Annotated in this window: 62 protein-coding genes and 1 tRNA gene (1 of these 63 cut by a window edge); 16 read left to right on the top strand and 47 right to left on the bottom strand. The window is 59.8% G+C overall.

The features are described 5' to 3' along the window. The 8 genes from HGO38_RS19425 to HGO38_RS19390 all read left to right on the top strand — a co-directional run. Positions 1-172, top strand: partial view of a hypothetical protein gene (locus HGO38_RS19425; protein ID WP_250957551.1) — the final stretch only. 674 nt of this gene lie to the left of the window's left edge; only the last 172 of its 846 coding nucleotides appear in the window; the start codon falls outside the window, past its left edge; it ends in the stop codon at positions 170-172. A gap of 9 nt (positions 173-181) precedes the next feature. Beyond that, the gene (locus HGO38_RS19420; protein WP_250957550.1) at positions 182-2,506 is read left to right on the top strand and encodes a TnsB C-terminal domain-containing protein; all 2,325 of its coding nucleotides are present in this window, start codon (positions 182-184) and stop codon (positions 2,504-2,506) included. A 9-nt stretch (positions 2,507-2,515) separates the two neighbouring features. Continuing rightward, complete coding sequence (locus tag HGO38_RS19415) at positions 2,516-3,649, top strand: ATP-binding protein (protein WP_250957549.1); 1,134 nt, start codon at positions 2,516-2,518, stop codon at positions 3,647-3,649. Then, positions 3,646-5,472: a TniQ family protein gene (locus HGO38_RS19410; protein WP_250957548.1), complete on the top strand. Its 1,827-nt coding sequence runs from the start codon at positions 3,646-3,648 to the stop codon at positions 5,470-5,472. The genes HGO38_RS19415 and HGO38_RS19410 overlap by 4 nt, the downstream gene beginning before the upstream one ends. Before the next feature lie 259 nt (positions 5,473-5,731). Beyond that, positions 5,732-6,520: a DUF4145 domain-containing protein gene (locus tag HGO38_RS19405; RefSeq protein ID WP_250957547.1), complete on the top strand. Its 789-nt coding sequence runs from the start codon at positions 5,732-5,734 to the stop codon at positions 6,518-6,520. Positions 6,521-6,883: 363 nt separating this feature from the next. Further along, a complete protein-coding gene (locus tag HGO38_RS19400) occupies positions 6,884-7,159 on the top strand; it encodes a BrnT family toxin (RefSeq protein ID WP_250957546.1) in 276 nt (91 codons plus the stop codon). Beyond that, a complete protein-coding gene (locus HGO38_RS19395; RefSeq protein WP_250957545.1) occupies positions 7,149-7,481 on the top strand; it encodes a helix-turn-helix domain-containing protein in 333 nt (110 codons plus the stop codon). The genes HGO38_RS19400 and HGO38_RS19395 overlap by 11 nt, the downstream gene beginning before the upstream one ends. Before the next feature lie 118 nt (positions 7,482-7,599). Then, positions 7,600-8,778 carry a DUF1036 domain-containing protein gene (locus tag HGO38_RS19390; protein WP_250957544.1) on the top strand — a complete coding sequence of 393 codons (1,179 nt, stop codon included), beginning with the start codon at positions 7,600-7,602 and terminating at the stop codon, positions 8,776-8,778. A gap of 101 nt (positions 8,779-8,879) precedes the next feature. On the opposite strand, the gene HGO38_RS19385 is transcribed toward HGO38_RS19390, so the two are convergent. Next, entirely contained in the window at positions 8,880-9,110 is a 231-nt protein-coding gene (locus HGO38_RS19385; RefSeq protein ID WP_250957543.1) for a hypothetical protein, read from the bottom strand. A gap of 172 nt (positions 9,111-9,282) precedes the next feature. Here HGO38_RS19385 and HGO38_RS19380 point away from each other — a divergent pair, with 172 nt between their 5' ends. Next, positions 9,283-9,597, top strand: coding sequence for a DUF1883 domain-containing protein (locus tag HGO38_RS19380; protein WP_250957542.1), 315 nt, complete (start codon positions 9,283-9,285; stop codon positions 9,595-9,597). A gap of 15 nt (positions 9,598-9,612) precedes the next feature. On the opposite strand, the gene HGO38_RS19375 is transcribed toward HGO38_RS19380, so the two are convergent. The 3 genes from HGO38_RS19375 to HGO38_RS19365 form a co-directional block, all read right to left on the bottom strand. Beyond that, a complete protein-coding gene (locus HGO38_RS19375; RefSeq protein WP_250957541.1) occupies positions 9,613-10,926 on the bottom strand; it encodes a replication-associated recombination protein A in 1,314 nt (437 codons plus the stop codon). Next, entirely contained in the window at positions 10,923-12,329 is a 1,407-nt protein-coding gene (locus HGO38_RS19370; RefSeq protein WP_250957540.1) for a DegQ family serine endoprotease, read from the bottom strand. The genes HGO38_RS19375 and HGO38_RS19370 overlap by 4 nt, the downstream gene beginning before the upstream one ends. A gap of 179 nt (positions 12,330-12,508) precedes the next feature. Beyond that, positions 12,509-13,294, bottom strand: coding sequence for a hypothetical protein (locus HGO38_RS19365; RefSeq protein ID WP_250957539.1), 786 nt, complete (start codon positions 13,292-13,294; stop codon positions 12,509-12,511). A 302-nt stretch (positions 13,295-13,596) separates the two neighbouring features. On the opposite strand from HGO38_RS19365, the gene HGO38_RS19360 reads away from it, so the two are divergent. The 3 genes from HGO38_RS19360 to HGO38_RS19350 all read left to right on the top strand — a co-directional run bounded on the left by HGO38_RS19360 (position 13,597) and on the right by HGO38_RS19350 (position 15,168). Beyond that, on the top strand, positions 13,597-13,929 hold the full coding sequence (locus HGO38_RS19360) for a lysozyme inhibitor LprI family protein (protein WP_250957654.1): 333 nt from the start codon (positions 13,597-13,599) through the stop codon (positions 13,927-13,929). A gap of 75 nt (positions 13,930-14,004) precedes the next feature. Then, positions 14,005-14,316, top strand: coding sequence for a hypothetical protein (locus HGO38_RS19355; RefSeq protein WP_250957538.1), 312 nt, complete (start codon positions 14,005-14,007; stop codon positions 14,314-14,316). A gap of 3 nt (positions 14,317-14,319) precedes the next feature. Next, on the top strand, positions 14,320-15,168 hold the full coding sequence (locus tag HGO38_RS19350; RefSeq protein ID WP_250957537.1) for a hypothetical protein: 849 nt from the start codon (positions 14,320-14,322) through the stop codon (positions 15,166-15,168). 55 nt (positions 15,169-15,223) lie between these two features. On the opposite strand, the gene ilvD is transcribed toward HGO38_RS19350, so the two are convergent. Then, entirely contained in the window at positions 15,224-17,059 is a 1,836-nt protein-coding gene (gene ilvD, locus HGO38_RS19345; RefSeq protein ID WP_250957536.1) for a dihydroxy-acid dehydratase, read from the bottom strand. Between the two features lie 285 nt (positions 17,060-17,344). On the opposite strand from ilvD, the gene msrP reads away from it, so the two are divergent. The 3 genes from msrP to HGO38_RS19330 all read left to right on the top strand — a co-directional run bounded on the left by msrP (position 17,345) and on the right by HGO38_RS19330 (position 19,730). Beyond that, positions 17,345-18,292: a protein-methionine-sulfoxide reductase catalytic subunit MsrP gene (gene msrP / locus HGO38_RS19340; RefSeq protein WP_250957535.1), complete on the top strand. Its 948-nt coding sequence runs from the start codon at positions 17,345-17,347 to the stop codon at positions 18,290-18,292. A 2-nt stretch (positions 18,293-18,294) separates the two neighbouring features. Next, a complete protein-coding gene (gene msrQ, locus HGO38_RS19335; RefSeq protein WP_250957534.1) occupies positions 18,295-18,957 on the top strand; it encodes a protein-methionine-sulfoxide reductase heme-binding subunit MsrQ in 663 nt (220 codons plus the stop codon). Between the two features lie 137 nt (positions 18,958-19,094). Next, positions 19,095-19,730 (top strand): hypothetical protein, encoded by a 636-nt coding sequence (locus HGO38_RS19330; protein ID WP_250957533.1) that lies wholly within the window; start codon positions 19,095-19,097, stop codon positions 19,728-19,730. Between the two features lie 97 nt (positions 19,731-19,827). On the opposite strand, the gene rplQ is transcribed toward HGO38_RS19330, so the two are convergent. The 31 genes from rplQ to rpsL form a co-directional block, all read right to left on the bottom strand. Beyond that, complete coding sequence (rplQ, locus tag HGO38_RS19325; RefSeq protein WP_250957532.1) at positions 19,828-20,253, bottom strand: 50S ribosomal protein L17; 426 nt, start codon at positions 20,251-20,253, stop codon at positions 19,828-19,830. Positions 20,254-20,379: 126 nt separating this feature from the next. After that, positions 20,380-21,390 carry a DNA-directed RNA polymerase subunit alpha gene (locus HGO38_RS19320; protein WP_168473086.1) on the bottom strand — a complete coding sequence of 337 codons (1,011 nt, stop codon included), beginning with the start codon at positions 21,388-21,390 and terminating at the stop codon, positions 20,380-20,382. A 103-nt stretch (positions 21,391-21,493) separates the two neighbouring features. Then, positions 21,494-21,883 (bottom strand): 30S ribosomal protein S11, encoded by a 390-nt coding sequence (rpsK, locus tag HGO38_RS19315; RefSeq protein WP_250957531.1) that lies wholly within the window; start codon positions 21,881-21,883, stop codon positions 21,494-21,496. A 136-nt stretch (positions 21,884-22,019) separates the two neighbouring features. Continuing rightward, a complete protein-coding gene (rpsM, locus tag HGO38_RS19310) occupies positions 22,020-22,388 on the bottom strand; it encodes a 30S ribosomal protein S13 (RefSeq protein WP_168473088.1) in 369 nt (122 codons plus the stop codon). 227 nt (positions 22,389-22,615) lie between these two features. Next, positions 22,616-23,266 carry an adenylate kinase gene (locus tag HGO38_RS19305; RefSeq protein WP_250957530.1) on the bottom strand — a complete coding sequence of 217 codons (651 nt, stop codon included), beginning with the start codon at positions 23,264-23,266 and terminating at the stop codon, positions 22,616-22,618. Then, a complete protein-coding gene (gene secY / locus HGO38_RS19300; RefSeq protein ID WP_250957529.1) occupies positions 23,263-24,603 on the bottom strand; it encodes a preprotein translocase subunit SecY in 1,341 nt (446 codons plus the stop codon). Before secY ends, HGO38_RS19305 begins: the two co-directional genes overlap by 4 nt. Positions 24,604-24,844: 241 nt before the next feature. Continuing rightward, a complete protein-coding gene (gene rplO / locus HGO38_RS19295) occupies positions 24,845-25,336 on the bottom strand; it encodes a 50S ribosomal protein L15 (protein WP_250957528.1) in 492 nt (163 codons plus the stop codon). A gap of 16 nt (positions 25,337-25,352) precedes the next feature. Then, a complete protein-coding gene (gene rpmD / locus HGO38_RS19290) occupies positions 25,353-25,562 on the bottom strand; it encodes a 50S ribosomal protein L30 (protein WP_250957527.1) in 210 nt (69 codons plus the stop codon). Positions 25,563-25,576: 14 nt separating this feature from the next. After that, positions 25,577-26,146, bottom strand: a complete 570-nt coding sequence (rpsE, locus tag HGO38_RS19285) for a 30S ribosomal protein S5 (protein WP_168473093.1) — start codon at positions 26,144-26,146, stop codon at positions 25,577-25,579. Between the two features lie 144 nt (positions 26,147-26,290). Next, entirely contained in the window at positions 26,291-26,653 is a 363-nt protein-coding gene (rplR, locus tag HGO38_RS19280) for a 50S ribosomal protein L18 (protein WP_168473094.1), read from the bottom strand. A gap of 12 nt (positions 26,654-26,665) precedes the next feature. Continuing rightward, positions 26,666-27,199, bottom strand: a complete 534-nt coding sequence (gene rplF, locus HGO38_RS19275; RefSeq protein WP_250957526.1) for a 50S ribosomal protein L6 — start codon at positions 27,197-27,199, stop codon at positions 26,666-26,668. A gap of 42 nt (positions 27,200-27,241) precedes the next feature. After that, a complete protein-coding gene (rpsH, locus tag HGO38_RS19270; RefSeq protein ID WP_168473096.1) occupies positions 27,242-27,640 on the bottom strand; it encodes a 30S ribosomal protein S8 in 399 nt (132 codons plus the stop codon). Positions 27,641-27,652: 12 nt separating this feature from the next. After that, positions 27,653-27,958 (bottom strand): 30S ribosomal protein S14, encoded by a 306-nt coding sequence (gene rpsN / locus HGO38_RS19265; RefSeq protein ID WP_168473097.1) that lies wholly within the window; start codon positions 27,956-27,958, stop codon positions 27,653-27,655. Positions 27,959-27,991: 33 nt separating this feature from the next. Next, positions 27,992-28,549, bottom strand: a complete 558-nt coding sequence (gene rplE / locus HGO38_RS19260; RefSeq protein WP_250957525.1) for a 50S ribosomal protein L5 — start codon at positions 28,547-28,549, stop codon at positions 27,992-27,994. Continuing rightward, the gene (gene rplX / locus HGO38_RS19255; RefSeq protein WP_250957524.1) at positions 28,542-28,850 is read right to left on the bottom strand and encodes a 50S ribosomal protein L24; all 309 of its coding nucleotides are present in this window, start codon (positions 28,848-28,850) and stop codon (positions 28,542-28,544) included. The genes rplE and rplX overlap by 8 nt, the downstream gene beginning before the upstream one ends. 13 nt (positions 28,851-28,863) lie before the next feature. Further along, on the bottom strand, positions 28,864-29,232 hold the full coding sequence (gene rplN, locus HGO38_RS19250) for a 50S ribosomal protein L14 (RefSeq protein ID WP_003495199.1): 369 nt from the start codon (positions 29,230-29,232) through the stop codon (positions 28,864-28,866). 231 nt (positions 29,233-29,463) lie between these two features. Beyond that, positions 29,464-29,700, bottom strand: a complete 237-nt coding sequence (gene rpsQ / locus HGO38_RS19245; RefSeq protein ID WP_168473100.1) for a 30S ribosomal protein S17 — start codon at positions 29,698-29,700, stop codon at positions 29,464-29,466. 14 nt (positions 29,701-29,714) lie between these two features. Then, a complete protein-coding gene (gene rpmC, locus HGO38_RS19240) occupies positions 29,715-29,915 on the bottom strand; it encodes a 50S ribosomal protein L29 (RefSeq protein ID WP_168473101.1) in 201 nt (66 codons plus the stop codon). Positions 29,916-29,927: 12 nt separating this feature from the next. Next, positions 29,928-30,341 carry a 50S ribosomal protein L16 gene (gene rplP / locus HGO38_RS19235; RefSeq protein ID WP_168473102.1) on the bottom strand — a complete coding sequence of 138 codons (414 nt, stop codon included), beginning with the start codon at positions 30,339-30,341 and terminating at the stop codon, positions 29,928-29,930. 36 nt (positions 30,342-30,377) lie between these two features. After that, positions 30,378-31,091: a 30S ribosomal protein S3 gene (gene rpsC, locus HGO38_RS19230; RefSeq protein WP_250957523.1), complete on the bottom strand. Its 714-nt coding sequence runs from the start codon at positions 31,089-31,091 to the stop codon at positions 30,378-30,380. Next, positions 31,091-31,480 carry a 50S ribosomal protein L22 gene (rplV, locus tag HGO38_RS19225; protein WP_168473104.1) on the bottom strand — a complete coding sequence of 130 codons (390 nt, stop codon included), beginning with the start codon at positions 31,478-31,480 and terminating at the stop codon, positions 31,091-31,093. Before rplV ends, rpsC begins: the two co-directional genes overlap by 1 nt. Positions 31,481-31,482: 2 nt before the next feature. Then, complete coding sequence (gene rpsS, locus HGO38_RS19220; protein ID WP_054158102.1) at positions 31,483-31,761, bottom strand: 30S ribosomal protein S19; 279 nt, start codon at positions 31,759-31,761, stop codon at positions 31,483-31,485. Positions 31,762-31,776: 15 nt separating this feature from the next. Beyond that, positions 31,777-32,613 (bottom strand): 50S ribosomal protein L2, encoded by an 837-nt coding sequence (gene rplB / locus HGO38_RS19215; RefSeq protein WP_250957522.1) that lies wholly within the window; start codon positions 32,611-32,613, stop codon positions 31,777-31,779. Positions 32,614-32,655: 42 nt separating this feature from the next. Next, positions 32,656-32,949, bottom strand: coding sequence for a 50S ribosomal protein L23 (locus HGO38_RS19210; RefSeq protein ID WP_250957521.1), 294 nt, complete (start codon positions 32,947-32,949; stop codon positions 32,656-32,658). Continuing rightward, positions 32,946-33,566 (bottom strand): 50S ribosomal protein L4, encoded by a 621-nt coding sequence (rplD, locus tag HGO38_RS19205; RefSeq protein WP_250957520.1) that lies wholly within the window; start codon positions 33,564-33,566, stop codon positions 32,946-32,948. The genes HGO38_RS19210 and rplD overlap by 4 nt, the downstream gene beginning before the upstream one ends. A gap of 13 nt (positions 33,567-33,579) precedes the next feature. Then, positions 33,580-34,221, bottom strand: a complete 642-nt coding sequence (gene rplC / locus HGO38_RS19200; protein WP_250957519.1) for a 50S ribosomal protein L3 — start codon at positions 34,219-34,221, stop codon at positions 33,580-33,582. Positions 34,222-34,394: 173 nt separating this feature from the next. Continuing rightward, on the bottom strand, positions 34,395-34,703 hold the full coding sequence (gene rpsJ, locus HGO38_RS19195; RefSeq protein WP_006728688.1) for a 30S ribosomal protein S10: 309 nt from the start codon (positions 34,701-34,703) through the stop codon (positions 34,395-34,397). A gap of 256 nt (positions 34,704-34,959) precedes the next feature. After that, the gene (gene tuf / locus HGO38_RS19190) at positions 34,960-36,135 is read right to left on the bottom strand and encodes an elongation factor Tu (RefSeq protein ID WP_250957518.1); all 1,176 of its coding nucleotides are present in this window, start codon (positions 36,133-36,135) and stop codon (positions 34,960-34,962) included. Positions 36,136-36,205: 70 nt separating this feature from the next. Then, entirely contained in the window at positions 36,206-38,305 is a 2,100-nt protein-coding gene (gene fusA, locus HGO38_RS19185; RefSeq protein WP_250957517.1) for an elongation factor G, read from the bottom strand. A gap of 31 nt (positions 38,306-38,336) precedes the next feature. Beyond that, positions 38,337-38,807: a 30S ribosomal protein S7 gene (rpsG, locus tag HGO38_RS19180; RefSeq protein WP_168473111.1), complete on the bottom strand. Its 471-nt coding sequence runs from the start codon at positions 38,805-38,807 to the stop codon at positions 38,337-38,339. Between the two features lie 81 nt (positions 38,808-38,888). Continuing rightward, positions 38,889-39,260 carry a 30S ribosomal protein S12 gene (gene rpsL / locus HGO38_RS19175; RefSeq protein WP_003507760.1) on the bottom strand — a complete coding sequence of 124 codons (372 nt, stop codon included), beginning with the start codon at positions 39,258-39,260 and terminating at the stop codon, positions 38,889-38,891. Between the two features lie 509 nt (positions 39,261-39,769). On the opposite strand from rpsL, the gene HGO38_RS19170 reads away from it, so the two are divergent. Then, a complete protein-coding gene (locus HGO38_RS19170; protein ID WP_250957516.1) occupies positions 39,770-40,066 on the top strand; it encodes a transcriptional regulator in 297 nt (98 codons plus the stop codon). An 84-nt stretch (positions 40,067-40,150) separates the two neighbouring features. Here HGO38_RS19170 and HGO38_RS19165 read toward each other — a convergent pair whose 3' ends face one another. The 11 genes from HGO38_RS19165 to tuf (HGO38_RS19115) form a co-directional block, all read right to left on the bottom strand. Beyond that, positions 40,151-41,206 (bottom strand): cytochrome-c peroxidase, encoded by a 1,056-nt coding sequence (locus HGO38_RS19165; protein WP_250957515.1) that lies wholly within the window; start codon positions 41,204-41,206, stop codon positions 40,151-40,153. A 182-nt stretch (positions 41,207-41,388) separates the two neighbouring features. Next, positions 41,389-45,603: a DNA-directed RNA polymerase subunit beta' gene (rpoC, locus tag HGO38_RS19160; protein WP_250957514.1), complete on the bottom strand. Its 4,215-nt coding sequence runs from the start codon at positions 45,601-45,603 to the stop codon at positions 41,389-41,391. A gap of 198 nt (positions 45,604-45,801) precedes the next feature. After that, positions 45,802-49,944 carry a DNA-directed RNA polymerase subunit beta gene (gene rpoB / locus HGO38_RS19155; protein ID WP_250957513.1) on the bottom strand — a complete coding sequence of 1,381 codons (4,143 nt, stop codon included), beginning with the start codon at positions 49,942-49,944 and terminating at the stop codon, positions 45,802-45,804. A gap of 264 nt (positions 49,945-50,208) precedes the next feature. Next, positions 50,209-50,586 carry a 50S ribosomal protein L7/L12 gene (gene rplL / locus HGO38_RS19150; protein WP_250957512.1) on the bottom strand — a complete coding sequence of 126 codons (378 nt, stop codon included), beginning with the start codon at positions 50,584-50,586 and terminating at the stop codon, positions 50,209-50,211. Positions 50,587-50,644: 58 nt separating this feature from the next. Next, positions 50,645-51,163 (bottom strand): 50S ribosomal protein L10, encoded by a 519-nt coding sequence (gene rplJ, locus HGO38_RS19145; protein WP_250957511.1) that lies wholly within the window; start codon positions 51,161-51,163, stop codon positions 50,645-50,647. 349 nt (positions 51,164-51,512) lie between these two features. Beyond that, positions 51,513-52,211, bottom strand: coding sequence for a 50S ribosomal protein L1 (gene rplA / locus HGO38_RS19140; RefSeq protein ID WP_250957510.1), 699 nt, complete (start codon positions 52,209-52,211; stop codon positions 51,513-51,515). Positions 52,212-52,213: 2 nt separating this feature from the next. Continuing rightward, on the bottom strand, positions 52,214-52,645 hold the full coding sequence (gene rplK / locus HGO38_RS19135) for a 50S ribosomal protein L11 (protein WP_250957509.1): 432 nt from the start codon (positions 52,643-52,645) through the stop codon (positions 52,214-52,216). Between the two features lie 157 nt (positions 52,646-52,802). Continuing rightward, a complete protein-coding gene (nusG, locus tag HGO38_RS19130; protein WP_250957508.1) occupies positions 52,803-53,333 on the bottom strand; it encodes a transcription termination/antitermination protein NusG in 531 nt (176 codons plus the stop codon). A gap of 16 nt (positions 53,334-53,349) precedes the next feature. Beyond that, the gene (secE, locus tag HGO38_RS19125) at positions 53,350-53,550 is read right to left on the bottom strand and encodes a preprotein translocase subunit SecE (protein ID WP_250957507.1); all 201 of its coding nucleotides are present in this window, start codon (positions 53,548-53,550) and stop codon (positions 53,350-53,352) included. Positions 53,551-53,745: 195 nt separating this feature from the next. Next, positions 53,746-53,821 (bottom strand) — tRNA-Trp (locus HGO38_RS19120). A gap of 385 nt (positions 53,822-54,206) precedes the next feature. Next, positions 54,207-55,199, bottom strand: a 993-nt coding sequence (gene tuf / locus HGO38_RS19115) for an elongation factor Tu (protein ID WP_250957506.1), incomplete at its 5' end; no start/stop codon positions are given.

The following is a 55,199-nucleotide window of genomic DNA, read 5'->3' as shown; positions in this document are numbered from 1 at the left end:
ATCGCGCTTCAGCGGCACCGTCCACATCCGAGATCTCCTCGCGGGGTGGGAGATCCCAGCCTACGGCCACAACGCGGTCTGGTGCCTGATCCACGACGAGATCCTCGTGCCGGTCCGCCCGGACCTCAAGCTCATCGACGCCCCTTTCGTCCGCTTCAACCACGTGAATTGAGAGGACAATATGCAGCCCGACCTCAGACAGATCCTCGCACTCCAGCACGATCCCGTATCGCTTCCCTACATCCGGCTTCCCGCGCACGCTCGGGTGAAGGATCTCGGCATCGAATACTGCGTGCTTTACTGCGACCGAAACGGAGCAGTCCTGCGTCGCATGGACGAGACCAACGCTACCGTAAGCTTCACGCAGCCGGACCTCAATGTACGCCTGAACCGCACTGGCAATCCAATGACGGTGGAGTTCGAATACTACGGCAAGAGCAAGGCCAAAGCGCGTCTCTCCGGCTCCAGCAGCCTGTCGACCCTGTCCCCTGCCGACCAGGACGATGTCTTGCGTAAGGAGTTCTTTGTTCGGAAGTTTCTCGAAATGCAGGCGGACTACAGGGAGCAGCGGCGGCTCGCCCGTATCCACGGCCTGCCCAAGCCTCCAGTGGTCAGCAAGTCGCGGGAACCTCTTCTTCGCATCATTCCGGTGATCGCCCGCGAGTGGCGTGAAATTCAGAGCCGTGTAACGGGTTCTAAAGCCCTGACGTATCGCACGAAGGCCAACATTGCGCTCTTCGAGCCCCGGCCTTCGACCGTGAAAGGCTGGATCTTCGAGATGGAGCTGAACGACTTCGACCCCATCTGCCTCAAGAATGACTACGGACGCGATCGCCCCGAATATTTCACGGCGGACGAGTTCGTGCATCTCAGCGCGGCAATCCACGAGGCCTGCTCGACCACGAAGCCGGATCTTGCGGCGATCCATCGTGAGATGGAACGGAAGATGGAGGCTGAAAACAAGCACCGGGGGCCGGACGACCAGCTCCGGATCCCGTGCCCGGAGACGCTCCGCAACCGCTTCAACGCTCAGCCGGAAATGTGGCGCAATCTCGGTCGCGACGGGAAGGAAGCCGCCCGTCGTGAATGGCAGCCGGAATCTGGCGGAATCGATGTGATCCGCCCGCTCGAGCGGATCGAATGCGACGACCATGAGACCGACCTTCAGACCCTTCTCGTAAAGATCGGAATCTGGAAGAAGTTGTCGAAGGCAGAGCGCAAGAAGATCAAGCGGATCCGTCTCACGATCACGGCGATGATCTGCGTGGCGAGCCGGAGCACCGTCGCCCTACACGTCAGTGCAGAGCCCCCGTCGTTGAAATCGGCAATGACTGCGCTGGAAATGTCCACACGCAACAAGACGGAAATCGCGCAACGTCTCGGATGCCAGTCGCCGTGGCCGCAGGGCGGTACGCACGAATTCGTGGCAGTGGATAGCGCGGTCTACTTCGCTCACCGACCGTATCGGGTCGTGCTCAATGATGCCGGGATCGAGATCTTCCTGCCACGAGCCGGCGATGCCTCGTGGCGCGGTTTCATCGAACGCTGGTTCCAGACCTTCAGCCACCAGATGTTCAACTACTTCGACGGCCGCACATGGGGATCGATCGCCGAGAAAGGCGACTATGACGCCGAGGCGCATGCGAACACGATCGCGGACCAGGTTGCGGAGTGCATGGTCCGCTGGTGCGTCGACGGCTATCACAATGCGCCGCATTCCGAGCTGAACGGCGCCACTCCCCTCGACACGTGGTTCGAACTCGCGCGTGATCATGGTGTCCAGCCGGGTCCGACCGGAGCTCTGCGCACGCACCTGTTCGGCACCTACGTGACGCGCAAGGCCTCGAAGAAGGGCTATCGGGTAGCGGGGCTCTACTACCAGAGCAAGGAGCTCCAGCAGATTAGGCGGAAGAACTCCAAGATCCCACTCGTCGGCCGCGTGAACAATCACGACCTGGGTGCGATTTCGATCCTGACTCAGGAAGGCTGGATCGAGGTTCCCTGCGTCCATCGCGAGCTGGAAGGGGTCAGCATCTGGCAGTGGCTGGCGGCGTCCGAGCGCCTCAAGCTCTTCAACGCCGAAAACGCGAAAGTCTCCCGGCAGACCATGCGCGACACGTTTGCGTGGCTCAAGAAGCAGTCGGACATGGCCCGGCTTGAAGCAGGTCTCGTCAGCCCGGTCTTGACTGACGAGGACTATCTCCGCTTCGAGAAGAAAATGGACCACGTCTTCGATGTCGTTGACCGTGCGGAAAAGGGCGAGCCCCGCCCCACAGGTGAATGGCATCCATCCGACGAGCTGTTCGCCGCGCTCAGGATCGAACCGATCGTCTACGCCAAGACGAGGAGCGTGAAGGAAATCCGCCAGGAAGCTGAGACGGGCGGCCGACCTGTTCTCGGTTCCGCCGCCCTGCCCGCCAAGCCCAGCACCCCTACTACACCAGACGGCACGAAGGAAACCTCCGTCGTCCGCCGCATCAGCAACGACATCTTCGATGACGAATAGGAGCATGAAATGACCGATTTCGAAAAAGACCATGAAGCACGCCGCAGCCAAGCTGCCATCGACCGCGTTCGCAGCCTCGTCGGCGATGATCGCCTTGGGGTCGCCGACCGCATCTCTCAGCTATACAACAAATACATCCCACTCGATCGCGACGAACTCCTCAGGGAAGCCCTGATGGGCTTGGTCGCAAGCGTGACAACGCGGATCACCGGAAAGCCCGACAAGCGGCGCATCGTCGCCGTGTGCGGTCGATCGGGAGCGGGGAAGACGACGGCGATCGTGAAACATGTCCGCAGCCTCAAGGCGATGGCCTCCTATGTTGACGAGGATGGTGTGACCATTCATCCCGTCATCTTCATGGAGGCGGGTTCGCCATGCACGCCGCGCCTCCTTGCCATCGCCGGACTAGAGGCTCTCGGTCACACACCACCAGAACGCATCCGTGAGAACGAGGCGTGGCTTCTGTTCCGACGCCTTCTCAAGGTGCACAAGGTCATGTGGGTCGTCATCGACGAGGCGCAGAACGCGATCGAGACCGCTAATGTCCGGCAGGCGACGGTCATTGGGGACGCATTCAAGGCCCTCACCCAGATGCCCGACTGGCCCGTCCGTCTCATCCTCGCGGGTGTACCTCCGCTCGCGAGCTTCCTTGCCCGCAAGCAGCTCTACAATCGCAGGACTGTCATCCCGTTCGACACGGTCAACGTGGAAGGGAGCGTGGATCTCATCGACAGCATCCTGGAAACGGTCGTCGTGGATCATGCAGGAATGGAACTCCGTTTCGATCTCGGCAGCTATGCGGCGGGGGACGAGGAACCTGATCCTCGAAAGCTCAAAGACATCTTCCTCCGGAGAATGGCGCATGCCTGCGACGGCGAATTCGGCTCCGTCGTCCAGATGATCCGGGGTGCGGTCGAGCTGGCCATCCTCGACAGTCGTGAGCACGTGGCGCTCGACGACTTCATCAAGACCTACACCTCGTTTTCAGGGTGCAGGCCGAGCAAGAACGTTTTCACAGCAACCAACTGGGAGGAACTCGAACCCGCAGTGGCCCTGCTGCGCGACGACGACCGAGCCTGGGAGGAAGCCCGCCTCAAATCGAAGGGTAAGAACGCAACGAAATATGGAGTACGCCCTCAATGACCCGGCTTGCAGAACTTCTTCCCTTCAACGCTGGCGAAACCATCGCCAGCTACTGCTCCCGGCTAGCTGCCGCGTGCGGATATCGCCATTCACGATCCTTCGCAAACGACCTCGGTTTCCGTTTTCAGGGACTGGTCGTTGGCGACGATCTGGATGTGCAGAAGTTCGCTTCGGTTCTGGGCGTGCCGAAATCGAACGTTGCTCCAGGCGTTATCGTAACCGAGAACCGGATCAGCACCGTCTCCGGCCAGAGACTCACGCGCGCACTCATGGAACGGTCCCGCCTCCGGCTCTGCCCATTATGCATTCGCGACGACGAGCGTAACCTCGCTGGCCGGAAGGGTTTCAGAGCGTATGGCCGTATCGAATGGCTCGTGTATCCAATCAGAACCTGCGAGACCCACGGCACGAAGCTGATTACGCCAACAGGAGAGGACGCGCGCCAGTACATGCACGACTTCGCTGTGAACCTCGCGATCGCAGCAGCTAACATTGAGGACCTTCTGTCTCAGGCGGAGGCCATGGATACCGACAGCCTACAGGGCTACGTTCAAGCTCGGCTCAGGGGGACGCCAACCGGCTCGCCCTGGTTGGATACCCTGCCCCTGTATGTTGCAGTCCGGCTCTGCGAGATTGTCGGTGCCTCGGAGCGGCATGGCATCCGCTTCCAAGCCAAAGATCTGAGCAATCGGGAACTGTCGGCGGCGGCAGGCACCGGATTCGACCTGCTTTCCGGAGGCGCGGACGAGTTCCGGGGTTGGCTTCTCAGGAAATCACAGAGCTTCTATCGCAAGAATAGCGATCTCGGCGGGCGTTTCCTCTTCGGCCGGCTTTACGAGAAGCTCGCATACGAAACCGAGGACGATGAATATGATCCCATCCGTCACATCATGCGGGATGTCGCAATCAACACCCTGCCCCTCGGTCCCGGTGAAGAATTCTTCGGTCCCGTGACCGAGCGCAGGATCCACTCGGTGCATTCTGCTTCCCGGGAGTACGATATTCATCCCGCGCGGCTCACCAAGCTTCTTGCGGCGGCCGGACTCATCACTGAAGTAGCCTCGAAGCGGACGTTCGAGAAGATACTCGTCGATGCCGGCACCATGGAGAGCTTCGTCACCGAAGCAAAGAAGGGCCTGAGCACAAACGAAGCGAAGGCTGCACTCAATGCCAAAGGCACACAGTTCGAGCAACTCGTGAAACTTGGTTACATCAATGCCGATGTGGCCGACGAGACGGGGGCATTTGCACTCGTCAACCGTCACTCACCTGAGGACATCACGGAGTTCCTGCGGAAATTGCAGTCAGCCGTAACGTGCGAAGATGACGGAAGTCTCATTGATCTGCAGGCCGCCAGGAAGAAAGCGATCTGTACGTTCGGCAAGCTGATCGAGCTCCTGTTCGGGGGCAAGTTAGCACGGGTCGCCGTGGCATCAGGTGAGCACGGCCTCGGGGCAATCCGTGTGGATATCGATGAAGTAAAGGAACACACGACGGGTGCAGACCACGACGGCATCCCTATCCATAAACTGGTCAATCTGATGCCGTCATCGAGCAAAATCATAAGGGTGCTGCTGGCGGAGAAGAGGATCCCGACCGTCAAATTGCGAAATCCTGTGACGCGGAATCTCCAAGACTACGTCGATCCCAAAGACCTGGCGGCGTTCATGCGAGAGTTCGTTTCGCTCGGAAGCCTCTCAACGCAGGCGGGCCTGAGAACCTGGACGGTTGAAAAAGAACTCTTCGGTCGTGGCGTGATTCCGATCTTTGTCGCCGGGGAAATGCCGTTCTATCGACGGTCGGAAACTGAAACTGCCTACTGATTGAAGCCGACCTCGATGGAGAAAGCCGGGCCCTCTGCCCGGCTTTTTTGTTGGCCAAGCGATTTGGCCAGTTCTTGCATCCAAGTTGGCCAGTCCTCAATGGGAAATTCCTGAGAGACCACCACAAATCAATGGGTTACGAGTGAGTTGGCCAGTACTTCATTGGTTTTCTCATTTCGATTTCCGCTCGCCTGTGATGAGGTAAAGTAAACCCCGCGTCGATTAAGTTCGGCGCGGGGTTTGGTTAATGGAGTAATCGATGAACTCTGCAGCACGAGCGCCGACACTTGGTAAAGATTCATTTTGCTGCCCCCATTGCGGGGCTTATGCCCATCAGGATTGGCATTCTATTGGTTCCCGCCCATATGAAAAAGACGAACGTCCCTGGCTGCCTAGCGCTGATGTAATCGAAAACATAAAGGCAAATGAGCGTAACACGGATACAAAAGGCGAACTTGTAAAATTCTTCACACAACGTCTTAGCGGCAAGCCGTTCTTATTCGCGGGGGACTCTTGGGACAACTTTAGACCACTACACAACATGGATTTGTCCATTTGCTTTTCGTGCTCCGACATATCGATCTGGCTCGCCGGAAAAATTATCTACCCAGAATTCGTAGTAGATATCACCCTGAACCCTGACACGCCTCTGTCTGTCGTTCCGTTCTTAGAGGAAGCCAGAAAGGTGTTTCCTATGTCGCCGAGATGCGCAGCGGCGATGCTGCGGCTTTCGCTTCAAAAGCTCTGCATCGAGTTGGGTGAGTCTGGAGAGAATATCAACACCGATATCAAAAGCCTCGTCAAAAAGGGCTTGGACGCAAGAGTCATAAAGGCGTTGGATATTGTACGTATCGTCGGAAACAATGCGGTCCACCCAGGAGAAATTGAATTCGGTGACAATGACGAAGTTGTCCTCGAATTGTTCAGATTGGTCGATATCATCGTAACTGCGATGATAACCCAGCCAAGAAAAATCGACGAAATATTCGATAGTTTGCCCGAAGGGCCGCGTGAAGCGACTAAGTTGCGCGACCAGATTTCCAGTTAAATATAGCTATTCGGGGCAATGTTTCTGCTCTATGTCCACCCGAAATAAGCCACCCACCTCACCCCTTGCGGGGGAGGATAGAAAATCGAAAGCTTAGGCGAGCGCAAGCCGCCTAAACTTCAGATTTTCCTGGAGAGGGGCGCAGTTCGCCTAGCACAAACCTGACCCAGCCCCTCTCTTGCGAAATCTGAGGTTTGGCCCTGATCGGGCCAATTCATCGATTTCGCTTTCTTCCCAGCAAGGAGGAGATCGGGCGCCGCATTGACAGTGTCCAATACATCCCCCTATCCATTGACAGGTGTCTAAACCCGAAAATCCGCCAAACTAGAGTTTATCGCAACTACTGGTAATCCGTAGGCGCTCATGCTAGATTTCGAGTGGGATGAACAAAAGGCCCTGAGCAATCTGGCAAAGCACCGGGTCAGCTTCGCTGTCGCCTCGGAAGTTTTCAACGATCCCTTCGCTGTCGACACCGAGGAGCGATCGTTGAACTACGGAGAGGTCCGGCGTCGGATCATTGGGGTCGCATCTGGTGTCTTCCTGACGGTGATCTATACAGAACGCAACGACATCGTCCGCATCATCTCCGCACGAAGAGCGACGCGCGCCGAACGCCGGGAGTACGAAAATGCCACCTAGGAAGATAGACGGGACGGATTGGGCGCATCTCGACGCCATGAGCGACGACGAGGCGGAAGCCAATGCGCTTGCCGATCCCGACAATCCGCCGCTGACCACGGAACAGTTGCGCGCCGCATCCCGCATGCCGCGGGTCAAAATCATCCGCCGCGCGCTCGGCCTGACCCAGGAAGCGTTTTCAGAGCGTTATGAGATCCCGCTCGGCACGCTGCGCGATTGGGAACAGGGGCGAGCGGAACCCGACGCCCCGACCCGCGCCTATCTCAAGGTCATTGCCGTCAATCCCGAAGCGATCGCGCAAGCCCTGGCGAAAAGCGCATAGCACCCCTCGACTCGACAACGATCGCGCCCCTGCACCCCGCAAAAGTCTTGGCCGAATCTCCCGTCACGCGCTAACGTTACGGTCAAATCCAGGGATCGACGGCAGTGGGGGACGGGGCATGACGGACAGGGATTTGAGCAGAGGTGGCAGGATTGTCGGGCGGTCGGGTGCGCTGGCGCTGGTCCTTTTCGCCGGTTTTTCAAGCCTCGCCGTTTCTGCCGGCAGCGCCCGGGCCGAGGTGAATTTCTGCAATGAAACCAAGGTGCGGCGCAGCGTGGCGATCGGCTTCAAGGGCGAGAGCGACTGGCAATCGTCGGGCTGGTGGAATATCGAGCCCGGCGCCTGCGGCAAGGTCTATGAGGGCCCGGTGCGCAATCGGTATTTCTACTATCGCGCCATCGACCCGAAGGGCCAGTTCCAGGGCGAGAACTACCTGTTCTGCACCCAGCCGAAGAAATTCGACATTACCGGCCAGAAGGATTGCGTGGCGCGCGGCTATCGGCTCGACGATTTCGCCAAGGTCGACATCAAGACGCCGGGCGACGACCTGACCGTCAAGATCAGCGGCCCGGACGCCCGCGTCACCGCCGAGCCCGGAACGCCGCAGGTGCCGGCCAAGGTGCCGGAGGTGTTCGGCAAGCCCAAACCCGACAGCGCCGCAAAGGGGCCGGCCGCCAAGCCTCGGGAGCCGGAAGCCTTTTCCATTCCCGATCCCGGCTCCTACGGCCAGCCGACAACGATTACCGGCATTTTCAAGGGCTGCGAGCCGGTGGAGGGCAAGACGGCCTGCACGGTCGTGGCCGATAGCTGGAAATATGTGGCGACCGACGACGGGCGGTCGCCGCCCGACCTGTTCGAGCAGATGGCGAAGCTTCCGCTCAACAGCGGCGTGACGCTGTCGGGCGATCTCGGGATCGAGGGCGATACGTCGGTCGATATTACGCTGCGCTCCGTCGAGCCGGAAAAGGACGCCGTCGATGCGCCGCGCGGCCAGCTTTACAACAGCCTGGTCGGCGCCTGGCGCAGTTCTGACGATGCGCGCAGCACGATCCGCTTCGTCGAGGACGGCCGCAAGTTCGACTATTACGACGGCAATGCCGTGGCCGAGGGCCGGTTCCAGGTTGGCGTGGACTGTGGCGGCGTGCCGTCCACCGTCGAGCAGCCGCTGGTGACGGTCCGCTCCGAGGCAGAGCCGGCGGTCTCCTGCTACGGGCTGCTGTCGGTCACGCCCGATGCGCTGTCGCTCATTCATCTGCCGCAAGGCAATCGGCTCGACTATGTGCGCGACGCCAATTGAGAACGTTGTTGCGACCGACCAAAAAAAGGCCCCGTCCAGGGGGCTGGAACGGGGCTGTGGAGGTCGGAGGGAATTTCAAGTCTTGGGCGGTGGATCGCCCATTACGCGCCGAGTTCGCCGCGCTCACGCCAGTATCGCAGCCGCAGACGCGGCGCGATCCGCCAGGCGATGAACGGTGTGACGCAAAAGGTCACAACGACCACCGCCGGGATGAGATATTTTGCATTCACGGCCAGCGCCGGAATCGACAGGACCGTGACGGCGCCAATACCGAACACCACGGCATTGACCATCATGGCGACGGCAATCGCAATATAGGTATTGGTGCTCATGGCGGTCTCCTGTGGTCTGGTCTCGCTTAGTCAACGCGGTCCGCCCCATTAGGTTCCACGTTTTTATTCTGCCGACTGCAAGGTGACGGATGCGGTTGTCAAACAACGATTCTTTAACCGCCGCGAGGTAGATTAGTATCAACAAAAACAACCATGCGAACGAGGGGCAGTAATGTCCAAGCCGACTTTCCGCTTTACCCATTACGACCTGAAGGAACAGCGCGCCGGTGCCATCATCGAGGTGACGCTGTCGGCGGTCAACAATGTGCGGCTGATGACCGCGCCGAACTTCCAGCGCTTCAAGGAAACGCTGGATTTCAAATGGGTCGGCGGCGTGGCCAAGAAATCCCCGGTCAAGGTGACCATCCCCGAAACGGCCCATTGGCACCTGATCGTCGACATGGAGGGCCATCATGGGCTGGCCGACTCCTCGGTCAAGATGATCGCACCGCCAACCGCCGCACCGCGGATCAACAAGGCTTCCTGAGCGCAACGGTTTCGCTCAGCTTTCGCCACGCTCGCGGCGCAGCTTGGCCCACCAGTCCAGCCGCTTCTTGATGTCCCGTTCGAAGCCGCGCTCGACCGGCTCGTAGAACTGTCGCCGTCCGATCTTTTCGGGAAAATAGTTCTGGCCTGAGAAGGCGTCCGGCTCGTCATGGTCGTAACGATAGCCGTCGCCGTAGCCCTCGCCCTTCATCAGCTTGGTCGGGGCGTTGAGGATGTGCTTGGGCGGCAGTGCCGAGCCGTTTTCCTTGGCAACCCGCATCGCCGCCTTGAAGGCGGTATAGACGGCATTCGATTTCGGCGCGGTGGCGAGGTAGACGCAGGCCTGCGCCAGCGCCAGTTCCCCTTCCGGCGAGCCCAGATAGTCATAGGCGTCCTTGGCGGCATTGCAGATCACCAGCGCCTGCGGATCGGCGAGGCCGATATCCTCGACCGCCATGCGCACCAGCCGCCGGCCGAGATAGAGCGGATCCTCGCCGGCATCGAACATCCGGCAGAGATAATAGAGGGCTGCATCGGGATCCGAGCCGCGCACCGATTTGTGCAGGGCCGAAATCAGGTTGTAATGGCCGTCCTGCGCCTTGTCATAGACGGGAGCGCGGCGCTGGACGATCTGCGTCAGCCCCTCGGTGTCGAAGATCTCGCCGCTGCGGGCGGCCCGCCAGACCTCTTCGGCCAGCGTCAGCACGGCACGGCCGTCGCCGTCGGCCATGCGGATCAGGCTGGCGCGCGCGTCATCGTCGAGCGGCAGCGCTTTGCCTTCCGTGCCCTCGGCCCGCGTCAGCAGCGTCGCCAGGCTCTCCTCGTCATGGGACTTGAAGGTCAGCACGCGGGCGCGCGACAACAGAGCGGCGTTGAGCTCGAAGGACGGGTTTTCGGTGGTCGCGCCGACCAGGATCACCGTGCCGTCTTCCATGACAGGCAGAAAGCTGTCCTGCTGGGCGCGGTTGAAGCGATGGATCTCATCGACGAACAGCAGCGTCTGGCGGCCATCCATGCGGCGCAGGCGCGCGCCCTCGAACACCTTCTTAAGATCCGCGACGCCGGAAAAAATCGCCGAGATCTGCTCGAAGGCAAGCCCAGCCTCGCCGGACAAAAGCCGTGCGACGGTGGTCTTGCCGGTGCCGGGCGGTCCCCAGAAGATCATCGAGCCGAGCGAACCCGACGCGATCATGCGGGCCAGCACGCCATCCTTGCCGGTCAGATGTTCCTGGCCGGTCACTTCGGCGAGCGTCTTCGGCCGCAGGCGGTCGGCCAGCGGCCGCCTGGCCGCCACATCGCCTGGAATCTGCGGCGCGAACAGATCGCTCATCGGAACATCTGCCTTATGCGCTGGCCGTCGCGTTCGATCTCGACGCGCCAGAAATCGGGTTCGGAGGCGATCATGGCCGCCATGTCGGCGGTCGAGCCGATCGTCGTGCCATTGACCGACACGACGATGTCGCGCGGCTGGAAACCGAGGCGTGCCGCCAGCGAGCCGGGCTCAATCTTCGAGATCACCACGCCGGTGGCCTCCGCCGGCATGCGCAGCTCATAGGCCATGCGCGGCGACAGATTGGCGACCGTCACGCCGGAAAACGGGCTGGCGCCGGCAATGGTGCGCTCGTCACGCGGATTGGTTTCGGGGGCTGCGGCCAGTTCCATGGTCAGTTCGCGGACCTTGCCGTTGTCGGCGATCGTCAGGGCCACGGATTTTCCAAGGCCGGCCGTGGTCAGCCGGTAGCCGAGCGCGTCTGGATGCTCGACGCCGATGCCGTTGACGGCGGTGACCACCTGGCCGGGCTTGAGGCCCGCTTTGTCGGCCGGTCCGCCTTCGACGGTGCGCACCACCAGGGCGCCCAGCACCTTGTCGAGCCCCAGCGCTTCGGCGACATCCGAGGTCACCGGCTCGAACGAGGCGCCGATATATGGCCGCTCGAAGCTCGCGGCACCGGTATCGGCGGCGGCCAGGAAGACCTTTACCAGATTGGCCGGAATGGCAAAGCCGATGCCGTTCGAGCCGCCGCCCTTGGAGAAGATGGCGGTGTTGATGCCGATCAGTTCGCCCTGCATGTTCATCAGCGCGCCACCGGAATTGCCGGGATTGATCGAGGCATCGGTCTGGATGAAGAAGCCGAAATCGCCTTCCGTCACCTGGTTGCGGGCCAGCGCCGAGACGATGCCCGAGGTCACCGTCTGGCCGACGCCAAAGGGATTGCCGATCGCCAGAACCAGATCGCCGACATCGAGCCGGTCGGAATCGCCGATCGTCAGGGCCGGGAACTCTTCCTTCGCCTCGATCTTCAGCACCGCCAGATCCAGCCGGTCATCCTTCAGCACCACCTTGACCGGGAATTCGCGGCCGTCCGACAGGGCCACCTTGATCTCGTCGGCCCCTTCGATGACGTGGTTGTTGGTGACGACGATGCCATTGGCCTCGACGATCACGCCGGAGCCGAGCGACGATTGCTTTTCCGTGCGGTTGGGCATGCGCTGGCCAAAGAACTGCTCGAAAAAGGGGTCGCCGGCAAAGGGCGAGCGCCGCTGCACCATGCGCTCGGCATAGACATTGACCACGGCGCCATGGGTCTGCTTGACCAGCGGCGCAAAGGACAGCTGCATCTCCATCCGCGTCTGGGGCACAACAACCGGCACCTCAGTTGCCGCCGACAGCGGCGGCAGCAGCAGAACAGTCAAAAAAGCCGTAGCGGACGCCAAGCGAACCAAGCCTTGCATGGGTAACTCCCTGATAAATTCCAGAACTAGCTCTTAATGCGCTACCCAGCAGATTGGAACGACAAAGATCACCTGGAGCGCCCGACACACCGTAGCGGCAAAACGCACATTTCCAAGGCAGTGACAAAGCCGCCTTCCTGCCGGCCGCATGGGCGCCGCGTCTTGCTTTCGGTGGGCGGTTATTTCGACGTATCCGCGATCACGTCCGTCATCCGGTAGATGAAAAGCTGCGTCTTGCGGCGATCAGACAGATCCCACACTTCGTCCGCAGCCAATCCGGGCACAGCGAAACTGTTGGAGACAAGAATGCTGCCGGGCTTCATTTCGCGCTTGGCTTTTTGATAGACCCTGGCCATCGGCTCCGGCGAAAGAAAGGTATAGACGACATCCTGCTTGGAAATGTCGGTCGACCAGATATCCTGCCGAAAGATACGGCCGCGACCGCGGATCTTCGACAGAATGACCGATACCAGGAAAGCCAGCGGGGCGGTTTCAACGCCGACGGCAATCCGACCGTCCCCATCAATCGCCCTGACCACGCCTCCAAGACCCGACCCCAGATCCATGAAGCGCGTGGCACCGCGCTCCTGCATCAACGACAGCAGGGCCTTTGACGTCAGACGGTTTGAGAGATAGAGCGGCACCCGCTCGCGTGCCGTATTGGAGAACAACAGGGAGAGGACCAGGAAGGCCACACCGAAGGGCCAGGCCGGAAGATCCCCCGATGCCAGGGCCAGATAGACCGCCAGCGGAAAAAACAGGCCGATCCACACCCACCATGTCGCCAGCCCGAGCGCACGGGTTATGGCCGCCGCTACGCCGCCCTGCACCATCAGCGACCCCCAGAAAAAAAGGCGGGCGTCTATCACACCGCCGAGTGCGGCGTTCAGGAGGATCGCGACAAGTGCGGCAATCACCTGGGCCATCATGGCGCCGATGATCGGATAGCTGCGGATCAGCTTCATAGGGGTCCCGTTCGTCGGCCGCGCCGGCGGCATGCATCAAAGTGTCGGCCGACAGTGGCAGCGACCAGCCTGATTCTCAAGATGCAAGGAGCGTCCAGCTTGCGGATGGCCCATCACGGCGTCGGCATGGTCGGCCAACGCCTTTCAAGCGCATGAGTGAGACCTTAAGTGGTCAAACTTGTTTGCACCGCAAGCGAACTTCTGCACGACTGCCGCGTTCAAGAGGAGGCATCGCCGTTGCATGGGCGATGCTGCACTCAAAAGGATCTCCTATGTCACGCTCCATTCCAAGCTTCCGATTGATGATCACCTGCGCTGCCTTTACCCTTGCCTTGGGCATAGGCCCCGTGAATGCGGCAAGCTTCGATTGCGACGCCGAGGCGTTGAAGGCGGACGAGCAGGTGATCTGCGATACCAGGGCGCTCAACGACATGGATGTGAAGATGGTAACGACATTCGAGCTGCTATCGGGCCTTATGGCCATGGGCAATCGAGGACAATTGCAGGATCAGCAGATCGAATGGCTGACCAAGAGGGGCGAATGCAAGGCCGACATCGGTTGCCTTACGGCCGCCTATGCTACACGGCTTGCGGAGCTGACGACCATCTATGACGGAATCGAACGGCCGAAGTGAATTTAGCATAGGCTCTACACTCTGAAGCTGTAGTCGTGCTAATTTCACCTTCGTCCCGAGACGGAGGTCTGAAGCATGGCGAAGGCGTTCAAGATTACATCCTGGAATGTCGAATGGCTGGTCGATTCCTTCAGCGTGGCGAGCGATCGGTTCATGCCCAAATCCAAGAGCTTTACCGGTACGCGTCCTTCCAAAGAGGAAGCAGAAGCAAAGCTTCAGGCGCTGAGAAACGAGGTGCTGGAGATCGATGCGGATGTCCTGTTCCTGATCGAAGGCATCCGTGGCGCCGACGTCATGGCGGAGTTCGCCCAGACATACCTCAAGGAATACGAACTCATTTGTCATGAAGGCAAGGACGACAAGGCCTATGGCACGCTCGGCGAATAGTGGATGTGGTTTCTGGTCAAACCGGAACTGCGGGCAATGACCGGCGCGCACCTGCTCGATTTGTCCATCTGGAAGTCCTATACGGCCGATGCCTCGCTGATGGGGCACAAGAACGGCAAATGGTTTTTCTCGGCGCCGAAGCTCGACAAGAAGGGCGAGATCGTCGGTGCGAACATCCGCCACGAGCATGAACATTACCGCCACCCGCAGGTGCTGGTCATGTCGTATCAGGGGCGGCGCGTGGAGATCATCGGGTGTCACTTCAAGAGCAAGCACATCGGCATCGATGTGCCGAAGCGGCAGCCGGGCGAAGACGACAAGGCCTATTTCGACCGTGCCGATGTCACTTGGTTCATGGCCAATGCGCATCTGGCCCGGTCCAAGCTCACCACGGAGGCAACAGACGTCCGCTATTATATCGACAAGCGCTTCTCCCAGGAAGAACTGCCGATCATCTTCGTGATTGGCGACCTGAACGACGGGCCGGGCAAGGAATTGCTGGAGCGGGAATACCTGCTGCACGACCTGATCGGCGTCCTGCAAGGCGACGTGTTCTTCGCCCGCAAATTTCTCAATCACGCCCTGTTCGACTATCCGCAGAATTTGCGCTGGACGGCGCGGTTCGAGGATGAGCTGGACCCGGCACGTGCACCCACCATCCTGCTCGACCATATCACCTTTACCGAGGCGCTGAGCCGGCGCGGCCTTGGACCGCTGATCGTCAACCCGCACTCGGGCAAGGTGGAGCACGAGATCCACGACAGGATCAATGCCGTTTTGAGTGCCAAGTCAAAGACCAGCGACCACGCGCCGGTCAGCCTGGTCGTTTCGGGCTATGAGGGAGACGGGTAAACGAAACGACCCGGCACAAGGCCGGGTCGCTGCCAAATCAGATTGTCCGGAAGGATTACTCCGGCAGGATCCGCACCGCGCCCTTGTCGGCACTGGTGGCAAACGCGGCATAGGCCTTCAGTGCCGTGGTGACGTTGCGCCGGCGCGGCTGGGCCGGCTTCCAGCCAAAAGCATCCTGCTCGGCGCGGCGGGTGGCCAGCACGTCATCGCCGACGCGCAGCGAGATGGTGCGGTTGGGGATATCGATATCGATCATGTCGCCTTCCTGAACGAGGCCGATGATGCCGCCATTGGCGGCTTCCGGCGAGGCATGGCCGATCGACAGGCCCGACGTGCCACCGGAGAAGCGGCCATCGGTGATCAGCGCGCAGACCTTGCCGAGGCCCTTCGACTTCAGGTAGCTGGTCGGATAGAGCATTTCCTGCATGCCAGGACCGCCCTTCGGGCCTTCATAACGGATGACCACGACGTCGCCGGCGACCACCTCGTTGTTGAGGATGCCCTTGACGGCCGCATCCTGGCTTTCGAACACCTTGGCCGGGCCGGAGAATTTCAAAATGCTCTCGTCGACGCCGGCGGTCTTCACGATGCAGCCGTCGAGGGCGATATTGCCCTTCAGCACGGCCAGGCCGCCATCCTTGGAGAAGGGATGCTGGGCATCGCGGATGACGCCATGTTCGCGGTCGGTATCGAGCTCTTCCCAGCGCGACGACTGTGAGAAGGCCGTCTGGGTCGGCACGCCGCCAGGGGCCGCGCTAAACAGTTCCAGAGCCTTGGGATTGTCGGTGACGGCAATGTCCCAATTGGCGATCGCTTCGCCGAGCGTTGCGGAATGCACGGTCGGCAGATCGGCATTCAGCAGACCGGCGCGGTTCAGCTCGCCGAGGATGGCCATGATGCCGCCGGCGCGGTGTACGTCTTCCATATGAACGTCGGCCTTGGCCGGCGCGACCTTGGAGAGGCACGGTACGCGGCGAGACAGGCGATCGATATCGTCGAGGTTGAAATCGATTTCGCCTTCATGGGCGGCTGCCAGGATATGCAGCACGGTATTGGTCGAGCCGCCCATGGCGATGTCGAGCGCCATGGCATTCTCAAACGCCCCCTTGGAGGCGATGGTGCGCGGCAGGGCGGTGACATCGTCCTTCTCGTAATAGCGGCGGGCGAGATCGACGATGCGGCGGCCGGCCTCGAGGAACAGTTCCTTGCGGTCGGAATGGGTGGCAAGCGTCGAGCCGTTACCGGGCAGCGACAGGCCGAGCGCCTCGGTCAGGCAATTCATCGAATTGGCGGTGAACATGCCGGAACAGGAGCCGCAGGTCGGACAGGCCGAACGCTCGATGACGGCGACGTCCTCGTCGGAGATCTTGTCGTCGGCGGCCGCCACCATGGCGTCGACCAGATCGAGCGAGACCTTCTTGCCGTGCATGGTGACCTTGCCGGCCTCCATCGGACCGCCGGAAACGAAGACCGTCGGGATGTTGAGACGCAGCGAGGCCATCAGCATGCCGGGGGTGATCTTGTCGCAATTGGAGATGCAGACCATGGCGTCGGCGCAATGGGCGTTGACCATGTATTCAACCGAGTCGGCGATCAGTTCGCGCGATGGCAGCGAATAGAGCATGCCGTCATGGCCCATGGCGATGCCGTCATCCACCGCGATGGTGTTGAACTCCTTGGCGACGCCGCCGGCCGCCTCGATCTCGCGGGCCACCAGCTGGCCGAGATCCTTCAAGTGCACATGGCCCGGCACGAACTGGGTGAACGAGTTGACGACGGCGATGATCGGCTTGCCGAAATCGCTGTCCTTCATGCCGGTGGCGCGCCACAGGCCGCGGGCACCGGCCATGTTGCGGCCGTGGGTCGTTGTTCTTGAACGATAGACTGGCATCGGTGTTACCTCGGATCTTTTCGTGGTTCTTGGCCGGTGTCGGGTGCAGTTCCTTGGAGTGAACGGTGCACGAATTGCCGGATTTTGGGCCTGTCCTAGTGGATAGAGCCGAAACTGTCACTATCAGCATAGCGCAAAACGGTACGGTTGCCACGGCCTCTACAACTCTCCAAGGCCGAACACGAAAATGTGGCTGCCGAGAATCTTTTACAATGGGTGAAACAATGATCAGTTGCGCTACGTATAGTATGTAAGACCATCCAGCAGACATTGGGAGACTGCACCATGCCCGTCTATCATCCGCCAAAGATCGCCGGCTCAGAAATCACGCCGCAGACGGTCTACATGAACCGTCGCACGATCCTCGGCGCTGCGGCCGGTGGCCTGGCCTTTGCCGCGGCTCCAAGTGCCTTCGGCGCCGCCCTTTCGGCCAAAGCGACCGACTATACGGTCACCGAAAAGGTGACGTCCAAGGAAGATGCGACGAGCTACAACAACTTCTACGAATTCGGCACCAGCAAATCCGACCCACTGCAGAACTCCGGTGACTTCAAGCCGGTGCCCTGGCGGGTGGAGATCGGCGGACTGGTCGCCAAACCCACCGTGATCGGCATCGACGAGATCATGAAGGACTTCACCATGGAGGAGCGCATCTACCGCATGCGCTGCGTCGAGGCGTGGTCGATGGTCATTCCCTGGATCGGCTTCCCGCTGTCAGCCCTGCTCGATCGTGTCGAGCCGCTGGGCAGTGCCAAATACGTGGCCTTCGAGACGGTGGTTCGCCCAGAAGAGATGCCCGGCCAGCGCGGCCTGTTCCAGCCCCTGCCCTGGCCCTATGTCGATGGGCTGAGGCTTGACGAAGCCCGCAGCCCGTTGGCGATCCTGGCCACCGGCCTTTATGGCGAGACCCTGCCGAACCAGAACGGCGCGCCGCTGCGGCTTGTCGTGCCGTGGAAATACGGGTTCAAGGGCATCAAGTCGATCGTCAAGATCACGCTGACCGAAAACGAGCCGCCCTGCACCTGGAACGTCTCCGCGCCGAACGAATACGGCTTCTATGCCAATGTGAACCCGGCGGTCGACCACCCACGCTGGAGCCAGGCCACCGAGCGGCGCATCGGCGAGGCGGCCGGCCTGTTCGGCGGGGCGCGCATGAACACCCTGCCCTTCAACGGTTATGCAGAAGAGGTCGCCGGCCTTTATTCCGGCATGGACCTGTCGGTAAAGTTCTGATCATGGCGCTGCCGTCCCTCCCCGCCCGCTACAGACCAGCGTCGATCTGGGCCCTCTATGCGATCGGCCTGATCCCTGGCCTCTGGGCCTTCTATCAGGGCATCTTCGGCGGGCTGGGGGCCGATCCGGTCCGGACCTTCGAGCACCTGCTGGGGCTCTGGGCGCTGCGCTTTCTCTGTTTGGGGCTGCTGGTGACGCCGATCCGCGATCTGTTCGGCGTGAACCTGATCGCCTATCGCCGGGCGCTCGGCCTGCTCGCCTTCTACTATGTGCTGGCGCATTTCACCGTCTACCTGACGCTCGATCGTGGCCTGATCTTCTCGTCGATCTTCGGCGACATCGCCAAGCGGCCCTATATCATGCTGGGCATGGCCGCCCTGGTGATGCTCATTCCGCTAGCCCTCACCTCAAACCGCTGGTCGATCCGCAAGCTCGGGGTCCGCTGGGTCAAGCTGCACAAGCTGGTCTATGGGGTGATCGCCGCCGCGGCCCTGCATTATGCCCTGTCGCTGAAGGCGATCACCGCGGAGCCCGCCTTCTACATCACCGTGGTGATCGTCCTCCTGGTCTACCGGCTGGTACGACCAAAGATCATGGCGTGGAAACGGGCCAACAAGCAGACCGGCAGAACCGGCCAGTCCGCAGTGGCCAGCGCCGGCGATTGACGCCACCGAGTCACTCGTCGCATGTACCAATCAAAGTCAGACGAACGGTGCCAGATCCCCTCGCCGGCCCGGTTTTTCATGGCATAAATCCCGTAGCAGCGCCGTGAAGCCGGCGGCAACTCTCTACGGAGCTACGGATGAAGGCGAAGGCGATCCTGTTACTGTCGATGACCTGTCTGTCGATCGCAGCGCAGGCCCGGGCACAGGAGGCGATGACGGCGACCACGCCGGTCTTCGGCCAGATTGTCACCTACCAGCTGCCGAAAGGCTTCCAGCCGACCTTTGAGGATACCCAAGGCACGTTCTACGTCCAGGAAGCGGTGCCGGCTGGCGAAAGTGTCGAGGACTGGTCGCAGATGATCACCATGACGGGCTTCAATGATGCCGGGGGACAGGCGACGATGGACGAGGCCGCGCAGATGCTGGCCGCCTATTACCAGCAGGCCTGCGAGACGACCTTTACCGGAACGTCCTTTGGTCCGACGGAGATCAATGGTCTTTCGGGTCTGGTGGTATTTCTGGGTTGCGGCACGGTTGCGCCGGCCAAGCCAGAGGAAGAGGCCCACAGCGAGAGAGCGGTCATCGTCTTCGTCAAATCGCCGTTTGGCTATATCACCGTGCAATGGGCCGAGCGTCTGCCGCCCCAGGACACAGCCCCCGTCTATGATATCGAGACCTGGAGGCCGCGCCTCGCCCAGCTCTTGCCGATCCAGCTGTGCGACGTCGTCGAGGGCGAACAGCCGCCCTATCCCAGTTGCACCTCACGGCAATAGCAAACCGGTAAGCCAGCCATCACGCTGAAGTCCCAAACGCCAAAAAGCCGGGTGATCGCTCACCCGGCTTTTTTCATTTCCCTTGAAAGGGAAAATCTTATGCTGCTTCGGCGAGTTCCGCTTCAGCGGCAACACGAGCCTTGTCGGCGGCGCCCTTAGCGTCGACGTCACGCTCGACGAACTCGACAACGGCCATGGCGGCATTGTCGCCCTGACGGTAGCCGGCCTTCATGATGCGCAGGTAGCCGCCGTTGCGGGTGGCGTAACGCGTGGCGATCGCATCGAACAGCTTGGCAACCACAGCAACGTCGCGGATCTGCGAGATTGCCTGGCGACGAGCGTGCAGGTCGCCCTTCTTGCCGAGGGTGACGAGCTTTTCGACGATCGGGCGAATTTCCTTCGCCTTCGGCAGGGTCGTGACGATCTGCTCATGCAGGATGAGCGAAGCAGCCATATTGGCAAACATTGCCTTGCGATGGCTGGCAGTTCTATTCAGCTTGCGGCCGGCTTTCTGGTGGCGCATTGCTATTCTCCTTGTACGCAGGCTCCCTCTATCCGAGGCCCTGCCGTTTCCTGGCACATACAGGCACCGTTTGGCGGGCCTGCTGTTTGACGGGGAAAGGCAGGTTTAAGGCTGCCTTTGCTGTTCTTAGTACTGGTCTTCGTAGCGCTTGGCGAGATCTTCGATGTTCTCGGGCGGCCATGCGGGCACTTCCATGCCGAGATGCAGGCCCATGGAAGCGAGAACTTCCTTGATTTCGTTCAGCGACTTGCGGCCAAAGTTCGGAGTGCGAAGCATTTCGGCTTCGGTCTTCTGAATGAGATCGCCGATGTATACGATGTTGTCGTTCTTCAGGCAGTTTGCCGAGCGAACCGACAGTTCGAGTTCGTCGACCTTCTTGAGGAGGGCCGGGTTGAACGCGAGTTCGGTAACGGCTTCCTCTTCGACTTCCTTCTGCGGCTCGTCGAAGTTGACGAAAACGCCGAGCTGGTCCTGAAGGATGCGGGCGGCGAAAGCAACGGCGTCCTCGCCGGTGATCGAACCATCCGTCTCGATCTGCATCGTCAGCTTGTCGTAGTCGAGAACCTGGCCTTCACGGGTGTTTTCCACCTTGTAGGACACTTTCTTGACCGGCGAATACAGGCTGTCGACCGGAATGAGGCCGATCGGTGCATCTTCGGCACGGTTGCGCTCGGCAGGCACATAGCCCTTGCCGTTGGCGACCGTGAATTCCATGCGGATCTCGGCGCCCTCGTCGAGGGTGCAGATCACATGGTTCGGGTTGAGGATTTCGATATCGCCAACCGTCTGGATGTCACCGGCGGTCACAACGCCCGGACCCTGCTTGCGCACGACCATGCGCTTCGGATCATCGCCATCCATCTTGATGGCGATTTCCTTGATGTTGAGCACGATGTCGGTCACGTCTTCCCGGACGCCCGGGATCGACGAGAACTCATGCAGCACGCCGTCGATCTGAACGGCGGTGACAGCACCACCGCGCAGCGACGACAAGAGAACGCGGCGCAGCGCGTTGCCGAGCGTCAGGCCAAAGCCGCGTTCCAGCGGTTCAGCGACGAGCGACACCTTGGTGCGGCCAGTGGAGGAGAACTCCACCTTGTTCGGCTTGATCAGTTCCTGCCAATTCTTCTGAATCATGTTTTTACCTTCCGTTCGTTGCCACCATCCAATCGTGGCAACCGAGCTTTAGAAGCACCGAGAGGAGCGCTGCAGCACTCATCGGTGGATGAAATGACGAGGATCAAACGCGACGCTTCTTGCGCGGACGGCAACCATTGTGCGGGATCGGGGTCACATCGCGGATCGAGGTGATCATGAAACCGGCAGCCTGGAGGGCGCGCAGCGCCGATTCACGACCCGAACCCGGGCCGCAGACTTCCACTTCCAGCGACTTCATGCCGTGTTCCTGCGCCTTCTTGGCAGCATCTTCAGCAGCAATCTGGGCGGCAAACGGGGTCGACTTACGCGAACCCTTGAAGCCCTTGGCGCCAGCCGACGACCAGGCAATGGTGTTGCCCTGTGCGTCGGTGATGGTGATCATCGTGTTGTTGAATGTCGAATTGACGTGGGCAACGCCCGACGAGATATTCTTGCGTTCGCGACGGCGAATGCGGGTGGCTTCCTTGGCCATAATGTCCCTTTCGTTGATCTCTGCACCGCCGTAATACCAGCGGCTCCACCGGTCAGGGCCATTATCGGCCCCAAACCAAACTCAAAGGAGGCCGGCGCCAAGGCGCCAGCCTCCCACCCGGTCTATAGCCGGGAAATTACTTCTTCTTACCAGCAATCGCCTTTGCCGGACCCTTGCGGGTGCGGGCATTGGTGTGCGTGCGCTGACCGCGAACCGGCAGGCTGCGGCGATGACGCAGGCCACGGTAGCAGCCGAGGTCCATCAGACGCTTGATGTTCATCGACGTCTCGCGACGCAGGTCGCCTTCGACCTGATAATCACGGTCGATGGTTTCGCGGATTGCCAAAACTTCGGCGTCCGTGAGCTGATGAACTCGACGTTCAGCCGGAATACCGACCTTCTCGACGATCTCCTGAGCGAATTTCGTGCCAATCCCGTGAATATAGGTCAGCGCAATAACTACGCGCTTTGCCGTCGGGATGTTGACGCCAGCGATACGTGCCACGCCTATTCTCCTTGGTTCCAGTTGCCATCCGGCAAGTGGTGTCTCGTTACACGGCCCTAACGGAGCCGCAATTACAAATCAGGTTCGCAACAAGTCAAAACGATCGACCCCGGTCTTCCCCTGAGGAAGAACGCGCCGACCGCTTTTCACTTGCGAGTTGGCGCGCTGTTTAACGGAATCAGTGGCTAAAAGCAACTGCTCCCGTAAAGAAATTAATCCCGCAGCGCCTAGAGCGCACCGAGGATCGCTTCGATCTCCGCCGTAACGACATCGATTTCGGCCATGCCGTCCACGGAATGCAGCTTTCCCTTGGCATAGTAATAGCCAAGCAGCGGCGCCGTTTCCTTGTAATAGGCCGACATGCGGGTCCGCACGGTCTCGGCATTGTCATCCGGGCGCCGCTTGAAGTGAGTCGATCCGCACTTGTCGCAGACCCCCTCCACCTTCGGCTTCAGATTGGTGTCGTGATAACCCGCACCGCAGTTGGCGCAGGTATAGCGACCGGCAACCCGATCGGCCAGCACGACGTCATCGACCTTGATCTCGATGACCGCCGACAGGTCGAGACCCTTGGCCGTCAGCATCGATTCGGTCGCATCAGCCTGGACCAGCGTGCGCGGAAAGCCGTCGAGGATAAAGCCCCTGGCACAGTCCGGAGCATCGATGCGCTCGGAGACAATGGCAATGACGATGTCGTCCGACACCAGCTTGCCGGCGTCCATGACGGCCTTGGCACGTTTACCAACCTCGGTCTCGGCTTGAACGGCCGCACGCAGCATGTCCCCCGTCGAAAGCTGCGGAATACCGTGCTTCTCGACGATCCGCTGAGCCTGGGTTCCCTTCCCAGCGCCCGGCGGTCCCAAAAGGATAAGTCTCATCGTCCCCTCTTTCCTCCACGCAATTTCGATTTCCTGATCAGCCCCTCATATTGCTGAGCGATCAGGTGTCCCTGCACCTGTGCTACAGTATCGAGGGTCACGCTGACAACAATCAAAAGCGATGTACCACCAAGGGCTAATGGCACGCCGGTCTGGGAAACCAGAATTTCGGGAAGAATGCAGACGACAACCAGATAGAGCGCACCGACGACCGTGATTCGCGTCAGCACGTAATCGATGTATTCGGCGGTACGCTCGCCCGGGCGGATGCCGGGGATGAAGCCGCCATGCTTCTTCAGGTTATCGGCCGTGTCCTTCGGATTGAAGACCAGCGCCGTATAGAAGAAGGCGAAGAAGGCGATCAGGGCCGCATAGAGCACCATGTAGAGCGGCTGGCCATGGCCAAGCGCCGCGATGATGCTGGTCGCCCAGGCAGGCAGCGTCGAGGTGCCGGTGAAGCCGGCAGCCGTGGCCGGCAGCAGCAGCAGCGACGACGCAAAGATTGCCGGGATGACGCCAGAGGTATTGAGCTTCAGCGGCAGGTGCGAGGTATCGCCCTGGAACATGCGATTGCCGACCTGGCGCTTGGGATACTGGATCAGCAATCGCCGCTGGGCGCGTTCGACGAAGACGATCAGCGCGATGACGGCAATCGCCACGACGAGAACCGTCAGGATGATCGCAGTCGACAGGGCGCCGGTGCGTCCGAGTTCCAGCGTTCCGGCCAGAGCGGTCGGCAGGCCTGCGGCAATGCCGGCGAAGATGATCAGCGAAATGCCGTTGCCGATGCCGCGCGAGGTGATCTGTTCGCCGAGCCACATCAGGAACATCGTGCCGCCGAGCAGAGTGACGACGGTGGAGATGCGGAAGAACCAGCCCGGATCGGCCACCAGCCCCTGCCCGCTCTCAAGGCCCACGGCAATGCCGTAGGCCTGCAGCGTGCCGAGCAGAACGGTGCCGTAACGGGTATACTGGTTGATGATCTTGCGGCCCTGCTCGCCCTCTTTCTTGAGGTTCTCGAGCGCCGGCACGACGGAGGTCATGAGCTGCACGATGATCGACGCGGAAATATAGGGCATGATGCCCAGCGCGAAGATCGCCATGCGCTGGACGGCGCCGCCGGAAAACATGTTGAAAAGCCCGAGAATGCCACCGGACTGGCTCTGGAAGGCCGCCGCATAGGCTTCGGGGTTGAGGCCAGGCAGCGGGATATGCGTGCCAAGCCGGTAAACAAGAAGGGCGGCGAGAGTAAACCACAGCCGCTTCTTCAAATCTTCCGCTTTGGAAAACGTTGAAAAATTCAGGTTTGAGGCCAGTTGTTCCGCTGCAGAAGCCATGCAATTCTCCGCGTAACCAAGTCCGGAGGCGCATCTCTGTCGCCAGGTCCGGAGGTCAAATTCCAATTATTCGCAGAAAACCGGGCGCGTCGAGATTGCGGCGCAATCGCATGCCTCACCCTTAAGTTTTCCAAAAATCTCCCGGAAGACGAAACGGCGTCATTCCATCCATGGGTCGTGAGGCACACATATGGGAGAAAAATCGCCCGGTGTGAAGCACCCCGGGCGATAATAGTTCCAATTATTCCGCGGTTTCCGCGGCAGGCTCGGCGGCTGCCGACAGGAGCTTGATGGAGCCCCCTGCCTTCTCGATCTTTTCGACCGCAGCCTTGGAAGCACCGGCAACCTCGAGGGTTACCTTTGCCGTCAGTTCGCCGTCAGACAAAACGCGAACGCCGTCCTTGAGGCGACGGATGACGCCGGCAGCCTTGAGGGCTGCAGCATCGATCGTTGCCTTGGGGTCGAGCTTCTTGGCATCGATCGCGGTCTGGATGCGGCCGATGGACACGACCACAAAGTCAGAACCGAAGATGTTGGTGAAGCCGCGCTTCGGCAGACGACGGTAGATGGGCATCTGACCGCCTTCGAAGCCCTTGATGGCGACGCCGGAACGGGCCTTCTGACCCTTGACGCCGCGACCACCGGTCTTGCCCTTGCCGGAACCGATACCGCGACCTACGCGGATACGGTCCTTGGTTGCGCCTTCGTTGTCTCTAATTTCATTCAGTTTCATGATGACTTCCCCCGTCTCAGTTCTCGTCGACGACGCGAACGAGATGCTGGACAGCACGGATCATGCCACGAACGGAAGGCGTATCTTCCAGGGTGCGGACCCGGTGCATCTTGTTGAGGCCCAGACCGACCAGCGTTGCGCGCTGGACTGCCGGACGGCGAATTGGCGAACCGATCTGTTCGATCGTGACCGTCTTGTCTTCAGTCTTCTTCGTAGCCTTGGCCATGGATCAGACTCCTCTTATTCTTCAGACGCGTTGCCGGAAGCGGCACGGCGAGACTGAAGGGTCGCATATTTCAGGCCACGCTGTGCAGCGACGTCCTTCGGATGAACCTGGTGCTTCAAGGCGTCGAACGTGGCGCGAACCATGTTGTATGGGTTCGACGAACCGGTCGACTTGGCGACGACGTCGTGCATGCCGAGCGTTTCGAAAACTGCGCGCATCGGACCACCGGCGATGATGCCGGTACCAGCCTTGGCAGAGCGCAGAAGCACCTTGCCGGCGCCGTGACGGCCGTTGACGTCATGGTGCAGCGTACGACCATCGCGCAGCGGCACGAAGATCAGTTCGCGCTTGGCAGCTTCGGTTGCCTTGCGGATGGCTTCCGGCACTTCGCGTGCCTTGCCATGGCCGAAGCCAACACGGCCCTTCTGGTCGCCGACGACGACGAGAGCGGCGAAACCGAAGCGACGGCCGCCCTTAACTACTTTTGCGACGCGGTTGATCGCGACAAGCTTGTCGACGAATTCGCTATCGCGTTCTTCACGGCCCTGGCGATCATCGCGCGAGCCACGCTTATCTTGTGCCATTGTCCTTTTCCTTTTTCTTTTCCGGGTGCAATCGGCAGATCACAACAATAAATTCCGCCCCACCCTCTCCAGGGGGGAAGCGAAACTGGGGTACCGGTTAAACCGGTAACCGCCCGGATCTTAAAAGACCCGGGCGGAATTCGATCAGAAGTTCAAACCGCCTTCGCGGGCAGCTTCTGCCAGGGCCTTGATGCGGCCATGATAGATGAAGGCGCCGCGGTCAAAGACCACGTCCTTCACGCCGGCCTTGCCAGCCCGTTCGGCAACCAGCTTGCCAACGACGGCTGCTGCTGCTGTATCGGCGCCGGTCTTCAGCGAAGAACGCAGATCTGCTTCCAGAGTGGACGCGGCTGCCAGCGTACGGCCGGCAACATCGTCGATGATCTGAGCGTAGATATTCTTCGACGAGCGATGAACCGACAGACGCGGACGACCATTGGCCACCGCCTTGAGTTGACGCCGAACGCGGTTCGCACGACGTACAAGTGCTTCTTTCCTGCTTGCCATTTCGCGCGATCCTTACTTCTTCTTGCCTTCTTTGCGGACGATCCGCTCTTCGGCATACTTGACGCCCTTGCCCTTGTAGGGCTCGGGGCCGCGATATTCCCGGATCTCTGCAGCGACCTGACCGACCTGCTGCTTGTTGATCCCGGTAATCACGATTTCCGTCGGCTTCGGCACGGCAATGGTGATGCCGACCGGAGGCTCATAGACGACGTCGTGGCTGAAGCCGAGCGCCAGCTGCAGGTTCTTGCCCTGCAGCGACGCACGATAACCAACGCCGTTGATTTCAAGCTTGCGCTCGAAGCCGTCCTTGACGCCCTTGAAGATGTTTTCGATCATCGTGCGGGACATGCCCCACTTGGACCGAGCATCCTTGCTTTCGTTGGCCGGCGTGACGACAACAGCGTTGTCTTCAAGCGCAACCGTGATTTCGTCATTTGCGACGAAGAAGAGTTCACCCTTCGGGCCCTTGGCAGTCACTTTTTGGCCATCAACCGTGGCCGTGATCCCTGCAGGCACCTGAACGGGCTTTTTACCGATACGAGACATTTTTTCAAACCTGTCTGTTTCGCTAGGCGCATCTACGCAATCTTAGAAGACCGAGCAGAGAACCTCGCCACCAACATTCTGTTCACGAGCCTGATGATCAGCCATCACGCCTTTCGGAGTCGAAAGGATAGTGATGCCGAGACCGTTCGCGACCTGCGGAATGGACTTAACCGAGACATAGACCCGGCGGCCCGGCTTGGACACGCGGCCGATCTCACGGATCACCGATGCGCCTTCGTAGTATTTCAGCTCAATGCTGAGCTCGGACTTGCCGTTGTCATAATCAACCTGAGAATAACCACGGATGTAACCTTCGGCCTGCAGAACGTCGAGAACGCGGGCACGGAGTTTGGAAGCCGGGCTGGTTACTGTCGCCTTGCGGCGGGAAGCACCATTCCGGATACGGGTGAGCATATCGCCCAACGGATCAGTCATCGTCATTTGCCCGTCTCCTTACCAGCTCGACTTGACAATGCCCGGCACCTTGCCGGAATTGCCCAGCTCGCGAAGCGCGATACGCGACATCTTGAGCTTGCGGTAGAATGCGCGCGGGCGGCCCGTCACTTCGCAGCGATTGCGAATACGTGTCTTGGAGCCATCGCGCGGCAATTCTGCCAGCTTGAGGGTTGCCTTGAACCGCTCTTCGATCGAGAGAGACTGGTTCATGATGGTTGCCTTCAGCACGGCCCGCTTGGCGGAATGCTGAGCAACTGTCTTGCGGCGGCGCTTGTTCTTTTCAACTGCGCTGGTCTTCGCCATATGGAAGTTCCCTTTCTACGCTCGTCGTTACGGTTATGTACGGAACGGGAAGTTGAACTCTTTCAGAAGAGCCCGTGCTTCGTCATCCGTCGGCGCCGTCGTGCAAACGATGATATCCATGCCCCACATCTGATCAACCTTGTCGTAGTTGACCTCTGGGAACACAATGTGTTCCTTGATGCCCATGGCGAAGTTGCCACGGCCGTCAAAGCTTTTCGGGTTCAGGCCCCGGAAGTCGCGAACGCGCGGCAGCGCGATGTTGACCAGACGATCCAGGAATTCATACATGCGGGCGCCACGAAGAGTAACCTTCGCGCCGATCGGCATGAATTCGCGAACCTTGAAGCCTGCAATCGAGTTGCGGGCCTTGGTGATCACAGGCTTCTGGCCGGCGATGGCAGCCAGGTCAGCCGCAGCAACGGCCGGCTTCTTCGAGTCAGCGGTCGCTTCGCCAACACCCATGTTGATAACGATCTTATCAACGCGGGGAATCTGCATCACGTTTGCGTAGGAAAACTGCTCCTGCATCGCGGCGCGAATGCGGTTCACATATTCCGTCTTCAGACGCGGCTCATACTTTGCCTCAGCCATCGATCACTTCTCCCGAACGCTTGGCAACCCGGACCTTCTTGCCGTCGACGACGGAGAAACCTACGCGGGTAGGCTTGCCGTCCTTGTCGACCAGGGCAACGTTGGACAGGTGCACTGCGGCTTCCTTGTTGATGATGCCGGCTTCCTGCGTCTGCGTCTGGCGCTGATGGCGCTTGACGACATTCACACCGCGCACGATCGCGCGATCTTCCTTCGGCATTACCTGAATGACTTCGCCGGAACGACCCTTGTCCTTACCGGTGAGCATGACGACTGTGTCGCCTTTGCGGATCTTTTGCATCTCTCGTGGCTCCTTACAGTACTTCTGGAGCCAGCGAGATGATCTTCATGTGGTTCTTGGCGCGAAGTTCGCGCGGAACCGGTCCGAAGATACGGGTGCCGATCGGCTCTTTCTTGTTATCGATAAGAACGGCTGCGTTGTTATCGAAGCGGATGACGCTGCCGTCGGCGCGACGGATGTCCTTGGCGGTGCGTACAACCACTGCCTTCATCACATCGCCCTTCTTGACGCGGCCGCGCGGGATGGCTTCCTTGATCGAAACGACAATAATGTCGCCGACCGAAGCGTACTTGCGCTTGGAGCCGCCCAGCACCTTGATGCACATGACACGACGTGCGCCGGAATTATCCGCGACGTCGAGGTTTGTCTGCATCTGAATCATGTCAGGTCGCCTTCTTGTTATACCGGAACGGTTGGGCGCAAAGGCCCCCTATACCGGCTTATGGACAAAAATATCGTTTCGCGTGGGGTCGGTGCCAAGGTGGTTTCCCAAATGGGACCTTCCTCACGCTCAAAGCAAAAGAACGCCCGTTACCGGAGCGTTCCTGCGCTACTGCGCTGCTTCATACAGATTTCTAGGAAAGGCGCAAGGGCCTCGCCCATTTCTCTGCAATTAAGCCTGGGCGGAAACCACCGTCCAGGTCTTATCCTTGGAGATCGGCGCGCATTCTTCGATGAAGACGGTGTCGCCGGTCTTGTATTGGTTGGTCTCGTCGTGAGCCTTGTACTTCTTGGAACGACGAACGGTCTTCTGAAGCAGCGGGTGAGCGAATCGGCGCTCTACGCGAACGACAACAGTCTTGTCGTTCTTGTCGCTGACAACGACGCCCTGCAGAATGCGTTTAGGCATATGATTCTGGTCCTTTAGGCCTTGGCTTCTGCCGCCTTCTGGCGGGCAATGGTTTTCACGCGGGCGATGTCCTTGCGGACTTCGTTGACGCGCGAGGACTTCTCAAGCTGGCCGGTCGCCTTCTGGAAGCGCAGGTTGAACTGCTCCTTCTTCAGGTCGGCAAGCTTGTCCTTGAGCTGGTCGGCGCTAAGGCCGCGAACTTCTTCGGCTTTCATGTGCCTTGCTCCTTACTCTGCAATGCGCTGTACGAAGCGCGTCTTGACCGAGAGCTTGGCCTGGCCGAGACGAAGCGCCTCGCGGGCGATCTCCTCGCTGACACCGTCGATCTCGAACATCATGCGGCCGGGCTTGACCTTGCAAGCCCAGTATTCAACCGAGCCCTTGCCCTTACCCATACGAACTTCGGTGGGCTTCGCAGTGACCGGAACGTCCGGGAATACCCGGATCCAGACACGGCCGGCGCGCTTCATGTAACGCGTGATCGCGCGGCGGGCCGCTTCGATCTCGCGTGCATTGACGCGGTTCGGCTCAAGAGACTTCAGGCCGAATTCTCCGAAAGCCAGATCAAAACCGCCCTTGGCTACGCCCTTGATACGGCCCTTGAACTGCTTGCGGTATTTTGTGCGCTTTGGCTGCAACATTTTCTATTCTCCAAACTTTCTGCCACGCGGCGCCAATTACGCGTTCTCGCGGCGGCGGTTGTTGGTGCTGCTGCCCTGGGCGTCGCCTTCGAGCGCACGACGTTCCGAAGCCGTCGGATCGTGCTCAAGGATTTCGCCCTTGAAGATCCAGACCTTGATGCCGCAGATACCGTAAGCAGTGGTCGCTTCCGCGACACCGTAGTCGATATCGGCACGCAGCGTGTGAAGCGGCACGCGACCTTCGCGGTACCATTCGGTACGCGCGATTTCGGCACCACCGAGACGACCGGCGCAGGTGATCTTGATGCCTTCGGCGCCAAGACGCATGGCCGACTGAACGGCACGCTTCATGGCACGACGGAACGCGATACGGCGCTCGAGCTGCTGGGCGATCGACTGGGCAACCAGGGTTGCGTCGACTTCCGGCTTGCGCACTTCAACGATGTTGAGGTGCGTTTCCGAGTTGGTCATCTCGCCAAGCTTCTTGCGAAGCTTTTCGATGTCCGCACCCTTCTTGCCGATGATCAGGCCCGGGCGAGCCGAGTGGATCGTGACGCGGCACTTCTTGTGCGGACGCTCGATGACCACCTTGGCGATGCCGGCCTGCTTCAGCTCGTCCATCAGATACGCGCGGATCTTCAGATCCTCGTGCAGCAGCTGGCCGTATTCGGCATTGTCGGCGAACCAGCGGCTATCCCAGGTCCGGTTGATTCCAAGACGGAAACCGATTGGATTGATCTTCTGACCCATTATGCGGCCTCCACTTTGGCTTCGACTTCGCGCACGACGATGGTCAGATGCGAGAACGGCTTTTCAATGCGCGATGCCCGGCCACGGCCACGAGCGTGGAAACGCTTCATGGTGATCGACTTGCCGACATAGGCTTCCGCTACGATCAGCTGGTCAACGTCGAGATCGTGGTTGTTCTCGGCATTGGCAATCGCCGATTCCAGCGTCTTCTTGACGGTGCCGGCGATGCGCTTGCGCGAGAATTCCAGATCAGCGAGAGCGCGCTCGACCTTCTTGCCGCGGATCAGTGCCGCGACCAGATTCAGCTTCTGGGGGCTGACGCGGATCGTGCGCGCAATTGCCTGCGCCTCGTTATCCTTCAGCCGGCGTTCGGCTTTTGCCTTGCCCATGATTACTTCCTCTTCGCTTTCTTGTCCGCACCGTGACCGTAATAGGTCCGGGTGGGAGCGAATTCACCGAACTTGTGTCCGACCATGTCTTCGTTGACGTTGACCGGGATGTGTTTGCTGCCGTTGTAGACACCGAAGGTGAGACCGACGAACTGCGGCAGGATGGTGGAGCGACGGCTCCACATCTTGATCACTTCGCTACGACCGCCTTCACGAACCTTCTCAGCCTTCTTGAGAAGATAGCCGTCAACAAACGGGCCTTTCCATACTGAACGAGCCATTCCTGACTACCTCTCTTACTTCTTCGTCTTGTGGCGCGAACGCATGATGAACTTGTCGGTCGACTTGTTCGAACGCGTACGCTTGCCCTTGGTCGGCTTGCCCCATGGGGTTACCGGATGGCGGCCACCAGAGGTGCGGCCTTCGCCGCCGCCGTGCGGATGGTCAACCGGGTTCATGACAACGCCGCGAACGTGCGGACGCTTGCCGCGCCACACCGAACGACCGGCCTTGCCGTCGTTGATGTTGCCGTGATCCGGGTTCGAGACGGCGCCGATGGTGGCAAGGCAGGAGCCGTGCACCAGGCGCTGTTCGCCCGAATTCAGGCGAAGGATCGCCATGCCCTGGTCACGACCGACGAGCTGCACATAGGTGCCTGCGGAGCGGGCCATCTGGCCGCCCTTGCCCGGCTTCATTTCGACGTTATGCACGATCGAACCAACCGGGATGTACTGCAGCGGCATGGTGTTGCCGGGCTTGACGTCGACGGCCTTCTCCGAAGCGATGACCTTGTCGCCGGCAGCAAGACGCTGCGGAGCGATGATGTAGGCCTGCTCGCCATCGGCATAGTTGATCAGCGCGATGAACGCCGTGCGGTTCGGGTCGTATTCCAGACGCTCGACGGTGCCTTCGACTTCGAACTTGCGACGCTTGAAGTCGACCAGACGGTAGGTCCGCTTGTGACCGCCGCCCTGATAGCGAACGGTGATACGGCCGGTATTGTTACGACCGCCCTTCGAGGACAGGCCTTCCGTCAGAGACTTGACCGGCTTGCCCTTGTGCAGGCCGGACCGGTCGACGATGACCAGCTGACGCTGGCTAGGGGTGGTCGGATTGAAACTTTTCAATGCCATTATCTTGTTCCCTTTTGGGTATCTACCCTACTGGGCCTATCCTTAGACACCGGTTGACACATCGATGGACTGACCGTCGGCGAGCGTAACGATCGCCTTCTTCACGTCCTTCTGCTTTCCGGTGAACCCGCGGAAACGCTTGGTCTTTCCCTTGCGCAGCAATGTGTTCACGGCCATGACCTTGACACCGAAGAGCGCTTCGACGGCAGCCTTGATTTCAGGCTTCGAAGCCGTCTTGGCGACGTTGAAGACGACCTGGTTCTGTTCGGATGCCAGGGTCGACTTTTCGGTGATCGAGGGAGATACGATCACATCGTAGTGGCGAAGATCAGTCATTTGAACCGCTCCTCCAGAGCTTCAACCGCAGCCTTGGAAAGCACCAGCTTGCCGCGACGCAGGATGTCATAAACGTTGATGCCCTGAACCGGCAGAACATCGATATTCGGGATGTTTGCGGCTGCGAGCTTGAAATTGCTGTCGAGTTCAACGCCGCCGATCATCAGGGCGTTGGTCAGGCCGAGCGAAGCAAAGCTTCCGATCAGCGCCTTGGTCTTGGGATCCGTCGATACGAGCTGATCGATGATGATCAGGTCTTCGGACTTCAGCTTGGCCGAGAGCGCATGACGCAGAGCCAGGGCACGAACCTTCTTCGGCAGGTCATGGGCGTGGCTGCGAACAACCGGGCCATGGGCCTTGCCGCCGCCGCGAAACTGCGGAGCGCGAGCCGAATGGTGACGAGCACGACCGGTGCCCTTCTGCTTGTACATCTTGGCGCCGGTGCGGGATACTTCCGCACGGGTCTTGGTCTTGTGCGTGCCCTGACGCTTGTTGGCAAGCTGCCAACGGATCATGCGGGCGAGAATATCTTCGCGGGGATCGAGGCCGAAAATGGCATCCGACAGGGAAACCGTGCCGGCATCTTTACCCTCGAGGGTTTTGACGTTGAGTTCCATATGCTTGGCTCCCTTACTTCGATGCCGACTTGACGGCGTCGCGCACGATGATCCAGGAACCCTTGGAACCGGGCACAGCGCCCTTCACCAGGATGAGGCCACGATCTTCATCGGTCGAAACGACTTCCAAATTCTGGGTGGTGACGCGGGTCTGACCCATGTGGCCAGCCATGCGCTTGCCCTTCCAGACCTTGCCCGGATCCTGGTTGGAACCGGTCGAACCGTGCGAACGGTGCGAGACCGACACGCCGTGGGTGGCCCGAAGACCGCCGAAGTTATGGCGCTTCATGGCACCGGCAAAACCCTTACCGATGGTCGTGCCCGTGACGTCGACCAACTGGCCGGCGGCAAAATGGCTCGCCATGATCTGGGCGCCGATGTCGATCATGTTGTCTTCCGACACGCGGAATTCAACGAGCTTCGCCTTCGGCTCTACGCTTGCAGCGGCAAAATGGCCGCGCAGGCTCTTGGTCGTGTTCTTGACCTTGGCAACACCGGCACCGATCTGGATCGCCGTATAGCCGTGTTTGTCGACAGTGCGCTGGGCTACCACCTGGCAGCTATCCATGCGCAAAACCGTTACTGGAATGTGCTCGCCGGCGTCGTTGTAGACCCGGGTCATTCCCACTTTCTGTGCAATCACACCTGAACGCATTGGTTCATTCCTCTTGAGAGTCGAGTCGGGGCCTTGCGGCCCTCCCCCTGCCTCTTTGTTTAAGGATTCCACTCAAGCCCTTCCGGACCATCGGGTTTCCCGTTTCGAGAAGTCGTTGGCAGGTCTTGCCACGTACCTTCCTTGTTATTTCGGCTCTCGCCGGAATTCCATTTTTAGAGCTTGATCTCGACGTCTACGCCGGCAGCCAGGTCGAGCTTCATCAGCGCGTCAACCGTCTGAGGGGTCGGGTCTACGATATCCAGCAGGCGCTTATGCGTGCGCATTTCGAACTGTTCGCGGCTCTTCTTATCGACGTGCGGCGAACGGTTAACGGTGAATTTTTCAATGCGAGTCGGGAGCGGTACCGGGCCGCGAACGCTTGCACCGGTGCGCTTAGCGGTCGAAACAATCTCCCGCGTGGAGGCATCGAGAACCCGGTGATCAAACGCCTTGAGGCGGATGCGGATATTCTGGCCGTTCATTCGACATGTCCTTGTTTGTTCTAGCGTCCCGCATACGCAGAGACAGTGAATTACCAATACTGGCCGGCCCCCGATTTTCAAAAATCACAGGGACACCGCGGGGTGCCCCTGTCACTTATAAAGTAGAAGGAGACCTGCCATCTGAAACCGTCTCCGGTTCCATGAAAAGCAGTGCCGAGCCGGATCGTGCAAATCACACGATCCGAGCGTCATCGTGGCCGGCGACATACAACGCCGCCGGCATTTCGTCAATCAATTAAGCGACGATCGAGGCAACGATGCCGGCGCCGACGGTGCGGCCGCCTTCGCGGATGGCGAAGCGCAGCTTTTCTTCCATGGCGATCGGGTTGATCAGCGTGACCTTGACGGTGACGTTGTCGCCCGGCATGACCATTTCCGTGCCTTCCGGCAGCTCAACGATGCCCGTCACGTCCGTCGTGCGGAAGTAGAACTGCGGACGGTAGTTGGTGAAGAACGGCGTATGACGGCCGCCTTCTTCCTTGGTCAGGATATAGGCTTCGGCCATGAAGGTCGTGTGCGGCTTGACAGAGCCCGGCTTGCAGAGGATCTGGCCACGCTCGACGCCGTCACGCTGTACGCCACGGATCAGCGCGCCGATGTTGTCGCCGGCCTGGCCCTGGTCGAGCAGCTTGCGGAACATTTCAACGCCGGTCACGGTGGTCTTGGTGGTGGCGCGGATGCCGACGATTTCGACTTCTTCGCCAACCTTGACGATACCACGCTCGACGCGGCCGGTCACAACCGTACCACGGCCGGAGATCGAGAACACGTCTTCGATCGGCAGCAGGAACGGCAGGTTGATCGGACGCTCAGGCGTCGGGATATAGGCGTCGACAGCAGCCATCAGCTCGCGGATCGCGTCTTCGCCGATCTTCTTGTTCGAATCTTCAAGAGCGGCCAGAGCCGAGCCCTTGACGATCGGGATATCGTCGCCGGGGAAGTCGTAGGACGACAGAAGTTCGCGCACTTCGAGCTCGACGAGCTCCAGCAGCTCTTCGTCGTCGACCTGGTCGACCTTGTTCAAGAACACGACGATCGCCGGAACGCCAACCTGACGAGCGAGCAGGATGTGCTCGCGGGTCTGCGGCATCGGGCCGTCGGCAGCCGAGCAGACCAGGATCGCGCCGTCCATCTGGGCAGCGCCGGTGATCATGTTCTTGACGTAGTCGGCGTGGCCGGGGCAGTCGACGTGGGCGTAGTGGCGGGCAGCCGTTTCATACTCGACGTGGGCCGTCGAGATGGTGATGCCGCGGGCCTTTTCTTCCGGAGCAGCGTCGATCTGGTCATAGGCCTTGTACTCACCAAAATACTTGGTGATGGCGGCCGTCAACGACGTCTTGCCATGGTCAACGTGGCCGATCGTGCCAATGTTAACGTGCGGCTTGTTGCGCTCAAACTTACTCTTTGCCATTTTCGGCTCTCCGTTTCTGTTCCCCCAGACGGGGGATATTCTTTGTTACTTACAAAAGCCCGGGGGCCGATTACTTCTGGCCAGAATACTTGGCCTGGATTTCCTGTGCGACGTTCGAAGGGACCGGCGCATAATGGTCGAAGGTCATCGAGTACTGGGCGCGACCCTGGCTCATCGAGCGAAGGTTGTCGACATACTTGAACATGTTGGCCAGCGGGACGTTGGCGTTGATGACAACGGCAACACCGCGGGCTTCCTGACCCTGGATCTGACCACGACGGGAGTTCAGATCGCCGATCACGTCACCGACGTAGTCTTCAGGCGTTACGACTTCCACCTTCATCATCGGCTCGAGCAGCTGAGCACCAGCCTTCTTGGCTGCTTCACGGAAGCAGGCACGCGAGGCGATTTCGAAGGCGAGAACCGAGGAGTCGACGTCATGGTAGGCGCCGTCGATCAGGGTTGCCTTGACGCCCAGCATCGGGAAGCCGGCCAGCGGACCCGAAGACAGAACGCTTTCGATGCCCTTCTGAACGCCGGGGATGTATTCCTTGGGAACGGAACCGCCAACGACCTTGGACTCGAACTTGAAGTCTTCGCCATCCGGGTTCGGTTCGAACACGATCTTGACGCGTGCGAACTGACCGGTACCACCCGACTGCTTCTTGTGGGTGTAGTCTTCTTCGTGGGTGCGCGTGATGGTTTCGCGGTAGGCAACCTGCGGCGCGCCGACAGTTGCTTCCACCTTGAACTCACGACGCATGCGGTCGACGAGAATGTCGAGATGCAGTTCGCCCATGCCGGCGATGATCGTCTGGCCGGATTCCTCGTCGGTCTTGACGCGGAAGGACGGATCTTCAGCAGCCAGGCGGTTGAGCGCGAGGCCCATCTTTTCCTGGTCGCCCTTGGTCTTCGGCTCGATGGCGATCTGGATGACCGGCTCGGGGAATTCCATGCGCTCCAGGATAACCTGCTTCAGCGGATCGCAGAGCGTGTCGCCGGTGGTGGTTTCCTTGAGACCGGCAAGCGCCACGATGTCGCCTGCAAAGGCTTCTTCGATGTCTTCACGGGAGTTGGAATGCATCTGCAGCATACGGCCGACGCGCTCGCGCTTTTCCTTGACCGTGTTCATGACCGACGTGCCCTTTTCGAGCTTGCCGGAATAGATGCGGGCGAAGGTGAGCGAACCGACGAAGGGGTCGTTCATGATCTTGAAGGCGAGCATGGACAGCGGCTCGTCGTCGGACGGATGACGTTCGATTTCGGCTTCCGTCTTGACGTCGATACCCTTGATGGACGGGATATCGAGCGGCGAAGGCAGGTAGTCGCAAACGGCGTCGAGCAGAGGCTGTACGCCCTTGTTCTTGAAGGCCGTGCCGCAGAACATCGGATGGAACTTGACGTCGATGGTGCCGCGGCGAACGAGCGCACGGATCTGGTCGTTGTCAGGCATCACGCCGTTCAGATAGGCTTCGGTTGCCGCTTCATCGATATCGACGACCTGTTCGATCATCTTCTCGCGGTATTCCTGGGCTTTCGCCTTCATGTCTTCCGGAATTTCGACGACGTCCCACTGAGCGCCGAGCGATTCGTCGCGCCAGATGAGAGCGTTCATCTCGATCAGGTCGATGACGCCCTTGAACTCGGTTTCCGCACCGATCGGCAGCTGCATGACAACAGCGATGGCGCCGAGACGGGTCTTGATCATTTCCACCGAGCGGTAGAAGTCAGCGCCGGTCTTGTCCATCTTGTTGCAGAAGATCATGCGCGGAACATGGTACTTCTCAGCCTGACGCCAGACGGTTTCGGTCTGCGGTTCAACGCCGGCATTGGCGTCGAGCAGAGCGATGGCACCGTCGAGCACGCGCAGCGAACGTTCGACTTCGATGGTGAAGTCGACGTGGCCGGGGGTGTCGATGATGTTGAAGCGGCGCATCTTGCCGTCGCGACCCTTCCAGTAGGTCGTGGTCGCAGCAGACGTGATGGTGATGCCGCGTTCCTGCTCCTGCTCCATCCAGTCCATCGTGGCAGCGCCATCGTGAACTTCGCCGATCTTGTGCGACTTGCCGGTGTAATAAAGAATACGCTCGGTGGTCGTCGTCTTGCCGGCGTCGATATGCGCCATGATGCCGAAGTTGCGGTAGTCTTCGATTTTATATTCGCGAGCCATTGTGGACTGCCTTTCGAAATCTGTTCGTCGATTACCAGCGATAATGCGAGAATGCGCGGTTAGCGTCGGCCATCTTGTGTGTGTCTTCGCGCTTCTTGACAGCAGAACCGCGGTTGTTTGCGGCGTCCATGAGTTCGCCCGACAGGCGATCAACCATGGTGGTCTCGTTGCGCTTGCGAGCAGCAGTGATCAACCAACGGATGGCCAGTGCCTGGCGGCGCTCGGGACGAACGTCAACCGGAACCTGGTAGGTCGCACCACCAACGCGGCGCGAACGAACTTCAACATGCGGCGCGATGTTTTCGAGCGCCTGATGGAAGATCGTGATCGGCTCCTGCTTGGTCTTGGCCTGAACGCTGTCAAACGCACCGTAAACGATGGTTTCGGCCACGGACTTCTTGCCGTGCAACATGATGGCGTTCATGAACTTGGTGACGACGAGATCGCCGAACTTCGGGTCCGGATTGATCTCACGCTTTTCTGCTTTATGGCGACGGGACATACTTCTTGTCTCTCAACTTGTGTGTAAGCGCCTTAACACGCGGAGAACCTCGCGCAGCGCTGGAAAAAATACGAATGCCGATTACTTCGGACGCTTCGCACCATACTTCGAACGGCGCTGCTTGCGGTTCTTGACGCCCTGCGTATCGAGAACACCACGAATGATGTGATAACGAACGCCCGGCAAGTCCTTGACGCGGCCGCCGCGGATCATGACAACCGAGTGTTCCTGAAGGTTGTGGCCTTCACCCGGAATGTAGCCGATCACTTCGAAGCCATTGGTCAGGCGGATCTTGGCAACCTTACGAAGCGCCGAGTTCGGCTTCTTCGGGGTCGTCGTGTAAACACGAGTGCAAACACCACGCTTCTGCGGATTTTCCTGCAGAGCGGGAACCTTGTTACGCTTTACCTGCGCCTGACGCGGCTTGCGGATCAGCTGATTTACGGTAGGCATATAACCATCCCTTGCAAATTCTTGTCTCTCAGGCCCTTTCGGACCCATACTTTGCCGTCACCGGCGGTGGTCGCACAATTTTCGTCATACGCAAAATGCGGCCCGACCCGTTCATCACGGATGGGCCACAAAAAGCAGAGGACGCACTAAAAGTGCGTCATGCGTGCAGCATTGTCGTCTTCACGTGCGATTAGAACCTTGTTTGAGACGAACTCCAGAACGCGTCGTTCCGAATGGACAGGCCTCACATGGGATCTGATGAGGGGCGTGTTACTGTTTTCCCCCGGTTCCGTCAAGTCTCTATCGAAATTTATTGGCCTGCATGCCCTGCCGGGCAAGCCCTTTGGCCCTTTGGTAAAGGCTTTCTACACAAATTGCTGGGCGGAATCCGAAATGCATTGGGCTTTTCAGAATTTTGCCGATAAGAATCGCCAAACGGCACTCCATGCCCCCATGACCATAGCGGTTCGCTCCACGAATCGAGATCACAGCGAAGAAGGACGAGTCGCATGATCAGCACTCCCGACAATGACAACAATCTCGACGGCCCGATGGTGTTCATCATCATCGCCAAGGCCTACGAGAAGGACGGCGACGACGAAGGCATCGACCTTCACATCATGTTGAGCGCTCCGGATGACGATTCGGCCGTGCGCGAGGCGCTCAACGCGCTTGCCGAGGAAGGCTTCCTGGAAGCCGACCTCGACCAGATCGGCATGGTCAGCGAGATCCCCGAAGAAGAGCCGCATGCTTCGGCCTATCAGGGCGCGCTGCAGGGCGAAGTGGCGATCATCCGCTTCTCCTGATCCTGCCTGCCCGATTGCGGCCAGACCGCACGACCAAGGGGCCGTCCGTTGCCGGACGGCCCCTTTTATTGTCGGCATGAACGGTCAGTTATGCTTGATCTCGCCACTTGGCCGCGGTGTCTTGTCCGTTTCGGCCGGAAGGATCGGATAGGTAACCTCCGGAACCCTGCCGGTCAGGGATTCGAGGAAGGCGACGATCTTGTCGCTCTCCTGATCGTTGATCGCCTCGCCCAGCTGCGACACGCCCATGATGCCGACGGCCTGTTTCAGGTCCCAGACCTTGCCGGAATGGAAATAGGGCGCCGTCAGGGCGATGTTGCGCAAGGGGGCTGCCCGGAACACATAGCTGTCGTCCGCCGTATTGGTCACGGCAAAGCGGCCCTTGTCGTTTTCCGGCAGGACATCCGCACCGGGCTTTTCGATCAGGCCGAAGGGGAAATACCCCTCCCCGCCGAGATTGATGCCGGCATGGCAGGACGAACAGCCCTTGTCGATGAACAGAGCCAGACCCTGCTTCTGCTCGGCGGTCATGGCGTTGTCGTCACCGTTGAGGAACGCGTCGAACGGCGCCGGGGTGACGAGGGTTGCTTCGAAGGCCTCGATCGCCTTGGCGAAATTGTCGAAGGTGACCGGATCCTCCTCGCCTGGGAAGGACGCCTTGAACCAGGCAACGTAGTCCGGCATGGACTTCAGCGTCGTCACGACCTGGGTGGGCGTGTTGGCCATCTCGACACCGGCCTGGACCGGCCCCTTGGCCTGGGCGGCAAGGTCTTCGGCGCGGCCATCCCAGAACTGTGCCTTGTTGAAGACGGCATTGAAGACCGTCGGCGCGTTGCGCGGTCCCTTCTGCCAGCCGTGACCGATCGAGGTCTCGAGATTGTCGTCACCGCCGGTGCCAAGGTTGTGACAGGAATTGCAGGAGAAGACGCCCGAGGCGGAGATGCGCGGATCGAAGAACAGCGCCTTTCCGAGCGCAATCTTGTCGGGCGTGATCGGATTGTGGGCGACCGCGGGGGTGGTCGATGGCAGGGGCTTGAAGATTTCCAGCGCGCTGTCGCGCAGATCGGCAGGAACCGGATCGGCGGCGAACGCTGCCGTTGCCAGCAGGATTGCCGCAACCGTTGAAACGAGTTTTTTCATAAGAACCTCCGTTCGTTGTGAACAAAGGCAGTTTAGAATCCGTAAAAACTGGAACCTTGCGCTGGATCAAGGCCCTCCCCGCCATGCCCCGCGCCAAAAGCCAAAAACGCCCGGATTTCTCCGGGCGTTTATCAATGATCAAAACGACGGCTGCGACAAAATCGCACCCTTGATCGCAAGCCTTATTCGGCGGCTGGAGCCGCTTCCGGCTTGGCCATGTCGCGCAGCATCGGGGTTGCAATATCTGCCCCGCTGCCCTTGCGGCGTTCCTCGAGAATGAGGTCGTCGCGCGAGGTGGCGATACGGCGGATCTGCGTCATGGTGCCACCGGTACCGGCCGGGATCAGACGGCCGACGATGACGTTTTCCTTCAGGCCCTGCAGCGTGTCGGTCTTGCCGGCAATCGCTGCTTCGGTCAGCACCTTGGTCGTTTCCTGGAAGGACGCGGCCGAGATGAAGGACGGGGTCTGCAGCGAGGCCTTGGTGATGCCGAGCAGGACCGGATCGCCGTAAGCCGGCTTCTTGCCCTGTTCGATCAGGCCGTCATTGACGCCTTCCAGTTCGATGCGGTCGACATTGTCACCGACGATATAGGTCGAGTCACCGGCGTCGGTGATTTCAACCTTCTGCAGCATCTGGCGAACGATCACTTCGATGTGCTTGTCGTTGATCACAACGCCCTGCAGACGGTAGACTTCCTGGATTTCGTTGACCAGGTAGGAAGCAAGTGCCTCCACGCCCTTGATCGCCAGGATGTCGTGCGGTGCCGGATTGCCGTCGAGGATGTAGTCGCCCTTTTCGATATAGTCGCCTTCCTGAAGATGGAAGGGCTTGCCCTTCGGGATCAGGTATTCGACCGGCTCGACACCGTCTTCGGCAGGCTCGATGATGACGCGACGCTTGTTCTTGTAGTCGCGGCCCAGGCGGATCGTACCATCGATCTCAGCGATGATGGCGTGGTCCTTCGGACGACGGGCTTCGAACAGTTCGGCAACACGCGGCAGACCACCGGTGATGTCCTTGGTCTTGGCGCTTTCCAGCGGCGAACGTGCCAGCACGTCGCCCTGGGACACCTTCTGACCCGGCTCGACCGAGAGGATCGCATCCACCGACAGGTGGAAACGAGCTTCGCCGCCACGCGAGACCTTCAGAACATTGCCGGCGGCGTCCTTGATGACGATGGCAGGCTTCAGATCCGAACCGCGCGGGGTCGAACGCCAGTCGATAACCTGACGCTTGGTGATGCCGGTCGACTCGTCGGTGGCTTCCAGAACGGAGAGACCGTCGACGACGTCTTCGAAGTGAACGATACCTTCCACTTCCGTCATCATCGGACGTGTGTAGGGGTCCCACTCGGCCAGACGCTGGCCGCGCTTTACCTTGTCATTGTCATCGACATAGATCTTCGAACCATAGGCGACACGCTGAGCGGAGCGCTCGACACCACGCTCGTCGAGAATGGTGATGGCCATGCTGCGGCCCATGGCAACCAGGTTGCCATCGGAGTTGCGCAGCATGTTGCGGTTCTTGATCTGAACCGTGCCCTCATACGAGGCTTCCAGGAACGATTGGTCGACCACGGTCGCCGTGCCGCCCAAGTGGAAGGTACGCATGGTGAGCTGGGTGCCCGGCTCGCCGATCGACTGCGCGGCGATAACGCCAACGGCTTCGCCCATGTTGACGGGCGTGCCGCGGGCCAGATCTCGGCCGTAGCAGACGCCGCAGACGCCGGTCTGAACTTCGCAGGTCAGAGCCGAACGGATGCGGATCGACTGGATGCCAGCCTTCTCGATTTCGACGACGTCGGCTTCGAGGATCATGCGGCCGGCATCGACGATGCGCACACCGGTGACCGGATGATCGATATCGTCCAGCGCGGTACGACCGAGAACACGAACACCAATCGAGGCCACGACCTGACCGGCATCGACGATGGCCGTCATGGTGAGGCCCTTGTCGGTGCCGCAATCCACGAGGTTGACGATGCAATCCTGGGCGACGTCGACGAGACGACGCGTCAGGTAACCGGAGTTCGCGGTCTTCAAGGCCGTGTCTGCAAGACCCTTACGGGCACCGTGGGTCGAGTTGAAGTACTCGTTAACGGTCAGACCTTCCTTGAAGTTCGAGATGATCGGCGTCTCGATGATTTCGCCCGAAGGCTTGGCCATCAGGCCGCGCATGCCGCCCAGCTGACGCATCTGGTTCGGAGAACCACGCGCACCGGAGTGGGACATCATGTAGATGGCGTTCATCGGCTTCTGGCGACCGGTGGCCGTATCGAACTCGACAGCCTTAATGCGGGCCATCATGTCTTCAGCGACCTTTTCGGTGGCCTTGCCCCAGGCATCAACGACCTTGTTGTACTTTTCGCCCTGGGTGATCAGGCCGTCATTGTACTGCTGTTCGTATTCCTTGACCAAGGTTTCGGTGTCACCAACGATCTTCACCTTGGTTTCCGGAATGACCATGTCGTCCTTGCCGAACGAAATGCCGGCGCGGCAGGCGTGGGCAAAGCCGAGCTGCATGATGCGGTCGCAGAAAATGACCGTGTCCTTCTGACCGCAGTGACGGTAAACCGTGTCGATCATCTTGGAGATGTTCTTCTTGGTCATTTCCTGGTTGCAGGTGTCGAATGGCACGTTGACGTTCTTGGGCAGAAGTTCGCCGATGATCATGCGGCCAGGCGTGGTTTCGAAGATCTTCGAAACGGGCTTGCCTTCGGCATCGACCGTCTTGAAACGGCCGCGGATCTTGGCATGCAGGGTGACGACCTTGTTTTCCAGGGCGTGGTGCAATTCGCCGAGGTCAGAGAAAGCCATGCCTTCGCCCGGCTCGTTCTGGTTCATGATCGACAGATAGTAGAGACCCAGAACCATGTCCTGCGACGGAACGATGATAGGTGCGCCGTTGGCCGGATGCAGGATGTTGTTGGTCGACATCATCAGCACGCGGGCTTCAAGCTGGGCTTCGAGCGACAGCGGCACGTGAACGGCCATCTGGTCGCCGTCGAAGTCGGCGTTGAAGGCCGTGCAGACGAGCGGATGCAGCTGGATGGCCTTGCCTTCGACCAGGATCGGTTCAAAGGCCTGGATGCCCAGACGGTGCAGCGTCGGCGCGCGGTTGAGCAGCACCGGATGCTCGCGGATAACCTCGTCGAGGATATCCCAGACTTCCGGCTTTTCCTTTTCAACCAGCTTCTTGGCCTGCTTGACGGTCGAGGAATAACCCTTGGCGTCGAGACGGGCGTAGATGAACGGCTTGAACAGTTCGAGCGCCATCTTCTTCGGCAGGCCGCACTGGTGCAGCTTCAGTTCCGGACCGGTCACGATAACCGAACGGCCGGAATAGTCGACGCGCTTGCCGAGCAGGTTCTGGCGGAAGCGGCCCTGCTTGCCCTTGAGCATATCGGACAGCGACTTCAGCGGACGCTTGTTGGCGCCGGTGATGACGCGGCCGCGACGGCCGTTGTCGAACAGCGCGTCCACAGATTCCTGCAGCATGCGCTTTTCGTTACGGATGATGATGCCCGGCGCGCGCAGCTCGATCAGGCGCTTCAGACGGTTGTTACGGTTGATGACGCGACGATAGAGATCGTTCAGGTCAGACGTCGCGAAACGGCCACCGTCCAGCGGCACCAGCGGACGCAGGTCCGGCGGGATCACGGGAACGACCTTCATGATCATCCATTCCGGCTTGTTGCCGGATTCCATGAAGTTCTCGACGATCTTCAGACGCTTCATCAGCTTCTTCTGCTTCAGATCCGATGTCGTCTCGGCCAGATCGGCGCGCAGGTCGCCGGCGATCTTTTCGAGGTTCATCGACGCCAGCATTTCGTAGATCGCTTCAGCACCGATCATGGCCGTGAACTGATCTTCGCCGAATTCATCGACGGCGATCATGTATTCTTCTTCCGACAGAAGCTGATTTTCCTTCAGCGACGTCAGGCCCGGCTCGGTGACAATGTAGTTCTCGAAATAGAGAACGCGCTCGACATCCTTCAACGTCATGTCGAGAAGGGTCGAGATACGGCTCGGAAGCGACTTCAGGAACCAGATATGGGCAACGGGAGCTGCAAGCTCGATATGGCCCATGCGCTCACGGCGAACGCGCGACAGCGTGACTTCAACGCCGCACTTTTCGCAGATGATGCCCTTGTACTTCATACGCTTGTACTTGCCGCACAAGCATTCGTAATCCTTGATCGGTCCGAAAATGCGGGCGCAGAACAAACCGTCGCGCTCTGGCTTGAACGTGCGGTAGTTGATCGTTTCCGGCTTCTTGATCTCGCCGTACGACCAGGAAAGAATCTTCTCTGGCGAAGCGATCGAGATCCGGATGGAATCGAAATGCTGCGCCGGAACCTGCGGATTGAAAAGATTCATGACCTCTTGGTTCATGCCTGTCTCCTTCATGGGGCGCGATGGCCCTCAGCTTGGTCTCGAATGCGGCGAATTCCCGGGACGCCGCTCCGATCCCTAAAAACGACAATAACCGCAAAATGCGGCAAAACTCCCCTCGCCGCGCCACAGATTACTTCGGGCGACCCTGGGGAATACGGCGCGTGCTGGTGACCAGCACGCGCCTTGTCAAAACACTTACTCGGCTGCGTCCGGCAACTGGCCTGCCTGAGCCTCGTCGAGCTTGGAATTCTCCAACTCGACGCTGAGACCCAGCGAGCGCATTTCCTTGACGAGAACGTTGAAGCTTTCCGGAATACCGGCCTCGAACGTATCGTCGCCTCGGACGATCGCCTCGTAGACCTTGGTACGGCCAGCCACGTCGTCCGACTTCACCGTCAGCATTTCCTGCAGGGTGTAGGCGGCGCCGTAGGCTTCGAGAGCCCAGACTTCCATTTCCCCGAAGCGCTGACCGCCGAACTGCGCCTTACCACCGAGCGGCTGCTGGGTGACGAGCGAGTAAGGACCGATCGAACGGGCGTGGATCTTGTCGTCGACCAGGTGGTTGAGCTTCAGCATATAGATGTAGCCAACGGTCACCTGACGGTCGAACTGTTCGCCCGTACGTCCGTCATAGAGAGTCGACTGGCCCGATTCCTTCAGGCCTGCCTGCACCAGCATCTCGTTGACGTCGGCTTCCACCGCGCCATCGAAGACCGGCGTGGCGATCGATACGCCGCGACGGGTCTGTTCTGCCAGACGGACGATCGACTCATCGTCGTAGTCCTTGATCGGCTCACCCTTCGGACCGGAACCGATGACGCTGTCGATCACATCACGCAGCGGCTGGATTTCAGCCCCTGCCTTGTATGCGTCGAGCATCGCACCGATCTTCTTGCCCATGCCGGCACAAGCCCAGCCCAGATGCGTTTCCAGGATCTGGCCAACGTTCATGCGCGACGGCACGCCGAGCGGGTTCAACACCACGTCGACATGGGTTCCGTCTTCCAGGAACGGCATGTCTTCGACCGGAACGATCCGCGACACGACGCCCTTGTTGCCATGACGGCCGGCCATCTTGTCGCCCGGCTGGATCTTGCGCTTCACAGCGACGAAGACCTTGACCATCTTCATGACACCCGGAGGCATTTCGTCGCCGCGCTGGACCTTTTCGACCTTGTCCATGAAGCGCTGTTCGAGCAGCGACTTGGACTCGTCGTACTGGCCACGCAGGGCTTCCAATTCGGTCTGGAAGCTCTCGTCTTCGACGGCAAACATCCACCATTGCGACCGCGGATACTCGCTGATCACATCATTGGCGAGCGTGACGCCCTTCTTGAAGCCCTTCGGGCCGGCAATCGCGGTCTGGCCACGCAGCATGTCCAGCAGACGACCGTAGATGTTACGGTCGAGGATGGCCTGCTCGTCGTCGCGGTCCTTGGCGAGACGCTCGATTTCCTCGCGCTCGATCGCCATCGCACGTTCGTCCTTTTCAACGCCGTGGCGGTTGAAAACACGAACTTCGACGATGGTGCCGAAGGTGCCCGGAGGCATGCGCATCGAGGTGTCGCGAACGTCAGAGGCCTTTTCACCGAAGATGGCGCGCAGAAGCTTTTCTTCCGGCGTCATCGGGCTTTCGCCCTTCGGCGTGATCTTGCCGACGAGGATGTCGCCAGGCGCCACTTCCGCACCGATATAGACGATACCGGCTTCGTCGAGGTTCTTCAGCGCTTCTTCCGAAACGTTCGGAATGTCGCGGGTGATTTCTTCCGGACCAAGCTTGGTGTCGCGCGCCATCACTTCGAATTCTTCGATGTGGATGGAGGTGAACACGTCGTCGGACACGATACGCTCGGAGAGCAGGATCGAGTCTTCGTAGTTGTAGCCGTTCCACGGCATGAACGCGACGAGCGCGTTGCGGCCGAGTGCCAGATCGCCCAGATCCGTCGACGGACCGTCGGCGATGATGTCGCCCTTGTTGAGGACGTCGCCGACATTGACCAGCGGACGCTGGTTGATGCAGGTGTTCTGGTTGGAACGCTGGAACTTCTGCAGGCGATAGATGTCAACGCCGGACTTCGACGATTCCAGATCTTCCGTGGCGCGGATAACGATACGCGTCGCATCGACCTGGTCGACCACGCCGCCACGACGGGCAGCAATGGCAGCGCCGGAGTCGCGCGCCACGACCGGCTCCATGCCGGTGCCGACGAACGGCGCTTCGGCGCGGACCAGAGGTACGGCCTGACGCTGCATGTTCGAGCCCATCAGAGCGCGGTTGGCGTCGTCGTTTTCCAGGAACGGGATGAGCGCTGCCGCAACAGACACGAGCTGCTTCGGCGAAACGTCCATCAGGTTCACGGTGTCGCGCGGCGCCAGCATAACTTCGCCGGCATGACGGCAAACCACGAACTCTTCGACGAACGTGAAGTCCGAGGTCAGTTCCGAGTTCGCCTGGGCGACGTAATACTTCGCTTCTTCCATGGCCGACAGATAGACAACGTCGGTGGTGACCTTGCCGTCGACGATCTTGCGGTACGGGCTTTCGATGAAGCCGTACTTGTTGACGCGTGCGAAGGTGGCCAGCGAGTTGATCAGACCGATGTTCGGGCCTTCCGGCGTTTCGATCGGGCAAATACGGCCGTAATGGGTCGGATGAACGTCGCGGACTTCGAAGCCGGCGCGCTCACGGGTCAGACCACCCGGTCCAAGAGCCAAGAGACGGCGCTTGTGGGTGATTTCCGAAAGCGGGTTCACCTGGTCCATGAACTGCGACAGCTGCGAGGAGCCGAAGAATTCGCGAACGGCGGCGGCAGCCGGCTTGGCGTTGATCAGGTCCTGCGGCATGACGGTGTCGATCTCGATCGACGACATGCGTTCCTTGATGGCGCGTTCCATGCGCAACAGACCCAGGCGGTACTGGTTCTCCATCAATTCACCGACAGAACGAACGCGGCGGTTGCCGAGATTGTCGATATCGTCGATCTCGCCCTTGCCGTCGCGCAGTTCGACCAGCATCCGGACCACGGCCAGGATGTCGTCCTTGCGCAGAACGCGAACGGTATCGGCGACTTCGAGGTCGAGGCGCATGTTCATCTTGACGCGGCCGACGGCCGACAGATCATAGCGCTCGGCATCGAAGAACAGCGAGTTGAACATCGCTTCGGCCGATTCCATGGTCGGCGGTTCACCCGGACGCATGACGCGGTAGATGTCGAACAGCGCGTCCTGGCGGTTCTCGTTCTTGTCGGCGGTCAGCGTGTTGCGGATATAGGCGCCGATATTGATATGGTCGATGCCCAGAACCGGAATGGACGTGAAACCGGCATCCAGAATGATCGGCAAAGTCTTTTCGTCGATCTCGTCGCCGGCTTCGAGGAAGATCTCGCCGGTCGCCATGTTGACGATGTCTTCGGCCAGGAAGTTGCCATAGAGTTCGTCGTCGGTGGCCTTCAGGGCCTTCAGGCCCTTGTCCTGCAACTGACGAAGCAGGCGCGGGGTCATCTTCTTGCCGGCTTCGACAGCGACTTCACCGGTATCGGCGTCGATCAGGTCGACAATCGTCTTGGCGCCCTTCATCGTTTCCGGATTGAAGGGAATGCGCCAGCCGCCCTTGGCGTCGCGCTCATAGTTCGACTTGGTATAGAAGGTCGAGAGAATCTCTTCGCCGTCCATGCCCAGCGCCATCAGCAGCGAGGTCACGGGGATCTTGCGGCGACGGTCGATACGGGCGTGGACGATGTCTTTGGCGTCGAATTCGATGTCGAGCCAGGAACCGCGATACGGGATGACACGCGCGGCAAACAGCAGCTTGCCCGACGAATGGCTCTTGCCCTTGTCGTGGTCAAAGAACACGCCTGGCGAACGGTGCATCTGCGAGACGATAACGCGCTCGGTGCCGTTGACGATGAACGTGCCGTTATTGGTCATGAGCGGCATGTCGCCCATGTAAACCGACTGTTCCTTGATGTCCTTGATCGAGCGGGCGCCCGTATCCTCGTCGATATCGAACACGATGAGGCGCAGCGTCACTTTCAGCGGCGCTGCGTAGGTCAGATCGCGCTGACGGCACTCGTCGACGTCGAATTTCGGCGGTTCGAATTCATAGGACACGAATTCCAGCATCGACGCACCGGAGAAGTCGGTGATCGGGAAAACGGACCTGAACACGGCTTGAAGTCCCTCATCGGGACGGCCACCCTGAGGCTCGTCAACCATGAGGAACTGGTCGTAGGACGCCTTTTGAACCTCAATGAGGTTGGGCATCTCAGCGACTTCTGGAATTTTACCAAAAAACTTGCGTACGCGCCTGCGACCGTTAAACGAAAGGGTCTGAGCCATCGTCGCTCCTTTAAATTTTGCATCCGGGCCTGCAACGGACGGGGTTCGATGGCCAGTCGATCCCGTCAATCAATGGATTTTTTCAATCTCGTTTCACATCCCGAAACCGCAGGCCGGATTGCCAATGACGGTTCGGTTCGAAACTATCCTCTTGAAGAACCCATTACCCAAAAGCCGTTTTGACGGGCTTTTGGGTAATCCGTTCACGCAGAAATTGTGCCCGGGAGGGGGCTTGTCACCCTCTCCCGACCACGATTGTCAATATTACTTGACGTCGACCTTAGCGCCGGTGTCTTCAAGCTTCTTCTTGAGATCAGCAGCTTCAGCCTTGTTAACGCCTTCCTTGACAGCCTTCGGAGCGGCTTCAACGAGGTCCTTGGCTTCCTTCAGGCCGAGGCCTGTGATAGCGCGGACTTCCTTGATGACGTTGATCTTGTTGGCGCCAACGTCGACGAGGATAACGTCGAACTCGGTCTTTTCTTCTTCAACGACAGCAGCAGCGCCAGCGCCGCCGGCAGCAGCAACGGCTACCGGAGCAGCGGCGGAAACGCCCCACTTTTCTTCGAGAAGCTTCGACAGTTCTGCGGCTTCCAGAACGGTCAGGGCAGAGAGGTCGTCTACGATCTTTGCGAGATCAGCCATTTTACTAGTTCCTTATATTCGGTTCGAACCGGTTTGATATAACAGCGAAAAATCCGCCTTAAGCGGCTTCGTCCTTCTTGGCATAGGCGGCGAACACGCGGGCCAGCTGAGCTGCCGGTGCTGCGACAACGCCTGCAATGCGGGTAGCCGGTGTCTGGATCATGCCCAGCAGCTTCGCACGCAGTTCGTCCAGCGAAGGCAGGGTCGCAAGCGACTTGACTGCATCGGCGCTGAGCGTCGTTGTTCCCATGGAACCACCCAGAACAATGATCTTGTCATTGGTCTTGGCGAAATCCATGACGACCTTGGGAGCGGTGATCGGGTCATTGCTGTAGGCAATGAGCGTCTGACCCTTGAACAGGTCCGACATCCCTTCCGCTTCCGTGCCCTGAAGAGCGATCTTGGCCAGGCGGTTTTTCGCGACTTTGACGGTACCGCCAGCTGCGCGCATTTTCGAACGGAAGTCGTTCATTTGCGCAACCGTGACACCAGCATAGTGGGCCACGACAACCGAACCGGAAGCCTTAAAGACTTCGTTCAGCTCCGTGACGAATTCGCGTTTTTCCGCTCTTTCCACTGTCTGTCTCCAGTTGACAGGATCGAAATCCAACGATCCTGCCGGGTTTGCCTTTGCCTCAAGGGATCCAATCACATCGGATCCCAAGCGGCGCTTGAGGATCCTGTCCCCTCGCACTGTCACCCGAAGGCTCCAGGCACAAGGCACACAAGGCTCGAACCGATTTTTTTCAAGACGTTGAAACGTCTCTTTAAAATCCGGGTCTTACCCGTCTCATGCCGGCTAAACGATTAAGGCCTAGGCCACCAGCAATCTCGGACAGGAAATCCGGGTTTCCCCGGACATCTCCGGCCCCGAAGGGCCGGAAATTCTTGGATAACCGGAGCCTCCAAGGGCTCCGGCAAATTCTTTAAGCGGCGGTAACCGAGGTCGGGTCGATCTTGACGCCCGGGCCCATGGTCGAAGAGATGGCTACGCGCTTGACGTAGTTACCCTTGGCACCAGCCGGCTTTGCCTTGACGACGGCGTCGGCAAAAGCCTTGATGTTTTCTTCCAGAGCCTTGGCATCGAACGAGGCCTTGCCGATACCGGCATGGATGATACCAGCCTTCTCGACGCGGAACTCGACAGCACCGCCCTTGGAAGCCTTGACGGCGCCAGCGACGTCCATGGTCACGGTACCGACCTTCGGGTTCGGCATCATGCCGCGGGGGCCGAGAACCTTACCGAGACGACCGACCAGCGGCATCATGTCCGGGGTGGCGATGCAACGATCGAAGTCGATCTTGCCGCCCTGGACGATTTCGACCAGGTCTTCTGCGCCGACGATATCGGCACCAGCAGCCTTGGCTTCATCAGCCTTGGCGCCGCGTGCGAACACGGCAACGCGAACGTCACGGCCGGTACCGTTCGGCAGGTTGACGACGCCACGAACCATCTGGTCGGCGTGACGCGGGTCAACGCCGAGGTTCATCGAGATTTCCACGGTTTCGTCGAACTTGGCGACGGCCCGTTCCTTGACCATGACGATGGCGTCGGACAGAGCAACGAGCTTTGTCGGGTCAACGCCTTCGCGGATCTTCTGCATGCGCTTTGCGAGCTTAGCCATGATCAACCTACCACTTCCAGGCCCATGGAGCGGGCAGAGCCCTCGACCATTGCCATTGCGCCTTCGACGTCAGCCGCGTTCAGATCCTTCATCTTGGCAGTCGCGATCGTGCGGATCTGCTCCTTGGTGAGGGAACCAGCCTTCGGGCCCTTGCCGGGCGTCTTCGAGCCGGACGTCAGCTTCGCTTCCTTCTTCAGGAAGTAGCTGACCGGCGGCTGCTTCATGATGAAGGTGAAGGACTTGTCCTGATAGTAGGTGATGACGACCGGGATCGGCATGCCCTTTTCAAGTTCCTGCGTGGCGGCATTGAACGCCTTGCAGAATTCCATGATGTTTACGCCACGCTGACCAAGCGCCGGGCCGATTGGCGGGGACGGGTTCGCCGATCCTGCCTTGACCTGAAGCTTGAGCTGGCCTGCAACTTTCTTAGCCATTTCTCTCTGCCTTTCGTAACGGACCGGTTTCCCGGCCCCGATATGCCGGACATGTCCGGCGGCTGCGGTTGCGTGGTACGGACGATGGATCCGGCTTCAGATCCCCAATCCTTCCACGCGTTTTAAGGCGAGACCCAAGGCCCCGCCTTCTTTAAGCTCAGACCTTTTCGACCTGGGCGTATTCCAATTCGACCGGGGTTGCACGACCGAAGATGGAGACTTCCACCTTCAAGCGCGAACGCTCCTCGTCGACATCCTGCACGGTGCCGTTGAACGATGCGAACGGACCATCGGACACGCGAACCTGCTCGCCGATCTCGAACGACACCGAAGACTTCGGACGCTCGACACCTTCCTGAACCTGGCCAAGGATACGCTCGGCCTCAAAGTCCGGGATAGGAACAGGCTTGTTGTCAGACCCCAGAAAGCCGGTGACCTTCGGGGTATTCTTGATAAGGTGATAAGCCTCATCGGTCAGGTTTGCCCGCACCAATACGTAGCCCGGGAAAAACTTGCGCTCGCTGTCGACCTTGCGGCCGCGGCGAACTTCAACAACCTTCTCGGTCGGAACAAGGATCCTCTCGAACAGATGCGACAGACCCTTCTGTCGCGCCTTGTTCTCGATGTCCTCGGCCACCTTTTTTTCAAAATTTGAATAAGCGTGGACGATATACCAACGCGCCGCCATGTTCGTCTCCGCCCGATTATTTGCCGACGTTCAGCACCAAGCTGATCAACCAGCCGATCAGCTGGTCTGCCGCAAAGAAAAACAGCGCGGCAAAGACGACCATGAACAACACCATAGCCGTGGAGATCATGGTTTCACGACGCGACGGCCATGTCACCTTGGACGTCTCGGAGCGGACCTGCTGCAGAAACGCGAATGGATTTGTCTTCGATGCCATCTATTGCCCACGCATATACGGCGCGTAAAGCTGAACATTTCAGCCCCACGCACCGCGTGTCTGTTTGAACCCCTACATAAACACCGATTCCCTTTTTCACAAGGGATATTCGATCTTCAGCGAAAATTTAACCGTTATCCGGTTCGTCCCCTGCCGGTCCTGCAGCAAACCTGATGCGCTTTCCGGCAGATGGAATGGCAGGGGCAGCCGGGCTTGAACCGACGACCTGCGGTTTTGGAGACCGCCGCTCTACCAACTGAGCTATACCCCTATGCCTTGTTTCTCCTTCGAGAAACCGCCTGCAAACTTGCGCTTGCGGGCATGGCGCTCCCTTTACGGTGCTCCGCGCGGATTGGCAAGTCTGTTTTTTGGTTTTCGACGGTCAATCACTGGCAATCCCCTGTCACCGTCTCCGGACAGCCGTGCGGACCGTGGCAGAGGGCCATTCAGGGCACCGTTGACGGAGGCGGGGACCGTCACATCGTCGATCCGGCTCCCCTTGAGACTGGAGGACGCCGGCATGAGCCGCTGCGCGGCATCGTCAACCCCTCGCCTCCCTCGGGCCAGGCCGCGGAGCGGGCAATCTGGCATTTCCCAACAGAAAAGGCCCCGCCGTTGCCGGCAGGGCCTCCCTAATTCAATCAACCGAGCTCGGATTAAGCGACGATCGAGGCAACGATGCCGGCGCCGACGGTGCGGCCGCCTTCGCGAATTGCGAAGCGCAGCTTTTCTTCCATGGCGATCGGGTTGATCAGCGTGACCTTGACGGTGACGTTGTCGCCCGGCATGACCATTTCCGTGCCTTCCGGCAGCTCAACGATGCCCGTCACGTCCGTCGTGCGGAAGTAGAACTGCGGACGGTAGTTGGTGAAGAACGGCGTATGACGGCCGCCTTCTTCCTTGGTCAGGATATAGGCTTCGGCCATGAAGGTCGTGTGCGGCTTGACAGAGCCCGGCTTGCAGAGGATCTGGCCACGCTCGACGCCGTCACGCTGTACGCCACGGATCAGCGCGCCGATGTTGTCGCCGGCCTGGCCCTGGTCGAGCAGCTTGCGGAACATTTCAACGCCGGTCACGGTGGTCTTGGTGGTGGCGCGGATGCCGACGATTTCGACTTCTTCGCCAACCTTGACGATACCACGCTCGACGCGGCCGGTCACAACCGTACCACGGCCGGAGATCGAGAACACGTCTTCGATCGGCAGCAGGAACGGCAGGTTGATCGGACGCTCAGGCGTCGGGATATAGGCGTCGACAGCAGCCATCAGCTCGCGGATCGCGTCTTCGCCGATCTTCTTGTTCGAATCTTCAAGAGCGGCCAGAGCCGAGCCCTTGACGATCGGGATATCGTCGCCGGGGAAGTCGTAGGACGACAGAAGTTCGCGCACTTCGAGCTCGACGAGCTCCAGCAGCTCTTCGTCGTCGACCTGGTCGACCTTGTTCAAGAACACGACGATTGCCGGAACGCCAACCTGACGGGCGAGCAGGATGTGCTCGCGGGTCTGCGGCATCGGGCCGTCGGCAGCCGAGCAGACCAGGATCGCGCCGTCCATCTGGGCAGCGCCGGTGATCATGTTCTTGACGTAGTCGGCGTGGCCGGGGCAGTCGACGTGGGCGTAGTGGCGGGCAGCCGTTTCATACTCGACGTG

The organism is Rhizobium sp. CG5 (assembly GCF_023701945.1).
Taxonomy (GTDB): domain Bacteria; phylum Pseudomonadota; class Alphaproteobacteria; order Rhizobiales; family Rhizobiaceae; genus Allorhizobium.
Note: the sequence above shows the minus strand (reverse complement) of the source record. Positions and strands in the feature narration are given on the sequence as shown.

What these genes read in the sequence shown, in the direction of transcription:
- rplB (WP_250957522.1), bottom strand. Translation starts at nt 32,613, where the DNA reads ATGGCATTGAAAAGTTTCAATCCGACCACCCCTAGCCAGCGTCAGCTG.
- HGO38_RS19385 (WP_250957543.1), bottom strand. Translation starts at nt 9,110, where the DNA reads ATGAGCACCAATACCTATATTGCGATTGCCGTCGCCATGATGGTCAAT.
- rpmC (WP_168473101.1), bottom strand. Translation starts at nt 29,915, where the DNA reads ATGAAAGCCGAAGAAGTTCGCGGCCTTAGCGCCGACCAGCTCAAGGAC.
- HGO38_RS19410 (WP_250957548.1), top strand. Translation starts at nt 3,646, where the DNA reads ATGACCCGGCTTGCAGAACTTCTTCCCTTCAACGCTGGCGAAACCATC.
- rplD (WP_250957520.1), bottom strand. Translation starts at nt 33,566, where the DNA reads ATGGAACTCAACGTCAAAACCCTCGAGGGTAAAGATGCCGGCACGGTT.
- HGO38_RS19320 (WP_168473086.1), bottom strand. Translation starts at nt 21,390, where the DNA reads ATGATTCAGAAGAATTGGCAGGAACTGATCAAGCCGAACAAGGTGGAG.
- rpsC (WP_250957523.1), bottom strand. Translation starts at nt 31,091, where the DNA reads ATGGGTCAGAAGATCAATCCAATCGGTTTCCGTCTTGGAATCAACCGG.
- rpoC (WP_250957514.1), bottom strand. Translation starts at nt 45,603, where the DNA reads ATGAACCAAGAGGTCATGAATCTTTTCAATCCGCAGGTTCCGGCGCAG.
- HGO38_RS19380 (WP_250957542.1), top strand. Translation starts at nt 9,283, where the DNA reads ATGTCCAAGCCGACTTTCCGCTTTACCCATTACGACCTGAAGGAACAG.
- nusG (WP_250957508.1), bottom strand. Translation starts at nt 53,333, where the DNA reads ATGGCGGCGCGTTGGTATATCGTCCACGCTTATTCAAATTTTGAAAAA.
- rplE (WP_250957525.1), bottom strand. Translation starts at nt 28,549, where the DNA reads ATGGCTGAGGCAAAGTATGAGCCGCGTCTGAAGACGGAATATGTGAAC.
- rplO (WP_250957528.1), bottom strand. Translation starts at nt 25,336, where the DNA reads ATGAAACTGAATGAAATTAGAGACAACGAAGGCGCAACCAAGGACCGT.
- rplA (WP_250957510.1), bottom strand. Translation starts at nt 52,211, where the DNA reads ATGGCTAAGCTCGCAAAGCGCATGCAGAAGATCCGCGAAGGCGTTGAC.
- rpsJ (WP_006728688.1), bottom strand. Translation starts at nt 34,703, where the DNA reads ATGAACGGCCAGAATATCCGCATCCGCCTCAAGGCGTTTGATCACCGG.
- rplQ (WP_250957532.1), bottom strand. Translation starts at nt 20,253, where the DNA reads ATGCGCCACCAGAAAGCCGGCCGCAAGCTGAATAGAACTGCCAGCCAT.
- HGO38_RS19390 (WP_250957544.1), top strand. Translation starts at nt 7,600, where the DNA reads ATGACGGACAGGGATTTGAGCAGAGGTGGCAGGATTGTCGGGCGGTCG.
- rplV (WP_168473104.1), bottom strand. Translation starts at nt 31,480, where the DNA reads ATGGGCAAGGCAAAAGCCGAACGCCGGCTGAAGGATAACGAGGCGCAG.
- fusA (WP_250957517.1), bottom strand. Translation starts at nt 38,305, where the DNA reads ATGGCTCGCGAATATAAAATCGAAGACTACCGCAACTTCGGCATCATG.
- HGO38_RS19405 (WP_250957547.1), top strand. Translation starts at nt 5,732, where the DNA reads ATGAACTCTGCAGCACGAGCGCCGACACTTGGTAAAGATTCATTTTGC.
- HGO38_RS19330 (WP_250957533.1), top strand. Translation starts at nt 19,095, where the DNA reads ATGAAGGCGAAGGCGATCCTGTTACTGTCGATGACCTGTCTGTCGATC.
- rpsS (WP_054158102.1), bottom strand. Translation starts at nt 31,761, where the DNA reads ATGGCTCGTTCAGTATGGAAAGGCCCGTTTGTTGACGGCTATCTTCTC.
- rpsH (WP_168473096.1), bottom strand. Translation starts at nt 27,640, where the DNA reads ATGACGATGACTGATCCGTTGGGCGATATGCTCACCCGTATCCGGAAT.
- rpoB (WP_250957513.1), bottom strand. Translation starts at nt 49,944, where the DNA reads ATGGCTCAGACCCTTTCGTTTAACGGTCGCAGGCGCGTACGCAAGTTT.
- HGO38_RS19400 (WP_250957546.1), top strand. Translation starts at nt 6,884, where the DNA reads ATGCTAGATTTCGAGTGGGATGAACAAAAGGCCCTGAGCAATCTGGCA.
- tuf (WP_250957518.1), bottom strand. Translation starts at nt 36,135, where the DNA reads ATGGCAAAGAGTAAGTTTGAGCGCAACAAGCCGCACGTTAACATTGGC.
- HGO38_RS19365 (WP_250957539.1), bottom strand. Translation starts at nt 13,294, where the DNA reads ATGAAGCTGATCCGCAGCTATCCGATCATCGGCGCCATGATGGCCCAG.
- rpsG (WP_168473111.1), bottom strand. Translation starts at nt 38,807, where the DNA reads ATGTCCCGTCGCCATAAAGCAGAAAAGCGTGAGATCAATCCGGACCCG.
- HGO38_RS19415 (WP_250957549.1), top strand. Translation starts at nt 2,516, where the DNA reads ATGACCGATTTCGAAAAAGACCATGAAGCACGCCGCAGCCAAGCTGCC.
- rpmD (WP_250957527.1), bottom strand. Translation starts at nt 25,562, where the DNA reads ATGGCCAAGGCTACGAAGAAGACTGAAGACAAGACGGTCACGATCGAA.
- rpsL (WP_003507760.1), bottom strand. Translation starts at nt 39,260, where the DNA reads ATGCCTACCGTAAATCAGCTGATCCGCAAGCCGCGTCAGGCGCAGGTA.
- HGO38_RS19210 (WP_250957521.1), bottom strand. Translation starts at nt 32,949, where the DNA reads ATGACTGATCTTCGCCACTACGATGTGATCGTATCTCCCTCGATCACC.
- HGO38_RS19370 (WP_250957540.1), bottom strand. Translation starts at nt 12,329, where the DNA reads ATGCAAGGCTTGGTTCGCTTGGCGTCCGCTACGGCTTTTTTGACTGTT.
- HGO38_RS19355 (WP_250957538.1), top strand. Translation starts at nt 14,005, where the DNA reads ATGGCGAAGGCGTTCAAGATTACATCCTGGAATGTCGAATGGCTGGTC.
- rplF (WP_250957526.1), bottom strand. Translation starts at nt 27,199, where the DNA reads ATGTCTCGTATCGGTAAAAAGCCCGTTCAGGTGCCTGCAGGGATCACG.
- msrQ (WP_250957534.1), top strand. Translation starts at nt 18,295, where the DNA reads ATGGCGCTGCCGTCCCTCCCCGCCCGCTACAGACCAGCGTCGATCTGG.
- HGO38_RS19375 (WP_250957541.1), bottom strand. Translation starts at nt 10,926, where the DNA reads ATGAGCGATCTGTTCGCGCCGCAGATTCCAGGCGATGTGGCGGCCAGG.
- HGO38_RS19305 (WP_250957530.1), bottom strand. Translation starts at nt 23,266, where the DNA reads ATGAGACTTATCCTTTTGGGACCGCCGGGCGCTGGGAAGGGAACCCAG.
- rplN (WP_003495199.1), bottom strand. Translation starts at nt 29,232, where the DNA reads ATGATTCAGATGCAGACAAACCTCGACGTCGCGGATAATTCCGGCGCA.
- rplK (WP_250957509.1), bottom strand. Translation starts at nt 52,645, where the DNA reads ATGGCTAAGAAAGTTGCAGGCCAGCTCAAGCTTCAGGTCAAGGCAGGA.
- rplL (WP_250957512.1), bottom strand. Translation starts at nt 50,586, where the DNA reads ATGGCTGATCTCGCAAAGATCGTAGACGACCTCTCTGCCCTGACCGTT.
- HGO38_RS19360 (WP_250957654.1), top strand. Translation starts at nt 13,597, where the DNA reads ATGATCACCTGCGCTGCCTTTACCCTTGCCTTGGGCATAGGCCCCGTG.
- HGO38_RS19420 (WP_250957550.1), top strand. Translation starts at nt 182, where the DNA reads ATGCAGCCCGACCTCAGACAGATCCTCGCACTCCAGCACGATCCCGTA.
- rpsQ (WP_168473100.1), bottom strand. Translation starts at nt 29,700, where the DNA reads ATGCCTAAACGCATTCTGCAGGGCGTCGTTGTCAGCGACAAGAACGAC.
- HGO38_RS19170 (WP_250957516.1), top strand. Translation starts at nt 39,770, where the DNA reads ATGATCAGCACTCCCGACAATGACAACAATCTCGACGGCCCGATGGTG.
- rplC (WP_250957519.1), bottom strand. Translation starts at nt 34,221, where the DNA reads ATGCGTTCAGGTGTGATTGCACAGAAAGTGGGAATGACCCGGGTCTAC.
- rpsN (WP_168473097.1), bottom strand. Translation starts at nt 27,958, where the DNA reads ATGGCGAAGACCAGCGCAGTTGAAAAGAACAAGCGCCGCCGCAAGACA.
- rpsE (WP_168473093.1), bottom strand. Translation starts at nt 26,146, where the DNA reads ATGGCACAAGATAAGCGTGGCTCGCGCGATGATCGCCAGGGCCGTGAA.
- rplP (WP_168473102.1), bottom strand. Translation starts at nt 30,341, where the DNA reads ATGTTGCAGCCAAAGCGCACAAAATACCGCAAGCAGTTCAAGGGCCGT.
- rplR (WP_168473094.1), bottom strand. Translation starts at nt 26,653, where the DNA reads ATGGCAAGCAGGAAAGAAGCACTTGTACGTCGTGCGAACCGCGTTCGG.
- rplX (WP_250957524.1), bottom strand. Translation starts at nt 28,850, where the DNA reads ATGCAAAAGATCCGCAAAGGCGACACAGTCGTCATGCTCACCGGTAAG.
- secY (WP_250957529.1), bottom strand. Translation starts at nt 24,603, where the DNA reads ATGGCTTCTGCAGCGGAACAACTGGCCTCAAACCTGAATTTTTCAACG.
- HGO38_RS19395 (WP_250957545.1), top strand. Translation starts at nt 7,149, where the DNA reads ATGCCACCTAGGAAGATAGACGGGACGGATTGGGCGCATCTCGACGCC.
- msrP (WP_250957535.1), top strand. Translation starts at nt 17,345, where the DNA reads ATGCCCGTCTATCATCCGCCAAAGATCGCCGGCTCAGAAATCACGCCG.
- ilvD (WP_250957536.1), bottom strand. Translation starts at nt 17,059, where the DNA reads ATGCCAGTCTATCGTTCAAGAACAACGACCCACGGCCGCAACATGGCC.
- HGO38_RS19165 (WP_250957515.1), bottom strand. Translation starts at nt 41,206, where the DNA reads ATGAAAAAACTCGTTTCAACGGTTGCGGCAATCCTGCTGGCAACGGCA.
- rpsK (WP_250957531.1), bottom strand. Translation starts at nt 21,883, where the DNA reads ATGGCCAAGGAAGCCACCCGCATTCGCCGTCGCGAACGCAAGAATATC.
- HGO38_RS19350 (WP_250957537.1), top strand. Translation starts at nt 14,320, where the DNA reads ATGTGGTTTCTGGTCAAACCGGAACTGCGGGCAATGACCGGCGCGCAC.
- secE (WP_250957507.1), bottom strand. Translation starts at nt 53,550, where the DNA reads ATGGCATCGAAGACAAATCCATTCGCGTTTCTGCAGCAGGTCCGCTCC.